The organism is Haloechinothrix salitolerans (assembly GCF_042662605.1).
Lineage (GTDB): Bacteria > Actinomycetota > Actinomycetes > Mycobacteriales > Pseudonocardiaceae > Haloechinothrix_A > Haloechinothrix_A salitolerans.
Genome location: NZ_JBHSXX010000001.1, coordinates 6,324,948 through 6,380,638, shown reverse-complemented (window position 1 = coordinate 6,380,638; position 55,691 = coordinate 6,324,948). Strand labels below are relative to the sequence as shown.

The following is a 55,691-nucleotide window of genomic DNA, read 5'->3' as shown; positions in this document are numbered from 1 at the left end:
TCCCGCGCGAACTTCTGCCCGACCATCTTCGCGAGGTACGCCGACCCGAATCCGCCATCGAATGACCCGACGTCGGCGTCGGTTTGCTTGAACCGCGCGTGCTCGGCCGAGGCGAGTGTGAGATCGCACACCACGTGCAGCGAGTGGCCGCCGCCAGCGGCCCAACCCGGCACAACGCAGATCACGACTTTCGGCATGAAGCGGATCAACCGCTGTACCTCGAGAATGTGCAGCCGACCGGCCCGCGCCGGGTCCACCGTGTCGGACGTCTCGCCGTCGGCGTACTGATATCCGGTCTTGCCCCGAATACGCTGGTCACCACCGGAACAGAACGCCCAGCCGCCATCGCGCGGCGACGGTCCGTTCCCGGTGAGCAGGACGGCGCCGACGTCGGAGGACATCCGCGCGTGGTCGAGCGCCCGGTACAGCTCGTCCACGGTGTGCGGGCGGAAGGCATTGCGCACGTCAGGACGGTTGAAAGCGACCCGGAGCACGCGCTTACCGGAGCGGCTCTCGGTGGAGCGGTGATAGGTGATGTCGGTGAAGTCGAACCCGTCGACCTCCTCCCACGCGGAGGCGTCGAACAGTTCGGACACTCGTGTGGCTGGCATGTCTGGGAGAATATGCCGTGTGCCGACAGCCAGTGATCGCAGCGGGGCCGCCCGGTGAACCCGTCGACAGCCCAGGCGAGGGTGCTCGTCGATGAACTGGTGCGCAACACGGTGTCGCACGTCGTGCTGTGCCCCGGCTCCCGCAACGCGCCGCTGTCGATGGCGCTCTACGACGCCGCGGAGGCGGGCCGGGTCAGCCTTCACGTCCGCATTGACGAACGCTCCGCTGGCTTCCTCGCGCTGGGCATCGCCGCCCGCACTGGACGTCCAACCGTGGTCGTCTGCACGTCGGGCACCGCTGCCGCGAACTTCCACCCCGCCGTCCTGGAGGCCGACCGCGCGGGGGTGCCTCTAATCGTCCTCACCGCTGACCGGCCGCCCGAGCTGCGCGCGGCGGGCGCGAACCAGGTGATCGACCAGGACCGGCTCTACGGCGACGCCGTCCGCTACTTCAACGAACTTGCCATCGCCGACACCCACACCGGCCAGAACGCCTACTGGCGCAGCCAGGTCTGCCGGGCATGGAACGCCGCCTACGGCGAGTGGCGTTCGGGCCCGGTGCACCTCAACGTCCCGTTCCGGGAGCCGCTGGTGCCGGACGTCGGCCCGGACGCTGACACCTGGCCCGAACCGCTTGACGGCAGGCCCAACGGCCAGCGCTGGACCGAGCTGCCGGACTACGGCGCGCTGCCCGCGTTCGTCGTCCCCTCCACGCGCACCGGGCTGGTCATCGCCTGCGACTCCGGCGTGGCCGCCGCTGCCGAGTGGGCGGAAGCCAATGGGTGGCCGCTGATCGCCGAGACCGGCGGCGCTGGCGTGTCCGGTGACTCCGCGATCACCAGCGGCGCGTGGCTGCTCGCCGTGCCGGAGTTCGTCGCGGCGCACAAGCCGGAGCAGGTGCTCTGCATCGGACGTCCCACGGTGTTCCGGCAGGTGCAGCAGCTTCTCGCGGACGCCGACGTCGAGGTTCTGCTGGTCCGGCCGGACACCGACTGGCCAGCGCCCGCGCACAACGTCCGGCAGGTGGGGCAGTGGTTCGCCGAGCCGACCAAGCCCGCCGACCCGGAGTGGCTGGCGCGGTGGCGCGCCGCCGACGTCGCCGCGCGCGAGGCCGTGACCACCGCGCTCGCCGCCGAGCCGTGGCCGTCCGGACCCGCCGTCGCCGCCGACGTCATGGCCGCGCTGCCGCCCGATTCGTTGCTGGTCGTTGGCTCTTCCAACCCCACCCGCGACATCGCCCTCGCCGCCGGTCCGGTGCGCCCTGACCTGCTGGTGCACCGCAACCGGGGTGTGGCGGGAATCGACGGCACGGTGTCCGCCGCCGTCGGCGCGGCGTTGGTGCACCACGGACCGTCGTACGCGCTCCTCGGCGACCTGACGTTCCTGCACGACAGCAACGGCCTGCTCACCGGCACCCTTGAGCGCCGCCCGGACCTGACGATCGTGGTCGTCAACGACGACGGCGGAGGCATCTTCTCCCTGCTGGAACAGGGCGAACCGGCACACGACCGCGGTTTCGAGCGGGTCTTCGGCACACCGCACGGCGCGGACATCGGCGCGCTCTGCGCGGGTTACGGCGTCCCACACGCCCGCGTGACCAGCAGTAACGAGCTGCAGGCCGCACTGGGCCAGCCGGAAGGGCTACGCGTCGTCGAGGTCGCCATCGAACGCGACGCTCGCAGGGACCTCCACGGCAGGCTGCGCGCGGCCGTCTCCCGCGCGGTGCGGGATGGCTGTGCGCGTGGGGATGCGTGACGGGACAGCAGTAGCCTTTGCGAGCGTGACGACGATGGCGCGGCAGCGACGGCGATGGCGAATCGCGCGCTGGGTCGTGCTCGGGGTGGCGGGCCTGATCACGCTACTGATGCTGGTTCTCGTGCTCGCGGCGTACCGCAACGACAGCGCGATCGAGTCGAATCTCGGCTCGGCCAACGCCGAGGTCTTATCCGTTGAGTGGGATCGCACCATCGTCCGTTTCGAGACCGCCGACGGCGCGGTGCACATCTCGCAGGATGGCGTGCTCTACCCGGAGGGCCTCGCCGAAGGGCAGCTGGTGCACGTCGAGTACGACGCGACCAACCCCGACCTGGTCCGCGTCGCTGGGAGGACGTTCACGCTCAGCCTGCTTCCCACTGGGGCCACGATCGCGATCACTTGGCTCATCGCCGCCCCGCTCGCCGTGTGGCTCCGCCGGCGCGAGTCCCCCGCTTGAGTGCCGCGAGTCCCACGTTGTGGCGGGATCCGAATCCACCCCGACTAGGCTGCACCTCATGTCCCGCGCGAGCCTCGACAAGGACCCCCGCGACGTCGCCGCGATGTTCGACGACGTCGCCAGCGGCTATGACCGGGCCAACTCGGTCATGACGTTCGGCTTCGACCGCCGCTGGCGCATCACCACCGGCAGGGTGCTGGGCGCCAAGCGGGGGGAGCGGGTGCTTGACCTCGCCGCGGGCACGGGCGTGTCCACGGTGGAGTTCAGCCAGGCGGGCGCGTGGTGCGTCGCCGCCGACTTCTCACTCGGCATGTTGCGCAGCGGCAAGCACCGTGACGTGCCGATGGTCGCCGCCGACGCGCTCCGGCTGCCGTTCGCCGACGAGAGCTTCGACGCCGTGACGATCGCGTTTGGACTGCGTAACTTCGTCGACACCAAGGCCGCGCTGACGGAGATCGCCCGCGTCGTCAAACCTGGCGGCAGGCTGGTGATCTGCGAGGTGTCGACGCCGCCGTTCGCGCCGATCCGGCTGGTGCACGAGAAGGTGCTGATGCGTGCGCTGACCTGGCTCGGCAAGCGTCAGTCGTCCAACCCCGAGGCGTACTCCTATCTCGCCGAGTCCATGGCCGCGTGGCCGGACCAGCGTCGGCTCGGCGAGATCATCGCCTCGGCAGGCTGGGAGAACGTCGAGTGGTTGAACCTCACCTTCGGCGTGGTCGCGGTGCACCGCGCGACGAAGCCGGAGTAGCCAGGCGCGGCCCCGGCCTTGTCGCGAGTGGATCTTGAGCGTTTGTGGTCGTCCGGACGACCAGATCCACTCGGCCCGGTACCGCCCGGTGCGGCCGCGTGCTTGCCACCCGCGTCGTGGCGCACATCTCGCCAGCCGCCTCGACGCCGCCCCGTACAGTGACACCATGACGTCTAGCCGACGCGCGCCGCACGAGGACGCCGACGTCCTCGTCGTCGGCGCTGGACCAGCGGGATCGACGGCAGCGACCTACCTCGCCAGGGCGGGACTCGATGTCCTCGTGCTGGAAAAGACGTCCTTCCCAAGGGAGAAGGTCTGCGGCGACGGTCTCACCCCGCGTGGCGTGAAACAGCTCATCGACCTGGGCATCGACACCCGTGAGGAGGCGGGCTGGGTGCACAGCACCGGCCTGCGCATCCTGGCGGGCGACATCACCCTGGAGCTGCCGTGGCCAGACCTGGCCAGCTACCCGCCATACGGCGTCTCCCGCACCCGCGACGACTTCGACCAGCTGCTCGCGCAGACCGCGCAGAAGGCGGGCGCGCGGCTCTACGAGCGGACGTCGGTCACCGGCGCCGTCACCGACGACCGCACCGGCCGCGTCGTCGGCGTTACCGCCAAGGTCGGCCCGGACAAGACGCCGGTGACCTACCGCGCGCCGCTGGTACTCGCCTGCGACGGCGTGTCCGGGCGCATCGCGCGCAGCGTCGGCATCGACCGCAACGACAAGCGTCCGATGGGCGTCGCGGTCCGCCAGTACTACAAGAGTCCCCGGCATGACGAGCCCTACATCGAAGGTCACCTCGAGTTGTGGGACCGCAGCGATCCCGCCAACCCACGCCTGCTGCCCGGCTATGGCTGGGCGTTCCCGCTCGGTGACGGCACGGTCAACGTCGGGCTCGGCATGCTGTCGACGTCCGCGGCGTTCCGCAACACCGACTACCGCGCGCTGCTGCGCACCTGGCTGGACTCGACGCCGGAGGAGTGGGGCTTCCGGGAGGAGAACGCCGTCGGCAAGATCGGCGGTGCTGGCCTGCCGATGGGCTTCAACCGCACCCCGCACTACCGCGACGGCCTGCTGCTGCTCGGCGACGCGGGCGGCATGGTCAGCCCGTTCAACGGCGAGGGCATCTCGGCCGCCATGGAGTCCGCGCAGGTCGCCGCCGAGTGCGTGGTGCAGGCGCTCGCCCGGCCGGAGGGCCCGTCGCGGGAACGCGCCCTTCAGGCGTACCCGCTGGCGCTGTCCGAGCTGATGGGCGGTTACTACCGACTAGGCAACGCCTTCGCGCGTGCCATCGGCAACCCGAAGGTGATGCGCACCGCGACGAGGTACGGGCTGCGCATCAACCGGCTGATCCCGTTGATCTACAAGGGCCTGTCCGGCTGCTACGACGCCAAGGGCGGAGACGCCGTCGATCGGATCATCGCCACCGCGTCTCGGCTCACTCCCGCGCCGCGTTAAACGTCCGCACGAACCACCCCGCGCGTGGTGACTTGGGTTACCCGTCGGTAACTCTGCGTTGTGAGAACCGTAACATCGCGTGCCGAATGTGACCGCCGGCTCTCTCAACTGGTCGTTTCCCTGTCGCATCATGACGATGCGGACGCATGGGACGGCTGTTGACCATCCCCCGCAGACAAGAACGTGACGGGGGTCCTAGACTGCGGACCCAAAGCCTTGTGAAGCCCTTCACAACGTCGCTGCCGGAGCTCGTGAAGGATTTCACAAGCCTGTTGCCATCGCGAAGGGATGGGTGGTCATGCCGGACGACATCGCGGCCTCGAGTGGGCTCGATGCCTACCTGCCGCTGGTGATGCTCCTCGCGCTCTCGTTCGGGTTCGCCGCGTTCTCGGTGGCGATCGCTCCGCTGGTCGGTCCGAAGCGGTTCAACAAGGCGAAAAGCGAGCCGTACGAGTGCGGCATCGAGCCGTCCCCTCGACCGGTCGCTGGCGGTGGGCGTATCCCGGTGAAGTTCTACCTGACCGGGATGCTGTTCATCCTCTTCGACATCGAGATGGTCTTCCTCTACCCGTACGCGGTGGCAGCGGACGCCGTAGGCATGTTCGGCTTCATCGCCGTCACCGTCTTCATCGTCGCGATCACGATTCCCTACGTGTACGAGTGGGCGCGAGGGGGCCTGGAATGGGACTGATGGGGCCTGCTGTGTCCGCGATCGACGTTCAGGGAGGAGCCTGGCATGGGGCTTGAGGAAAAATTGCCGAGCGGCATCCTGCTCGCGAGCGTGGAGAAACTGGCCAACTGGTCGCGCCAGTCCTCGCTCTGGCCCGCGACATTCGGTCTCGCCTGCTGCGCCATCGAGATGATGACCACCGGTGGCCCCCGCTACGACCTGTCGCGGTTCGGCATGGAGGTCTTCCGCGCGTCGCCCCGGCAGGCCGACCTGATGATCGTCGCGGGCAGGGTGAGCCAGAAGATGGCGCCTGTCCTGCGCCAGATCTACGACCAGATGTCCGAGCCCAAGTGGGTGCTCGCGATGGGTGTCTGCGCCTCTTCCGGCGGCATGTTCAACAACTACGCCATCGTGCAGGGTGTCGACCACATCGTGCCGGTGGACATGTACCTGCCTGGCTGCCCGCCCCGGCCGGAGATGCTGATCGACGCGATCATGAAGCTCCACGAGAAGATCAAGCATGAGCCGATGGGCCCGAATCGCGCCAAGCTCAAGGCGGAGAAGGGCGAGGAACTCGCGCTCCCGCCATCGTCGGTCGCCCACGCACCGGCCAAGACCCGTGACGAGCGGCTGCGGACCGTCCCGCCCAACGAGGTGGAAGGCAAACGCAGCAGCACCATCCCGCTGCAACTGCTAGAGGAGCGCTGACGCTGGCGTGACCGAATCTGACGAGCCCACCACCACACCAAGCCAGGACGACGCCAAGCCGCGACCTGGCGAGGCACAGTCAAGCGCGGAACGGCCGGACGCCGGTCTAGAGCCGTTCGGCACCGAGCCCGCTCGCGCGGTTGTCGCTGGCCGCGAGCGCAAGGGCATGTTCGGCGTCCGGGGCACAGGGGACACCTCCGGCTACGGCGGCCTCCGGTTGCCCGCCTACACCCCGCCAGCCGCGAAGCGCCCGTTCGGCGACGGTTTCGATGAGTTCGCCGACGAGTTCCTCGCCGCGCTCGCGGACCGGGACATCGATCCGAGCGTGATCCAGCAGGTCACGATTGACCGTGGCGAGATCACCTTCTACGTGGAGCGCGAGCACCTTGTCGAGGTGTGCCGCACGCTGCGCGACGACTCCGGCCTGCGGTTCGAGGTGTGCAGCTCGATCTCGGGCGTTGACTACGGCCCAGACGTGCCGCAGCGGCTGCACTCCGTCTACCACCTGCTGTCGATGACCTACCGGCGTCGCATCCGGCTCGAGGTCTGCCTCGACGTCGACGACCCGCACGTGCCGTCCATCGCGGACGTCTATCCGACGGCCGACTGGCACGAGCGGGAGGCCTACGACATGTTCGGCATCATCTACGACGGCCACCCCGCGCTGACCAGGATCCTGATGCCCGATGACTGGGACGGTCATCCGCAGCGCAAGGACTATCCGCTCGGTGGCATCCCCGTGGAATACAAGGGTGCCGAGATCCCACCACCGGACCAGCGGAGGGCGTACTCGTGAGCGAACGGCTTTCGGACGCGACGACCGGTACCGACACCACCGAGAATGGGTCGGACAGCCAGCAGCCCGCGGCGTCGCGGATGACGACGGAAGGCCCGGTTTACACCGTCACAGGCGGCGACTGGGACGACGTCATCTCCGAGGTGGGTGGCGACGAGAAGATCGTCATGAACCTCGGCCCGCAACACCCGTCCACGCACGGCGTGCTGCGGCTGGTGCTCGAACTGGAGGGCGAGACCGTCACCGACCTGCGGTCGGTCATCGGCTACCTGCACACCGGTATCGAGAAGAACACCGAGTACCGCACCTGGACGCAGGGCGTCACGTTCGTGACGCGGATGGACTACTTGTCGCCGCTGTTCAACGAGGCGGCCTACTGCATGGGTGTCGAGAAACTGCTCGGCATCGAGGTGCCTCGGCGCGCCGAGGTGATCCGGGTGCTGCTGATGGAGATCAACCGGATCAGCTCGCACCTGGTCGCGCTCGCCACCGGCGGTATGGAGCTCGGCGCGCTCACCGGCATGACGGCGGGATTCCGAGAGCGCGAGGAGGCGCTGCACCTGCTCGAGTTCCTGACCGGGTTGCGGATGAACCACGCGTTCATCCGGCCTGGCGGTGTCGCGCAGGATCTGCCGACCGACGCCGAGGATAAGATCAACGAGTTCCTCAAGACCATGGACAAGCGGCTGCCGGACTACGACAAGCTGCTGACGGGGCAGCCGATCTGGCAGCAGCGGCTCAAGGGCATCGGTTATCTACCGGTGGACGCTTGCCTCGCGCTTGGCATCACCGGTCCTGTCCTGCGTTCGGCCGGTCTGCCGTGGGATCTGCGCAAGACCGACCCGTACATGGGTTACGAGGACTACGACTTCGAGGTCCCGGTCGCGCACGAGGCCGACTCGTACGCCAGGTACCTGCTGCGCGTGGAGGAGATCCACCAGTCGCTGCGGCTCATCAAGCAGGCGGTCAAGAAGCTTGAGCCGGGCCCTGTGATGGTCGAGGACAAGAAGATCGCCTGGCCCGCGCAGTTGTCGATCTCCTCGGACGGCATGGGCAACTCGCTCGAGCACGTCCGCAAGATCATGGGTCAGTCCATGGAGTCGTTGATCCACCACTTCAAGCTGGTGACCGAGGGATTCGCCGTCCCGCCGGGCCAGGTGTACACGACGGTCGAGTCGCCGCGTGGCGAGCTGGGGTACCACATGGTCTCCGACGGCGGCACCCGACCGATGCGCGTCCACGTGCGCGACCCAAGCTTCGTGAACCTGCAGTCCATGCCAGCGATGTCCGAAGGCGGCATGGTGGCTGACGTGATCGCCGCTGTCGCTTCGCTTGACCCCGTGATGGGAGGGTGCGACCGGTGACTGAGCCACAGCGGGGGGCCAAGCCCCCACACCCCGGCCGGGGGAGGTCCCCCGGACCCCCCCGCCGCATTCCATGCCCCACCCGCCGCCCACCGGCGACCGCCCGACACCCGAGTCGGCCGAGGTGTTCGACGCCGACATCCACGCCAAGGCGGCCGAGATCATCGGCCGCTACCCGGTCGCCCGCTCCGCGTTGTTGCCGATGCTGCACCTGGTGCAGTCGGTGCAGGGCTACGTCAGCCAGGAGGGCATCTCCTTCTGCGCGAGCAAGCTCGACCTGACCGAAGCCGAGGTCAGCGCGGTCGCGACGTTCTACACGATGTACAAGCGCAAGCCCTGCGGCGAGCACTTGGTCAGCGTGTGCACCAACACGCTGTGCGCCGCGATGGGCGGCGACGCGATCTACAAGAAGCTGCAAGACCACCTCGGTGAGAACGGCACCCCGCTCGGCCACGAAGAGACGTCCGGAACGCCGGGCGAGCCTGGCTCGATCACGTTGGAACATGCCGAGTGCCTTGCCGCATGCGACCTCGCGCCGGTGCTCCAGGTCAACTACGAGTACTTCGACAACCAGACCGAGCAGAGTGCCGTCGAGCTGGTGGACGCGCTGCGCAAGGGCGAGAAGCCGCACCCGACGCGTGGCGCGCCGCTGACCGACCTGAAGTCCGTCGAGCTCCAGCTCGCCGGGTTCTTCCCTGACGACGAGCAGTTCACCGCCGACGTCGATGGCCCTTCGGCGGCGGAGGAGACGCTGCGCGGCGCGAAGCTCGCGCAGGAAAGGGGCTGGGTCGCACCCGCCATGCGCGACGAGGAGGCGAACCATGGCTGATCCGATCACGCCGGTGCTCACCAAGCGCTGGCTGTCGCCGAACTCCTGGCGGCTGTCCACCTACGAACAGTTGGAGGGCTACACCGCCGTCAAGAAGGCGCTGCGCAAACCGCAGGAGCAGATCGTCGCGCTGATCAAGGACGCCGGGCTGCGTGGCCGTGGCGGCGCTGGCTTCCCGGCTGGCGTGAAGTGGTCGTTCATGCCGCCGAACGAGGACAAGCCGCACTACCTGGTCATCAACGCCGACGAAGGCGAGCCGGGCACGTGCAAGGACATCCCGCTGATGATGGCCGACCCGCACTCGCTGATCGAGGGCTGCATCATCGCCTCCTACGCGATGCGGGCGCACCACTGCTTCATCTACGTGCGCGGCGAGGTGCTGCACTGCATCCGCAGGCTGCAGGCGGCCGTCCGCGAGGCCTACGACGCCGGGTACCTCGGCAAGGACATCCTCGGCTCCGGCTTCGACCTGGACATCGTCGTGCACGCGGGCGCGGGCGCCTACATCTGCGGCGAGGAGACCGCGCTGCTCGACTCGCTGGAGGGACGTCGTGGCCAGCCACGCCTGAAGCCGCCGTTCCCCGCGGCCGCCGGGCTGTACGCCAAGCCGACCACGGTCAACAACGTCGAGACCATCGCGACGGTGCCCTACATCGTGAACGGGGGGTCCGACTGGTTCCGCGAGATGGGCACGGAGAAGTCGCCTGGCCCGAAGATCTTCTCGATCTCGGGTCACGTCGAGAAGCCCGGCCAGTACGAGGCTCCGCTCGGCACGACGCTGCGGGAGCTGCTTGAGCTCGCGGGCGGCATGAAGGACGGCATCCCGCTCAAGTTCTGGACGCCGGGCGGCTCGTCCACGCCGATGTTCACCGCCGACCACCTTGACGTCCCGCTGGACTTCGAGGGCGCGGCGGAGGCTGGGTCAATGCTCGGCACCACCGCGATCATGGTGTTCAACGAGACGGTGTCGGTGCCGTGGGCCGTCATGAAGTGGACGCAGTTCTACGAGCACGAGTCCTGCGGCAAGTGCACGCCGTGCCGCGAGGGCACGTTCTGGCTCGCGCAGGTGCTGGAACGCATGGTCGAGGGCCGGGGCACGGAGGAAGACATCGACACCATGCTCGATGTCTGCGACAACATCCTCGGCCGGTCGTTCTGTGCCCTCGGCGACGGCGCGGTCAGCCCGATCGAGAGCGGTATCAAGTACTTCCGCGACGAGTTCCTCGCACTGTGTGAGGACAACAAGGCCAAGCAGTCCGAATCGGCGTTGGTGGGAGCGCAGGCATGACAATCGCGCCGGAAAACACTGAGACCGAGGTGACCGAGGTCCCCGAGGGTCACGTCAAGCTGGTCGTCGACGGCGAGGAGGTCATCGCGCCGGAGGGTGAGCTGCTCATCCGCACCGCGGAGCGGCTGGGCACGGTCATCCCGCGTTTCTGCGACCACCCGCTGCTCGACCCGGCCGGTGCGTGCCGCCAGTGCCTGGTCGAGGTGGAGATGAACGGCCGCCCGATGCCGAAGCCGCAGGCATCCTGCACGATGACCGTCGCCGACGGCATGGTCGTCAAGACGCAGAAGTCCTCCCGCGTCGCCGAGAAGGCGCAGGAGGGTGTGATGGAGCTGTTGCTCATCAACCACCCGCTGGACTGCCCGGTCTGTGACAAGGGCGGGGAGTGCCCGCTGCAGAACCAGGCCATGGCCCACGGCCGGTCGACATCTCGATTTGTCGACACCAAGCGGACGTTCCCGAAGCCGATCTCGATCTCCACGCAGGTGCTGCTGGACCGCGAGCGCTGCGTGCTCTGCCAGCGCTGCACCCGGTTCTCCGACCAGATCGCCGGTGACCCGTTCATCGACCTGCTGGAACGCGGCGTCCATCAGCAGATCGGAACCGCCGAGACCGCCGACATCCACGACACGACCGCGACGACGACGTCCAGCGGCACGCCGTTCCAGTCGTACTTCTCCGGCAACACCATCCAGATCTGCCCGGTCGGCGCGCTCACCAGCGCCGCGTACCGGTTCCGCTCGCGGCCGTTCGACCTGGTGTCTTCGCCAAGCGTGTGCGAGCACTGCTCGTCCGGCTGCGCGCTGCGTACCGACTTCCGGCGCGGCAAGGTGATGCGCCGCCTCGCGGGCGACGACCCGGACGTCAACGAGGAGTGGTCCTGCGACAAGGGTCGGTTCGCGTTCCGCTACGCCGCCGCGAAGGACCGCATCCGCAAGCCGATGGTGCGCGACGACTCCGGCCAGTTGGTCGAGGCGTCCTGGACCGAAGCCCTGCGGCGCGCGGCCGACGCACTTGTCGCCGCTCGCGACGGCAACGGCGCCGGGGTGCTGACCGGCGGCAGGCTCACCGTCGAGGACGCTTACGCCTACACCAAGTTCGCCCGGATCGCGTTGCGCAGCAACGACATCGACTTCCGCGCGCGGGCGCACTCCGCCGAGGAGCTGGACTTCTTGGCGTCGTCTGTGGTCGGCACGACACCGGACCACGTCAGCTACGCCAGCCTGGAGAAGGCACCCGCAGTGCTCTGTGTGGCGTTCGAGCCGGAGGACGAGTCGCCCATCGTGTTCCTGCGGCTGCGCAAGGCCGCCCGCGACAAGGACACCAGGTTGTTCCACATCGGACAGTGGACGACGACTTCTGTGCGTAAGACGTTCGGTGAGCTGCTCGCCTGCCAGCCTGGCGAGGAAGCCGCCGCCGTCGACGGCATCGCCGACCACGCGAAGGACCTGGACGCCGCGTTGTCGTCGGAGGGTGCGGTCGTACTCGTCGGCGAGCGTGCCGCCGAGGTGCCCGGCCTGTTCAGCGCCGTCACACGGCTCGCGAAGCGCACCGGCGCTCGCGTGGCGTGGGTGCCACGCAGGGCGGGTGAGCGAGGCGCGCTGGAAGCGGGCGCGGTCCCGGCGCTGCTGCCCGGTGGCGCGCCGGTCACCGACGCCGATGCCCGCCGCGAGCTGGAGACGTCCTGGGGCCTTGATCCGGGCACGCTACCCGCCGAGCCGGGCCGAGACACCGCCGCGATGCTGGCCGCCGCCGCATCCGGTGAACTGGACGCGCTGGTCGTCGCCGGGGTTGACCCGGATGACCTGCCAGACCCGGCGGCTGCCCGCGAGGCGCTGGCGAACGTCGGCTTCGTGCTTAGCCTGGAGATGCGGCCCAGCCCGGTGACCGAGCACGCCGACGTCGTGCTGCCGATCGCGCCGGTCGACGAGAAGACCGGCACCTTCCTCGACTGGGAAGGCCGCGAGCGGCCGTTCACCATCACTCTCGAAGGCACCGGCGCGCTGCCGGACTGCCGCGTGCTCGACACCCTCGCTGTGGAGATGGACGCCGACCTGTTCACGCAGACGTCGCAGGCGGCGTGGTCGGACTTCGACCGCGTTCGTGCCATGAAGGGCACCTTTATGGCACCTGACGCCAGCAAGATGCCCTTCATGGCACCCGGCACCGCGCCGGACGCCCCGGACGCGCCCGCCGGAGCCGTTCGCCTCGCCACCTGGCGGCAGCTCATCGACAACGGGTCGCTGCAGGACGACGAGCCGCACCTGGCGGGCACCGCGCGGAACGCGGTGCTGCGGATGTCGCGGGCCACCGCGGAGCGGCACGGCGTCACCAAGGGTAAGCAGGCGACGATCAGCACAGACCGTGGCGAGTTGACGCTGCCGGTCGAGTTCGCTGATCTGCCGGACGACGTCGTGTGGGCGCCCGCCCGGTCGCCGGAGTCGATCAGGAGCGTGCTCGGCGCGGGTCATGGCGCGGCCGTGACGCTGTCAGGAGGTGCCTGATGACCAGCTTCCTCGCGCAGGCGCAGGAGCCGATGACGAGGGCGGAGGTGCTCGCGGACGACCCGATCTGGCTGATCCTGATCAAGGTTGTCGCACTGTTCGGCTTCGGTGTCCTGATGACGCTGTTCATGATCAACTGGGAGCGCAAGGTCGTCGCCCGGATGCAGCACCGTACCGGTCCGAACCGGGTCGGCCCCAACGGCTGGCTGCAGTCGCTCGCTGACGGCATCAAGCTGGCCTTCGCCGAAGAGATCATCCCCGCTGGCGCCGACCGCAAGGTGTATTGGCTCGCGCCGGTGATCTCCGCGACGCCCGCGTTCGTGGCGTTCTCGGTACTGCCGTTCGGCCCGCAGGTGTCGATCTTCGGGGAGCAGACCTACATCCAGCTGGTCGACCTGCCGGTCGGCGTGCTCGTGGTACTCGCGGCGTCGGCTGTCGGCGTGTACGGCATCGTGCTTGGCGGCTGGGCGTCCGGCTCGCCATACCCACTGCTGGGGTCGCTGCGCTCGGCCGCGCAGGTGATCTCCTACGAGATCGCGATGGGTCTCTCGCTTGTCGCGGTCATCCTCTACGCGCAGTCGCTGTCCACAGGCGACATCGTGGACGCCCAGCAGGGCGGCTGGTTCGCGCTGTTGCTGCTGCCGAGCTTCATCATCTTCGTGATCTCGATGGTCGGTGAGACCAACCGTGCGCCATTCGACCTACCCGAAGCGGAGTCGGAGCTGGTTGGCGGCTTCCATACCGAGTACAGCTCGCTGAAGTTCGCGCTGTTCTTCCTCGCCGAGTACGTCAACATGGTCGTGCTCTCCGGTTTCGCGGTGACGCTTTTCCTCGGCGGCTACATGGCGCCGTGGCCGCTGTCCGCGATCGGCGGTGGTGTGCTGAACACCGGCTGGTGGCCGGTCCTGTGGTTCGTCGCCAAGATGCTGATCTTCCTGTTCCTTTACATCTGGCTGCGCGGCACGCTGCCCCGGTTCCGCTATGACCAGTTCATGCGGCTCGGCTGGAAGGTGCTGGTGCCCGCCAGCCTGGTGTGGATCGTGATGATCGCGGGCGTGCGAGCCATCAACACGTCCACCGACGTCACCACCGGCCAGAAGGTCATTTTTGGCGCGGTCGCGGTCCTGTTGATCGTGTTGCTGAGCCTGCTGATCCCGGAGAAGCGGGTCGAGGACGACGAGGGTGTACCCACCACCGGTGGCGGCTACCCGCTGCCACCGCTCGACCTGGAAGTGCCGAAGCTGACGCCGAGGCAGGCGGCGCTTGAGAAGGACGAGCGCAGGCGCAAGCGCAAGGAGCGAGCCGAGGTCGGCGCTGGCACAACCAGTGCGACCAGCACAGACGGCACCGGCAAGGAGGCCGACGATGGGAATGTTTGATCCCCTCAAGGGATTCGGTGTCACCTTCTCGACGATGTTCAAGAAGGTCGTCACCGAGCAGTACCCGGAGGACTTCCACCCGAGCGCGCCGCGCTGGCACGGCAGGCACCAGCTCAACCGGCACCCCGACGGGCTGGAGAAGTGCGTCGGCTGCGAGCTGTGCGCATGGGCTTGCCCCGCCGACGCGATCTTCGTCGAGGGTGGCGACAACACCGAAGAGGAGCGTTACTCCCCGGGCGAGCGGTACGGCAAGGACTACCAGATCAACTACCTGCGCTGCATCGGCTGCGGGTTGTGCATCGAGGCCTGCCCGACTAGGTCGCTGACGATGGTCAACTTCTACGAGCTCGCCGATGACGATCGGCAGAAGCTGATCTACACCAAGGAAGACCTGATGGCGCCGCTGCTGCCAGGCATGGAGGAGCCGCCGCACCCGATGCGGCTCGGCGACAACGAGCAGGACTACTACGTGCAGGGCCCTGAGCTCGCGCGCGGCAGGGGCGTGCCAGAGGGCGAGACGGTCGAGACGGCGAAGGAGGAGGCGATCCAGTGACCTCCTTCTCGCAGGCCGCCGTGGTGCTGGCGCAGCAGGGCGGTGAGGACGTCGTCGGCACCGGCGAGGCGCTGGCGTTCTGGGTCCTCGGACCGCTCGCGCTCGCGGGCGCGCTCGGCATGGTCTTCGTGCGCAACGCGGTGCACTCGGCGTTGTGGCTGGTGCTGACGATGCTCAGCCTCGGCGTGCTGTACATGGTGCAGAGCGCGCCGTTCCTCGGCTTCACGCAGATCATCGTCTACACCGGCGCCGTGATGATGCTCTTCCTGTTCGTGTTGATGATGGCGGGCAGGGACAGCGCGGACTCCATGGTCGAGGTGTTGCGTGGGCAGCGGCTGCTCGCCGCGCTGTTCGGCATGGGCTTCGCCGCGCTGCTGGTCGGTGCCCTGGCCCGCTCGCTGGTGAACGTCCAAGCCCAGGCGCCGCCGGATCCGTACGACCCGGCGGCGGGTGGCGGGGCCGGCGGCCTCGGCAGGCTGATCTTCACCGACTTTCTGTTCGCGTTCGAGCTGACGGCGGCGTTGTTGATCGTCGCCGCGCTGGCCGGGATCGTGCTCGCCTACCGCGACAAGCGCGAAGGCCAGAAGCGCAGCCAGCGAGATCTGGTCGAGGCGCGGTTCCGCGGCGACTACAAGCGTCGCTCGCCGTATCCCGGGCCCGGAGTGTTCGCCACCGGCAACTCGGTCGCCACGCCAGCGTTGCTGCCGGACGGCTCGATCGCGCCGGAGTCGCTTTCCGAGCTGATCGAGTCGACCAACACCGCCCGGCTCATCGCCGAGCACGACCGCGTCCTTGGCTCGCAGGCCGAGCATGACGACGCCCGCGCGCTGCTCGCCGAGGAGAGCGACGAGAGCGAACAGGAGGGTGAACGCAAGTGACCCCCACCTACTACTTGCTGCTGTCCGCGCTGCTGTTCGCGATCGGCGCGGTCGGCGTGCTGGTGCGGCGCAACGCGATCGTCGTGTTCATGTGCATCGAGCTGATGCTGAACTCGGTGAACCTGTCGCTTGTCACCTTCGCCAGGATCAACGGCGAGCTGGACGGCCAGGTCATGGCGTTCTTCGTCATGGTCGTCGCCGCCGCCGAGGTGGTCGTCGGACTCGCGATCATCATGGCGATCTTCCGTTCCCGGCGGTCGGCCTCTGTCGACGACACGAACCTGCTGAAGTACTAGGGAGCCCGTGTGATCGCATCATCATGGCTGCTGGTCGCCTTCCCGGCGCTCGGCGCGCTCATCCTGCTCGCAGGCGGCAGGCGGACGGACGCCTGGGGTCATCTGCTCGGCTGCGCGACCGTGCTCGCGTCGTTCGTGTACGGGCTCGCGCTGTTCTTCGCCAGTGACGGCAAGCCGTCCGACACCACGCTGTGGTCGTGGATGCCGGTCGCGGACCTCCAGATCGACCTCGGGTTGCGCATCGACGCCCTGTCGCTGGTGTTCGTGTTGCTGATCACCGGCGTCGGCTCGTTGATCCACATCTACGCGATCGGCTACATGGCCGACGACACCGACCGGCGCCGCTTCTTCGGGTACTTCAACCTGTTCGTCGCCGCGATGCTGATCCTGGTGCTCGGCGACAACTTCGTCTCGCTCTACCTCGGCTGGGAGGGCGTGGGCCTCGCCTCGTACCTGCTGATCGGCTGGTACCAGTGGAAGCCGTCCGCGGCGACCGCCGCGAAGAAGGCGTTCATCATGAACCGCGTCGGTGACGTCGGGCTCGCGCTGGCCATCTTCCTGATGTGGAAGCACATCGGCAGCGTGTCCTACACCGAGGTGTTCGCCGGTATCGGTGACGTCGACAGCGGCGTCGTCCTGGCGATCGGGCTGCTCCTGTTGCTTGGCGCGTGCGGTAAGTCCGGTCAGTTCCCGCTCCAGGCGTGGTTGCCGGACGCGATGGAAGGTCCCACCCCGGTGTCGGCGCTGATCCACGCCGCAACCATGGTCACGGCCGGTGTGTACCTCATCGCGCGGGCCAACCCGATCTACAACGCCACCCCGAACGCGCAGCTCGCCGTTGTCATCATCGGCGCGTTCACGCTGCTGCTCGGAGCGATCATCGGCTGCGCGTACGACGACATCAAGAAGGTGCTCGCGTACTCCACGGTCAGCCAGATCGGCTACATGATGCTCGCGGTTGGTCTCGGCCCGCTCGGCTACGCGCTCGGCATCATGCATCTGCTCACCCACGGCTTCTTCAAAGCAGGCCTGTTCCTCGGGGCCGGTTCGGTGATGCACGGCATGAACGACGAGGTCGACATGCGCAAGTTCGGGGGTCTGTGGCGCAAGATGCCGGTCACGTTCGTCACCTTCGGCATCGGCTACCTCGCGCTGATCGGTTTCCCGTTCTCCGCTGGCTACTTCTCCAAGGACGCCATCATCGCCGCCGCGTTCGGCCAAGAGGAGCCGTGGCGCGCCTGGGTGTTCGGCGGCGCGGCCGTGCTCGGTGCCGGGCTGACGGCGTTCTACATGACCCGGCTGATGTTGATGACGTTCTTCGGCAAGCGGCGCTGGGCGGAGCTGAAGAGCGAGGATGGCCGCGACTTCCACCCGCACGAGTCGCCACCGGTGATGACCATCCCGATGATGCTCCTCGCGATCGGTTCGGCGGGCGCCGGTGCGTTTTTCGTGTTCAACGACCAGCTCGCGGAGTGGCTGGCGCCCTCGCTGGGGGCGGTCCAGGAGGCCGAGCACGGGGTGATCGCGCACAGCGCGGTCCCGTTCGTCGTCGTCGGGGTTTCCGCGCTCGGTGTGCTGCTGGCCTGGCTCGTCTTCGGCCGCCGCGACATACCGGTCGAGCGGCAGCCCGCCGGTGCGGTGGTGCGAGCCGCCCGTAGCGACCTGTACGGCAACGCGCTGAACGAGGCCGTAGTAGCCCGGCCGGGCATTTGGCTGTCGCGGGCGCTGGTCTACGTCGACAACAAGGGCGTCGACGGCTTCGTCAACGGCCTCGCCGCGCTGCTCGGCGGTAGCTCTGGCAGGTTGCGGCGGTTGCAGACCGGCTTCGTCCGCTCCTACGCGCTGTCCATGCTGGCAGGTGCTGGCCTGCTGGTCGGCCTGCTGTTGATGGTGAGGTTCGCATGACCTGGCTCTTGGCAATCATCCTGCTGCCGCTCGTCGGGGCGGCCGTCGTCGCGGGGCTGCGCGCCAACGACCGGCTCGCCACGGCGGTCGCGTTTGGCTTCTCGCTCGCTACGCTGGCGCTGGTCGTGCCGCTGTGGCTGAGCTACGACCCCGACGGCGCGCGGTTGCAGCAGACCAGCAGCATCGACTGGATTCCGCCGTTCGACATCCACATCTCGTTCGGCATGGATGGGATCGCACTGCTGATGATCGCGGTGATCGGCGTGCTGGTCCCGATGATCATCGGGCTGCTCGGCTACACCGACAAGCTGCCGGAAGGCCGCAGCGCAGGCGGGTACCTCTCGCTGATCCTGGTGCAGTCGTCGTTGACGATCGCGGTGTTCGCCGCGACCGACGTCTTCCTGTTCTACGTGCTGTTCGAGGTCATGCTGATCCCGATGTACTTCCTCATCGGCGGCTACGGCGGCAAGAGCAGGCAGTACGCCGCGGTGAAGTTCTTCCTGTACTCGTTCCTCGGCGGGCTGATCATGCTCGCCGCCGCGATCGGGGCGTACGTGCAGGCGGCCGACGAGCTCGGCTCGGGCACGTTCGACTGGGCGACGCTCGCCGAGGTCATCCCGCAGGCGCCGCTGGCCACGCAGATCTGGCTGTTCCTTGGCTTCTTCCTCGCGTTCGCGGTCAAGGCGCCGCTCGTGCCGTTCCACACCTGGCTGCCGGACGCGGCGGGTGAGGCGCCGATCGGCGTCGCCGTCCTGCTGGTTGGCGTGCTGGACAAGGTCGGCACGTTCGGCTTCCTGCGCTACAGCATCCCGCTGTTCCCGGACGCCAGCCAGGAGCTCGCGCCGCTGGTGCTCGGCCTCGCCGTCGCGGGCGTGCTGTACGGGTCGGTTCTCGCGGCTGGCCAGCAGGACATGAAGCGGTTCATCGCTTACGTGTCCATCGCGCACTTCGGTTTCATCGCGCTCGGCATCTTCGCGTTCACGGCGCAGGCGCAGGTCGGCGCGGTGACGTACATGCTCAACCACAGCCTCGCCACCGGCATGCTGATCATCGTGATCGGCATGGTCATCGCGCGTGGCGGCTCGACGACGATCTCCGCGTATGGCGGCATGGCGAAACTGACGCCGGTGCTGGCAGGGATGTTCCTGCTCGCTGGCTTGTCCACGCTGTCGCTGCCCGGCACGAACTCGTTCATCAGCGAGTTCCTTGTGCTGCTTGGCTCGTTCGAGACCCAGCCGGTGTTCACCACGCTGGCCACCATCGGCATGGTGCTCGCCGCCGTCTACGTGCTGTGGCTGTATCAGCGCGTGATGCAGGGGCCGGTGCGCGGCGACGCGCTGCTCGGCGCGAGCGGCGGTCCCGGCGCGGTCGAGGCCCCTGAGTCGGGCGCGAAGAAGACCGTCAGGGACGTGTCGTTGAAAGAACTCGGCGTGCTCGCGCCGCTGGTCGTGCTGATCATCGGGCTCGGCTTCTACCCGAAGCCCGCGCTCGACGTCGTCACGCCGGTGGTTGAGGAGACCGTGAGCATCGTGTCCATTACGGAAGGTAGCAACGAGTGATGCCGCAGCAGTTCCTCGCGCAGGGCGAGCAGTTGGCGGTCCCCGCGATCGACTTCGCCGCCGTGCTGCCGATCCTTATCGTGTTCGGTGCCGCCTCGATCGGCGTGCTGCTGGAAGCGTTCCTGCCCAAGCACCAGCGCTGGTCGTCGCAGATCGCGCTGAGCTTGGCAGGCATCGTCGGTGCGGGCATCGCGCTCGCCGCCTACATCAGCGACGCCCCGGAAGGCGGCATCACGACGTTCAAGGCGGAGGGCGCGACGACGGGTGCTCTCGCGGTGGACACGCCGTCGCTGTTCCTGTGGGGCACGCTGCTCGCTCTGGGCCTCGCCTCGCTGTTGATGATCGGGGATCGCTCGCTGGAACCTGGTGGCGCGTTCATCTCGCAGGCGGGCCTGCAGGGCGGTCTCCAGACACGGGAGCAGGCCAACGTCACCGGGATGCAGACCGAGATCTTCCCGCTGTCGCTGTTCGCGCTCGGCGGCATGATGACGTTCGTCGCGGCCAACGACCTGCTGACGATGTTCATCGCACTCGAGGTGCTGAGCTTGCCGCTGTACCTGATGGCTGGGCTCGCGCGCAGGCGCAGGCTGCTCTCGCAGGAAGCCGCCGTGAAGTACTTCCTGCTCGGCGCGTTCGCCAGCGCGTTCTTCCTCTACGGTGTCGCCCTGCTGTACGGCTACGCCGGGTCGGTCAAGCTGGCGGAGATCGCGAACGCGACCGCTGGCACCTCGGCGTCTGACACATTGCTCTACGCGGGCATCGGGCTGGTAGTCGTCGGGCTGCTCTTCAAGGGTTCCGTCGGCCCGTTCCACACGTGGACGCCGGACGTCTACCAGGGCGCTCCCACCCCGGTCACCGGGTTCATGGCGGCCTGCACCAAGGTGGCGGCGTTCGGCGCGATGCTGCGGGTGCTGACCGTGGCGTTCCAGCCAGCCAGCTGGGAGTGGGAGGTCCCGCTCTGGCTGATCGCGGTGATCTCGATGGCCATCGGCGCGATCCTCGGCCTGACCCAGCGTGACCTGAAGCGGATGATCGCGTACTCGTCGATCGCGCACGCCGGGTTCCTCGTCGTCGGTGCGATGACGCTGACCGAGGACGGGTTGTCGTCCACGTTGTTCTACTTGCTGGCGTACGGCTTCACCACGATCGCGGTGTTCGGCATCATCAGCCTGGTGCGCGATGCCAACGGTGAGGCAACCGACCTGTCGTCGTGGGCGGGGCTGGCGAAGCGCTCGCCGTTGGTGGCTGGCGTGTTCACGTTCCTGCTCCTCGCGCTGGCCGGTATCCCGCTGACTAGCGGTTTCATCGGCAAGTTCGCGGTGTTCTCGGCGGCGCTGGCTGACGGACACGCCGCGCTCGTTGTGATCGCACTGGTCGCCAGCGCCATCGCGGCGTTCTTCTACCTGCGGGTCGTTGTGCTGATGTACTTCTCGGAGCCAGCGGTGGAAGGCCCAGCGGTGACCGTGCCCGGTGCGTTCACCACGGCGGCGATCACGCTCGGTACCGTGGCGACCTTGGTGCTCGGCATCGTGCCCGCGTTCGCGCTCAACTGGGCCAGCGCGGGCGGCTTCGTGCCATAGATCACAGCTACCTGGGCTATCCGCGACGCACCGCCTTAGTCATGTGCCGTGCCTACCTTTAGGCTGGCAAGCGTGTCTGATGCGAAGCGCCGAACCGTGGCGGACCTGCAGGCTGCCGTAGGGCTGCGAATCGACGACGAGGGGCTCCTCGCCGATCTGGCCGAAGGTCTCGGTGAGGTCGAATCCGTGCTGCGCGAGGTGGTTCGCAGCGATGTCCAGTTCATCAGCGATGCGGCCGTGCACCTCGTCGACGCGGGCGGTAAACGGTTCCGGCCGTTGTTCACGCTGCTCGCGGGTCAGTTCGGTACGGACGGCGCTGATGGCAGGTCACGGGTCATCACGGCCGCCGCCGCGGTGGAGCTGGTCCACCTCGCGACGCTGTACCACGACGACGTCATGGACGAGGCTACGATGCGTCGTGGTGCGCAGAGCGCCAACGCGCGGTGGGACAACACCATCGCGATCCTGACCGGCGACTACCTGTTCGCCAACGCGTCACGGCTGGTAGCGGACTTGGGGCCGGACCCGTCTCGGATCATCGCTGAGACGTTCGGCGAGCTGGTGACCGGTCAGATGCGCGAGACGACGGGCGCCACGGACGGCGATGACCCGATTGAGCACTACCTGGCCGTTATCGGGCAGAAGACCGGTTCCCTGATCGCCACGGCCGGCCGGTTCGGCGCGATGCTGTCCGGAGCGGCGCAGGAACGGGTCGACGCGTTGCGCAGCTTCGGCGAGTTGATCGGTGTCGCGTTCCAGATCTCGGATGACATCCTTGACATAGCGTCACCGTCCGAGGAACTCGGAAAGGTGCAAGGCACCGATTTGAGGGAAGGCATCAAGACGCTTCCGATGCTCTACGCACTCAAAGAAGACCGAGATAACACCCGGCTGATGGAATTGCTTGAGGCGCCGTTGACCTCAAGTGCTGATGTCACCGAAGCTCTTGAGCTGTTGCGTGCTTCGACGGGGCTCAAGCACGCGCGTGAGACCTTGACCTACTACGCTCAGCGAGCACGGAACGAGCTAGCGGCGCTACCCTCGTCTCCCGCGAGAGAAGCCTGTGAATCAGTCACCGACTACCTAGCGGAGCGTACGCACTGAGCCATGTTGGCGCGGCGCCCGACAGGGTAGCCGCGTTCCGCAGCGGGAAGGAGACATCCGAAACATGTCCTCGTTGTTTGGGCAAGTCTGGTTCTGGAGTCTGCTCGCGTTCCTTGTCGGTGCGGTACTGACGTGGGTGCTGCTGGTACGTCCCGCCCAGCAGCGGGTGCAGCAGCTGGAGCGCCAGCCACGTGACGGCCGTCCCGCTCCGCCGAGCGGTCAAGCCCATCCGCAGCGGATCCCTCCGCGCCCCGCACAGCAGGCCGGACCGCCGCAAGCGCAGTACCAGCAGCAGCCGCCTGCGCAGCCCGTCTGGCCTGGACAGCAGGCGGAGCCCGAGCCGGGGGACCAGCACCATTCGAGAACCCAGTGGCTGGAGCAGGACAGCCTGCGGGACGCCGGGACGCAGCGCCGTCGAGCGCCGGAACAGCGCACGCAGCAGGTGCCGGAGCAGCGGCCCGATGTGGCACCCGGCCAACCGCCTCAGTTCCCCAGCCAGCGCCCGGACGTACCGGAGCAGCACACTCACGCGCCAGGGCCGCCATCCGACGTTCCGGGCGAGCGCGAGTTCGTGCCCGCCGAGCCACCGACGCCGTACGGACAGCAGGAGGAGGATTTCCAGCGGGAGCTGGAGCGTCAGTACCGCGACGAGTTCGACCGGGACTACCCCGAGGACGACGACCGCGCGTATCCCGAGGACACCACTCAGGGATATCCCGAGGACTACTCCCGCGACTACCCGGGCGACGAGCAGGACTACGCGCCCGAGTATGAGCGCGACGGGCATGTGGAAGAGGAGTTCACCGGGCGTGTCCACCCCGGTAATCGCACGGACGCGGTGTCCAGCCGTCCGGACGCGGCCGATGTGCGGTCGGACGCCTGGCGGCAGCAGCCGCCCGCTGACGTGTCCGGCTCCGCGATGGACAACCGGCTGGGCGACATCGACCAGCAGCCGGAACTAGGCGACCTCGACGATCTCGACGCGGACTCCGGCGCGCTCGATCAGCGTACGGCGGTGCAGCGGCCTGGTGGCCTCTTCGAGCCATCGGGCCCGGCCGAGCAGGACGCCGATGGGGAAGGCGGCCGTGAAGCGAATGGCTATGAGCCTTCTGACGTTCCCGGCGCGACAGACGCGGCCGACGCTGGAGCGGAGCAGGGAGCGGAAACCGGGGGCGACACCGCTTCACCGGACACCGACCCGGTGACCGGACTACCGAGGCGCAAGCGTGGCGCGTCGAACCGCATCCGGGGAGGCTTCGCACCGCCGCGCCCGATCGAACCGTCGATCCGCCCGGTGGCGCGTCGTACTCCGCAGCGGGACGGGACAAGCAGCGGGTCGCTGTTCGAGCCGCGCCAGAGTGGGCATACTGGCGCGGTCGCTCAGGCCGGCGGCCATGCGCAGGTCAGTGGTCATGCCGAGGCAGCGGACGTCCCGCCAGGGCCGTTCGGTCCCGGCTCAGCTATGCCGCTGCCAGGGGGCGGCAGGCCAGACCCGTCGTTCACCGTGAAGGCGAGCGTCACGGAACTGCGCTACTGTGCCGAAGGCTCGCCGCAGTTCGCGAGCATGACACCCGAGGTCTGGTTCGCGACGCCGAGCGACGCCGAGCGCGTCGGTTTCCGCCCTATCCAGTAACGGGCGCCGGGATCAACTCCTAGGCGCCCCTCACACTGTCCAGGTGTCGTTTCCTCGGAGGAGTGCCTGGAGATCCGCGGGTTTCGCGTCCGTGGCTTGGGCGATTTGGGCGCGGGCGGCATCGTCGTAGGTGGTGCGGCTGACCTGGCGGAAGATGCCGGTGGGGGTGTGCTCCAGATCCTGGCCGCCGATGCGGGACAGCGCGAAGGCATACGCCGGGTCGGTCACCGTCGGGTCGTGAATGACGACGTTGTCCAAGCCGACCTCGGACACCTTCGCTGTCTCCAGCCCGGCGAACCCTGAGCGGACCACGCCGTACTCGCCTTCTGGCCCGAAGGTGATTGGCTCACCGGGTCGTAGCGGGATGAGCCGGCGAGCGGCTTCGTCCTTGTCCTTGAGGACGTCGAAGGCGCCGTCGTTGAAGATCGGGCAGTTCTGATAGATCTCCACGAACGCCGAGCCTCGGTGCTGAGCGGCCGCGGTCAGGACCTCCGTGAGCCCCTTCTTGTCGGAGTCGAGCGCGCGGCCGACGAAGCTGGCTTCGGCACCGAGGGCCAGCGAGATGGGGTTGAACGGGTGGTCGAGCGAACCCATTGGGGTGGACTTGGTGCGCATGCCCTCCTGCGACGTGGGCGAGTACTGGCCCTTGGTGAGGCCGTAGATCCGGTTGTTGAACAGCAGGATCTTGAAGTTGACGTTGCGCCGCAGCGCGTGGATGAGGTGGTTGCCGCCGATGGAGAGCGCGTCGCCGTCGCCGGTGATCACCCACACCGACAGGTCGGGGCGTGATGTGGCGAGCCCGGTGGCGATGGCGGGGGCGCGGCCGTGGATGGAGTGCATCCCGTAGGTGTTCATGTAGTACGGGAACCGCGACGAGCAGCCGATGCCGGAGACGAACACGATGTTTTCCGGCTTGAGCCCGAGGGTGGGCAGGAAGGACTGCATGGTGTTGAGCACGATGTAGTCACCGCACCCGGGGCACCAGCGCACCTCCTGGTCGGACTTGTAGTCCTTGGCCTTCTGTGGGGCGTCGGTGGTGGGGACATCGGACAGCCCGCCGAGGTCGGGCAGCCCCAGATGGGTGGCGGTCATTCGGTGGCCTCCGTGAGCACGTGGTCGGCTTCGCCACTGCCTTCGGGTCGGGTGTCGTTGATGATGTCGGTGAACACTTCCGCGAGTTCGGCCGCACGGAATGGCAGGCCAGCCACCTTGGTGTAACTGCGGATGTCGGTGAGGTAGCGCGAGCGCAGCAACATCGCTAGTTGTCCCATGTTCATCTCGGGCAGTACGACGGTGTCGTAGGACTCCAGGATGTGTCCGAGGTTGGCTGGGAGGGGGTTGAGATGGCGTAGATGTGCCTGGGCGATTTCCATCCCGGATTTGCGGACGCGGCGGCAGGCGGCGCCGATCGGCCCGAAGCTCGAGCCCCAGCCGAGCGCGAGTATCCGTGCGTTGCCGGACGGGTCGTCCACGGTGACGTCGGGGACATTGATCCCGTCGATCTTCGCTTGGCGCAGCCGCACCATGCGGTCGTGGTTGTCCGGGTCGTAGGAGATGTGGCCCTGGTTGTCGGCCTTCTCCAGCCCGCCGATGCGGTGTTGCAGCCCTGGGGTGCCCGGCACCGCCCACTCGCGTGCGAGCGTGTCGGTGTTGCGGACGTACGGCCAGTGTTCGTCGGAGCCGTCCATGGCGTTGGGTTCGGTGGCGAATTCCACCGACAGATCCGGCAAATCGGCGACGTCCGGGACGAGCCACGGTTCGGAGCCGTTCGCGATCGCCCCATCTGATAAGAGCATGACGGGGGTGCGGTAGGTGAGCGCGATGCGGACGGCTTCGAGCGCGATGTCGAAGCAGTCGCCCGGCGTGCACGGGGCGACGATCGGCACCGGGGACTCACCGTTGCGCCCGAACATCGCCTGCAGCAGGTCGGCCTGCTCGGTCTTGGTCGGTAGCCCTGTCGATGGCCCGCCGCGCTGGACGTCGATGACCAGCAGTGGCAGTTCGGTCATCACCGCGAGCCCGATGGTTTCGGATTTCAGCGCCACCCCCGGCCCTGAGGTGGAGGTCACGCCGAGCGCGCCGCCGTAGGCCGCGCCGAGTGCGGCGCCGATGCCCGCGATCTCGTCCTCGGCCTGGATCGTGGTGACGTTGAAGTTCTTGTGCTTGGACAGCTCATGCAGGATGTCTGAGGCCGGGGTGATGGGGTACGAGCCGAGCACGATGGGCAGCTTGGACTGCTGGCCCGCGGCGATGATGCCGTAGGCGAGCGCGTTGTTGCCGGTGATCTGCCGGTACGTGCCTTTGGGCAGGGCGGCGGGTGCCACCTCGTAGGTGTTGGCGAACGCCTCGGTCGTTTCGCCGTAGTTCCAGCCCGCGCGGAATGCCAGCAGGTTCGCCTCGGCGATCTGCGGCTTGCCCGCGAACTTCTCCTGCAGAAAGCGTTCTGTGCCGTCGGTCGGCCGGTGATACATCCACGACAGCAGCCCGAGCGCGAACATATTCTTGCAGCGCTCGGCGTCCTTCTTACCAAGACCGGTGTCGGCGAGCGCGCCCTGCGTCAGCGTCGACATCCCGACCTCATACACCTGGTACGGCTCCAGCGAGCCGTCTTCGAGCGGGTTCGACTCGTAGCCGACCTTGGTGAGGTTGCGCTTGGTGAACTCGTCGACGTTGACGATCAGGATGCCGCCGTGCGGCACGTCGCCCACGTTCGACTTCAACGCCGCCGGGTTCATGACCACCAGCACATCCGGCCGGTCGCCGGGGGTAAGGATGTCGTAGTCGGCGAAGTGCACCTGGAACGACGAGACGCCGGGAATGGTGCCCTGCGGCGCGCGGATCTCGGCGGGGAAGTTCGGTAGGGTCGCGAGGTCGTTGCCGAACGCCGCGGCCTCCGACGTGAACCGATCACCGGTGAGCTGCATCCCGTCACCCGAATCACCCGCGAAGCGGATGACGACCCGATCGAGCTTGGTGACATCGGTGGTGGCGTTCGCGGGTGACGTCGTTGTCTCGCGGCTCATGGGCGCGGCTGTCCCTCTCCTCTGCACGGGCGGCACCGGTGACAGGCCTTCCTGTCACCTTGACGGTGCTGCTGGCGCTCTGCCAGCGCATGTGCGCATGCTCACTATTCGAGGCTAGCTCGGTTCGTTGATCAGTGACCAACCGCTGTCGTGCTGTTCCAGTGGATGGACACTAACGGCACCCATTGTAGAACATGTTCTAGTTCGACGTCTTATCCCCGCTGATCTTGGCTTTCATCGCCGCGAGCCGTTCCGCGAACTCAGGGGACTCGATGGAGCGCACTTGTGGCGCGATCTCGGTGTCGACGGCGTCGGAGTGTTCGGTGAGTGTGCGGGTCGACCGCATGGACCGTTTGGTGTCCAAAACCAGGTCACGCGGAGCCTTCGCCGCCCCCTGCGCCAGTTCGACGGATGCCGCGACGAGTGCGTCGTAGTCGCCGTCGACGACCCGGTGTGCCAAGCCGCGCGCGGTCGCCGTCTCGGCGTCGAGGATCTCGCCGAACAACGTCATGGCACTCGCGGTCTGCGGGCCGACGATCCGCTGCAGCATCCACGTCATGCCGCCGCCAGGGTGAAGGCCGAGTTTGAGGAAGCGCGCGTCGAACCGTGCGGACGGTCCCGCCAGCCGGACGTCGGCCGCCAGCGCGAGGTTCAGGCCGGCGCCGACGGCGGCGCCACCCACGGCGGCGATTGTTGGCAGCGTGCAGTTGGCGACCGCGAGAAACCCGGCATAGATCGCGCGCAGCCCCTCATCCTTGGCTTCACCGAGCGCGCTGAGGTCGGCGCCCGCGCAGAAGGCGGGCGGCGTTCCGGTGACGACGACGGCGTGCACCGACTCGTCGCGTTCGGCTTCCGCGACGGCGTTCGCGAGATCCGCCGACAGTGGCAGTGTCAGCGCGTTGCGCCGGTCGGGATCGTGCACCGTGATGAGGGCGACGTTGCTGTCGTGGGCCACCTTAATCTCTGCGGTCATGCGGCGATCGTATCGGCGTGCGTATGGGTGGCGGGTCGTGCCGCGTCACTGCGGCACCGGTGGCCGTTCCAGGAGGGTCGACAGCACGACCGTCGAGACCGTGCTCTCCACGATGTCGAGCGACCGGAGTCGTTCCAGCGCGGATTCGAGGTGGTGGATGTCCGCCGCGCGGAGGTGGATGATCGCGTCCGCCGCGCCTGAGACGGTGTACGCGGCGGCGACCTCGGGCAACGATTCGACGTGCGCCCTGATCCGTGTCGGCGAGACGTTGCCCCGGCAGCGCAGTTCGACGAACGCTTCGGTGCCCCAGCCGAGTGCCTGTGGATCCACCACAGCGGTGAAGCCGCGAAGGATGCCCGCGTCAAGCAGCCGGTCGACCCTGCGCTTGACCGCGGGCGCTGACAGCCCGACGACCTTGCCGATCTCGGCGTAGCTGGCGCGTGCGTTGCCGAGCAGTTGCGAAACGATTCGCTGATCGAGGGTGTTCATACGCAACATTTAGCAGATAAAGACGCAAGATCAAGCAATTGATGGCACATAATTTACGTCGCTACATTCAGCGGTATGACGGCAGCAGCGCTTCCTACCTCCCGGCCCCGCTCACGTACCCCCGAAACCCGCGGGTACTTGATGTGCCCGCCGAGGTTCTTCGAGGTCACCTACGCCATTAACCCCTGGATGGACCCGTCGAAGCCGGTTGATGCCGATCTCGCGATGGCCCAGTGGCGAGAGCTGCGTGACACCTACGTTCGGCTCGGCCACACCGTCGCGGAGATCGAGCCGCAACAGGGACTGCCGGACATGGTGTTCGCCGCCAACTCGGGCACCGTCATCGGCGGGCGGGTGCTCGGCGCCCGGTTCCGCGCGCCGGAGCGGCAGGCTGAGGCGGACCTGTACCGGCGCTGGTTCATCGAGAACGGTTTCTCCGACGTCACCATGCCGAGCGAGATCAACGAGGGTGAGGGAGACCTGACCTGGACCGGCGACGTGCTGCTTGCGGGCACCGGCTTCCGCACCGACCCCGCAGCGCACACCGAGGCGCAGGAAGTGTTCGGCGTTCCGGTGGTGTCGCTGCGGCTGGTCGACCCGCGTTACTACCACCTTGACACCGCGTTGATGGTGCTCACGCCCGCCCGCGACGGCCAGCCCGCCGAGGTGGCGTACTTCCCTGGCGCGTTCTCCGAGGGGTCGCGGCGCGTGCTGGAGCGGATGTTCCCGGACGCCATCCTGGCCGGGCCGGACGACGCCGCGGTACTCGGCCTCAACGGCGTGTCGGACGGCCGCAACGTGGTGCTGCCCGCGCAGGCGACGAAGCTCGCTGAGCAGGTGTCCGATCGAGGCTACGAGCCGGTCATGGTCGACATGTCCGAGTTGCGTAAGGCAGGTGGCGGGCCGAAGTGTTGCACGCTGGAGCTGCGCGGCTGAGGCGACTGGCGGACGCGCCGTCCGCTGGGGTTCGTGTCTCCCGCTCTCGACGCCGTGTCCCTCACTCTCGACGTCGTGTGGTGCGAATCGCATTCGCGTCTTAGTCGTTGAGGAAGGCATACGACGCATTGACGACAAGGAGACTATCTCGATGCGCAGCCTTCTCAGCCTGGCGACGTCGATCGCGGTGGCCGCTGGGGTCGCGGTCATCGCCCCGATCCCCGCGAGCGCGCAACCCATCGAGCCGGACGACGTCTGCATCCCGAGCGTGCCGGAGACCGATCCGCTTGAGCCGGGACCGGTCGACATCTGCGTGAGCGTGTTCAAACCGGCGAGCGCGAGCAAGGCGAACCGCGCCCCGGTGCTGCTGCACAGCCACGGCTGGGGTGGCAGCAGGACGTCCGAGCCTGGCTCGTTCCAGCGCTACCTCGACGCGGGCTTCGGCGTGGTCAGCATCGATCAGCGCGGGTTCGGCGAGAGTGGCGGGAAGGCGCACGTCGAGGATCCGGCGTTCGAAGGACAAGACGTCATCAACGTCATCGACTACGTCGCCGGGCTTGACTGGGTTAAGCAGAACGGGCGGAACGACCCGGTGCTCGGTGCGCTCGGCGGGTCGTACGGTGGCGGCTATCAGTTCGTCGGCGCGTTCACCGAGTTGATGGAAACCGGCCGCACGCGTTTCGACGCGCTCGCACCGCAAATCACCTGGTATTCCCTTAACGAGAGCCTCGCCCCGAACGAGGTCGTCCGCAGCACGTGGGTCAGTGCGCTCTATGCGGCCGGACTCGACGCGCACACGTCGACGGTGCATGCCGGGTTCGCGGAAGGAATCGCCACCGGTGACTGGCCCGCCAGCCAGGACGAGTTCTTCGCTGACAACGGCCCGGCGTTCCACGCGGAGGCGGGTAGGAAGCTAGACATTCCGGTGCTGGTGCGGCAGGGCATCAGCGACAACCTGTTCCCGCTCGACCAGGCGATCAAGAACTTCGACCGCGCGCTGACCGACCGCGCTCGCCGCAAGAGCCTGCTCATCGGCTACAACGGCGGTCACGCGCTGCCGAACGTCCTGCCGCTGGGCAGCGCGGTGTCCGGCGATGCCTGCTCGGAGAAGCTCGCTGGCGGCTACGACGAGCTTGAGCTGCGGTTCTATCAGGAGAACCTGCTCGGCGCGCCGCGCGAACTGACCGGCCACGGTCGCTACCACCTGATGACGTCCGGTGGTGACTGCCTTACCGTCGACACGGTCGCCCCGACGGCCGAGTTCGACTTGCCTGACATCACGACGACCACGGCGGCGGGCGTGCCGCAGGCGGTCAAGATCGCCGACGGGCCGCTGACCATCGCGGGAACGCCGCACGTGGACGCGCTGGTCACGGCGCTTGGCCTGGACAGCAGGGCGTTCTTCGCGCTCAGCGTTGGCACGTCACCCGCCGACGCACGGGTGATCCAGAACAACGTCATGCCGCACCGCGAGGAGAGCATCAACCTCGGCACTCGGCGGAGCATCGAACTGCCGTCGGTCGCCGCGACGATCGGGGAGGGCGAGTCGCTGTTCCTCACCGTGAGCCCGGTCTCGGACATGTTCGCTCTGCACGGCAGCCGCACACCCGGCGGCCTGCGCCTGCAGGACGTCACGGCGAGCTTGCCGGTGGTGCCATAGGCAGGGTCTTCACGACACCGCATGCTCTCGCCCGCAGCTACTCCGTATGGTCGAATACGAACTACGGAACTCGGTTCGTCGCCCGGACGTTGAACGGCTGAGGCCACGTTCAGGGGCTAGCTGAAGAGTGGGAGGGCCCGTGCACAAGCATCGCAACGGTTTGAAGACCGCGTTGCTGCTCGGCCTGATGAGCGCCCTCATCATCGTGATCAGTGGCATGTTCGGGGAGGGTGCGCTGTTCATCGGCCTGCTCATCGCGCTGGGCATGAACGGTTACGCCTACTTCAACTCCGACAAGCTCGCGCTGCGCTCCATGCGTGCGCGTCCGGTGTCAGAGGCGGAGCAGCCCGCGATGTACCGGATCGTGCGTGAACTGGCAACGTCGGCGAGGCAGCCGATGCCGCGCCTCTATGTCAGCCCGACGCAGGCACCGAACGCCTTCGCTACCGGGCGCAACCCGCGCAACTCGGCTGTGTGCTGCACCCAGGGCATCCTGGGGATCCTCAACGAGCGGGAGCTGCGGGCGGTGCTCGGCCATGAGCTGTCGCACGTCTACAACCGCGACATCCTGATCTCGTCCGTCGCGGGCACGCTGGCCAGCGTGGTGACGTTCCTGTCCTACATCGCGATGTTCGGCGGCAACCGGGAAGGCAACCCGTTACTCGGATTGCTGTTGATCTTCGTCGGGCCGCTCGCGGCGGGAATCGTGAAGATGGCGGTCAGCCGTTCGCGCGAGTACCAGGCCGACGAGTCGGGAGCTGAACTGACCGGCGATCCACTCGCGTTGGCGTCCGCGCTGCGCAAGCTGGAACGCGGCACGGCGGCGATGCCCCTCGCGCCGGAGCCGAAGGTCGTCTCGCAGTCGCACTTGATGATCGCCAACCCGTTCCGAGGCGGCGAGTCGCTGGCGCGGATGTTCGCCTCGCACCCGCCGATGGACGACCGCATTCGACGTCTAGAGGAGATGGCCCGGCGTGGACTGTGATCAGCCGGTGGCACCTTCCGCGCGGGCAACGGACATCACGTAGTCGCCATAGCCGGACTTCGCCAACTTGCGGCCGAGCGCGAGGCACTGGTCGGGGTCGATGTAGCCCATCCGAAGTGCGACTTCTTCTAAGCAGGCGATACGCACGCTGGTGCGATGCTCCAGCACCTGCATGAACTGGCTCGCTTCGAGCAGCGAGTCGTGCGTGCCGGTGTCCAGCCAGGCGAAGCCACGGCCGAGGTCGACCAACCGCGCGCGGCCTTGTCGCAGGTAGGCGAGGTTGATGTCGGTGATCTCCAGCTCGCCACGGGCCGACGGTGTGAGTGACCGCGCGATCTCGACGACTTGATTGTCATAGAGGTAGAGCCCGGTGATCGCCCGGTTGGACTTCGGGCTGGTGGGTTTCTCCTCGATCGAGATCAGCTTGCCGTCGTCGTCACTCACCCCGACGCCGTAACGCTCCGGATCGGTGACCGGGTAGCCGAACAGGGTGCAGCCATCCAGCTGGGCGACCTCGTTCTGCAGCCGCTTCGAGAAGCCCTGGCCGTAGAAGATGTTGTCGCCGAGCACGAGCGCGACGTCGTCGTCACCGATGAAGTCAGCGCCGATCAGGAACGCCTCGGCAAGCCCGTTGGGGCTCGGCTGCTCGGCGTAGGTCAGGTCGAGGCCCAGGTGGTGGCCGTCGCCGAGCAGCGTGCGGAACTGCGGCAGGTCGGTCGGCGTCGAGATGAGCAGGATCTCGCGGATGCCCGCCAGCATCAGCACCGAGATCGGGTAGTAGACCATCGGCTTGTCGTAGACCGGAAGCAGCTGCTTCGACACGGCCTGCGTGATCGGATGCAGGCGCGTGCCGGTGCCCCCAGCGAGCACGATGCCCTTCATCGACCTACCTGTAGTTCTCGAACTGCAGCGCGACGCCGAAGTCCTCGTTCTTCAACAGCGCGATGACGTCCTGCAGGTGGTCCTTCTTCTTACCGGACACCCGCAGTTGGTCGCCCTGAATCTGTGCCTGGACGCCCTTGGGGCCTTCGTCCCGGATGAACTTCGCGATCTTCTTGGCCTTGTCCTGCGCGATGCCCTGGACGATCTTGCCGTTGATCTTGTGCACCTTGCCGGACGCCGCTGGCTCACCGAGATCGAGCGATTTCAGCGAGATGCCGCGCTTGATCAGCTTCTCCTTGAACACCTCGGCGGCGGCGAGGGCGCGCTCCTCGGTCTCAGCTTCGATGAGGACTGATTCCTCACCCGTCCAGCTGACCGTCGCGCCGGTGCCCCGGAAGTCGAACCGGTTCGCCAACTCCTTGGCAGCCTGGTTCAGCGCGTTGTCGACCTCCTGACGGTCAACCTTGCTCACGACGTCGAATGACGGATCAGCCACGTGTGGTCACACCTCGGGTAGTTGTTGAGGAAGCTTGTGTCCGCACCTTAGCGCGCCGAGCCTGTTCGGCGCGTCGACGTCGCAAGAAGGCGTCCCGGTGTCAACGCCGCGAACGGCATTCGGTACGCTGTGTTTCGCCGGTTCGACCGGCCCCGGCGGGTTGCCCGAGCGGCCAAAGGGAGCTGACTGTAAATCAGCCGGCACAGCCTTCGGGGGTTCGAATCCCTCACCCGCCACCCAGCACAAACGCCCCGCTGACCTGCAAAGACAGGACAGCGGGGCGTTTGTCGTTGTGCGGCTAGGTGCGGGCCGATACGGCTCGATCCGGCTGCGTGTGGCCAATGCGTGGCCACGGCACCCGATGCGTGCGTTTAGCGCTTCACCCTGCTCCGTACTGCCAGGAGTCCGAGACCGAGCAAGGCGGGCCCGGTGAAGCAGCAGTAGGACTGCTTGCAGCAACAGGCGGCTGTTTCCTAGGTCAGAAGTTCAGCACGCACGTACACGTCGCGATCACTCAGGGATGTTTTCCCGTCTCCATTCCACGTGCTTCCGCCGCGCGTAGTAGTGCCACCAGAGGAGGGTGGCGCCAGGAACCCCTAAGACTCCTGCCCATACCTTGCGGGTGCGGATCTTGTTGTCGCAGTACTGGGCGTACCACTGCTCCGCAGACTCGCCGAGGTTGGTGATCCCGCCGTCACGCTCGAACTCCGCCACCCACATATCCACATCACTGCCGATGTCCGCGGCATCCGCTCCGTCCTGGCTCCAGCCAGATCCGCAGTCGATGTTCACGGTGGTCGTGGGGTAATGAGCCGGTGCGAACAGCTCGACGTGCACAGGCCACAACATCAGCCAGGCCGCGACAGCGAGCGAGACGATGCCTCCGAGGCGACTGCCAAGGCTAGGCGGGGCGCTAAATGCCACGGCTACGGACTCCTCGTTCGGCTAGTCTCGTGAGCTTGATCCTTTACCAGATCAGCTAACGGGTAGACGATCGCGCTGATCATCAGCCACAGCGTTCCGAAGATCAGGCCGATCCACAGCGCGGGGCTCATCGTCAGATGACCACCCGATGCGGCGTTGACGACTGTGCCGATGACACCGACCGCAAGGAAGAAGGCCCCGATCGCGCCGATGAGTGAGAGGTACGGATTGTGCGGTCGCTTTTGCTTCGTCATGTGCGCCCCTTTTCTCCAAGCGCTAGGGCAACAGCTCGGGACACAGGTGTTCCTCGGCCGCAACCACGACTTCCATGCCCAGGTCGATGGTCTTGTCCTCCCATTCGTCGAGACCTTTGTATTCCTCCTCGATTTGGGCCACCACAGCGTCGAGTGCATCTACCTGGCGAGCGCCAAAGGTCTCTCGGTCACCGTCCAGCCACTCGCATCCTCGCTGCCCGAGTTCGATCCAATAGTCGGCGTCATACTCCACGTCAGGCGGGAACTTCCCTGTTTCTTCCAGGCTCGCCATGTAGTTCGATTCCGCGTCGTTACCGCACGCGGCCACGAGCGAGAACCCCAGCAGGATGACGGCGGTCGTCACGAACCTCGCAGTCGTCGACACGGCGCTACTCCCTCGCCTACGGGCGCTCGATGATCGTTGTCAGTTAATCGATGACGTGCTGTGGAATCTGCTCGGGGCAACTGCTTCAGCGAGGTAGCAGAACCGGGGTCAAGGATCGGGTCGCACAACGGGTTGTCGGGATCGCGCATGACCTTCTCCCCAGTGGTGAGACGTGGACGGTGCGCCTATAGTTCGTTGTCCAGTGCACGGGCGTTACGCGTCTGAACTGTGCCTAACACAATCCGGCACTGCGTTGAGTATCCTGATGCCCGCGCGTAGGGAAGTGCTGGCACAGGCCTGGCTTCTCCTCCGGGATGTCGTCGGCATAGCAGCTGACTACTTTCCCAGTTCACAAGCTCGGGCGGTGCTTCGTTAGCCTATCTCTGCCACCGCTCGCGAACACGCTGCGGCTGCTCGTTCCCTTTCCGCTGCCAGCGGATTCCGCGGGCGTCGGTGAAGGCACACGTTACGACCGAGTGCAGCAGCGCGAGGTACGACGGGCGTGGACCGGGAGCCCATTTGTCGGAGCTAGACGTGAACTCGACTGGTATGGACCCGCAGCGTTCGCCCCCTGGCAGTACTCGGCATATCTGGGGTGGTGGTTCTCTGCCGTCCTCGATGCGCCACAGCAAGTCTTGTGTCTGGCCGTCGAACACGGCATAGACGTCCACCACTGTGATGTCGGTGATGGGAGCGTTGCTGTGGTTGTGCACTACGACGGCGTAGAACCGACCGAGCAGGTCGTCATGCCCGCTATCTAGATCAACGGTGATCGTGCGAGCCTGGCCGGCTAGTTCCTCCTGGTGATCGCGTTCGCGGTGCCTACCATCGCGGATCGCCACCCAGAGCGCGACGACGACGGCAGCGAAGGTGATCAGGGCTCCACCGACCTGCGCCCATGCGGCGAACACCGCGACATCGACACCCCAGATTGTCGGGACTGCGGCAGTCACGTGATCAGTTTCCGTTTCTTCGCGTCATTCGCTTCGGTGCGTGCGATACACGCGTCGACGCCGGCAAGGATTGTTGCGCTGATCAGAACTATGGCCCAGTACCGCACCATATCTGTCCGTCCTATGCAGGTCTGGGACACGAGGAAGGGGTTCGAATATTGATCCACTGCGTGTCAGTATCGCGTCCATGGCACGAAAATTCCACTCGACGAGTGGATTGAAGATCAGATATTCGCACTGCCACGTGCGTCTGCGCTCCCGTTGTCAACCGCCGCTATCGCGGAACGTGCCGGCATGAGCAGATATGACAGGTCTTTTGGGTCCATCGGCCTTCCCATTAGTTCAAACTGGATAGATTAGTGAAGCGTGGCCGCTGAAAAGGTCCTACCAGCCGCGAAGAGCGTTCTCGACGCGATCGCGGGCGAGTCTTTCGCCGCCGTCGAGGCACTTGGCGTAGGTCTCCAGTAGGACCTTCACACTGTGACCGGCCCACTTCGCCACACGCGTAGGCTCCACTCCGCCGTTGAGCCACGTTGACACGGCGGCATGCCGAAGGTCGTAAGGCCGCTTTGCGAGCGGCCCGGCCACAACCTCCGTCGTGAATACAGCCTGTCGGGCTCGTGCCCACACGCGGCCGTATGTGGTGCTGCCGACTCGGCCGCCATCGCGGGCACCGCGGAACAAGCGGTCGTCACGCGCCGTGCCGTACTTGGATAAGTGCTGGTGCAACAGTTCGGTCAGCTGAGGTGGACAAGGAACGGTCCGGCCGGTGTCGTCGTCGCGATGCTTGAGCCCGCGTTCCTCGCTTGCCTCGCCGCTATCTGTCCAAGTGTTGCTGATCTCGGGGCGGGCCTTCTCTACGTAGATTTCTCCCCACCCACTCGACGGCAGCGACAGGTTGCCCTTCTTGAGTCCGCAAACTTCTTCCGGCCGCATGGCGGCGTAGTACATGCAGCCGAAGAATGCGACCAGTGGTGGGCCTTGTTTGCCGAGTTCGCTGACTGCTGCGAGCAGCATGCGTGCTTGCATGGGATTGACGACGGCGCGCGGGTCAACCTGGCGTAGAGACTGTGCTCGCTTTTTCATTTGGATCCCCTGCAACGGGTTCGTGTCGAGTGATCCCTGTTCGATTGCGAACCGGATTGCTCCGTCCAGTGCGCGACGACGGAGCCGCACGGTGTTTGCTGCAGCCCGTTCACCGTTCAGGTTCACGTCGAGCGCCTGAAGTAGCGGCCGTAGTACGGCGGGATCTTCCAATGCGCTGACATCCGGACAATTGCGCTCAGTCCACCGAAGAGCGGACCAAGCGGCATCGCCGTGATCGAGGCTGCGCGTGTTCCGGTTCAAGTGACGGGTGAGTGCGCGTCGCAGAACCTTGGTGTCGGGCCGGTTATCGCTCGGCAGGAGGGCGATAGTCACCTCCATAAGTGCGCGTGCGGTGTGCTTACGGTGATTGGGCGACCAGTCACGCCACCGCGCATCCATGTACTGCTTCGCCAGAACGAGCCAGTTCACGGCGTCTTTCTGGCGCGTCATCGTGACGGGCAGGCCCGACGCTTTGTCGAACGCGATGCCCTTCCGCTGCGCAGATACCAGTTCGGCGTGAAAGCTGGACGCCTGTGTTTTGCCCCGGAACGTTTCGTGAAACGGCGGCAGGTCGGCGAGCTTCCATCGCACGCGATAGCTCGTGACCTTTCCCTGGGCATTCTTGCGTCGCTGGATGGTCCATACCCGGACGTTGTAGGTGGTTTCCACTAGGCGGCCTCCTCCAGGGTGTCTTCCCAGCGTTCGATGTCGATGCGGCGTATGCGGAGCTGGCCGTTGGGCAGCTTGATGCAGCGTGGCGCGCGTCCTTTGGCGCGCCAGTCGTTCCAGGTAGACCGCGCTATGCCGTACTCGTGGAGGAACTCGGCGACGGTGAGATGCCTCTTCTTGGTGCTCATCGGTGGTGCTGCTCCTTGCGACAGGTGGTCGGTTGGTGGGAGTGGCTCCACGGAATCCGCAGAATCCGCGGAACTCGTTGTGTGGTGGTATTTGCGCTGCTCAGCGGGTTGGCGGTGAACGCTGGCAGCGGTCCACGGATTGATCGCGCAATGGTCGCGGAATTGGCGTGGTGTGGTGGTGGGTCGCGGCCGCATTGCCGGGTTGACCGACGAGTTGCGTTCGCGGGTGGCGTGTTTTGCGCGGCGTTCTCGCGGCGATCCGCGGAGACCGCAGCGTGCCGCTGCGAGCTGCGGGAAGAGTGCTTGTGCGGATTCTGCGGATAGTGCGGAAGGGTCATGAGATCTCCCGGGGTCATTCGTCAGCTAGCAGTGGCTGGCGGCCATGCGGGTGATGTCGTTCCAGTGGCGGTTGACGAGGCGTTCGGCGTCGCGTTCGGCGCGGCGGGTGTTTAGCCGCTTGTTGTGGTGCTTCTTCATCCAGGCGGTGATGGAGCGGATCTGCTTGAGGTCGTGGCGTCGCGCCACGGTGCGCGCGAGGCTCAGCGACCGGCTGCGCGAATAGCCTTGTTCGATTAGGAATCGGGCGTCGGCGAACATGCCGGCGTAGAAGAACCGGAGCTCGGCATCGGCCTGGTCGGCGTCGTAGTTGTCGGTGTCGGCTTCGCCGAGGCTGACGAAGCCGTCGGAGCGGCGGATGCGGACACGGGTCACCCTCAGACCGACGGCTTTGGCGATGATTGCGTGCCCGCTTTCGTGATGCGCGACGCGGGCGCGGATGAGGTCACGATCCATGGCGTTGTCTCCTGATTCGGTCGGGTCGTAACGACGGGCGGGCATGGCGGCGTGCGCACCGGTCACGTCGTGTCTTGGCGGTAGAGCGGATGCGTCCAGTAGGTCGGGCTGGGCTTGCGGCCGCGTTTGCCGGGCCGCTCGGGAGCGGGTTGGTGCTGGATGTGGCCGTGTTCTTCGAGGAGCGCGAGCGGAGCGTCGAGATCGGTGGCTCGCCTGAAGCGGCCGCGGTTGAGGGCGGAGAACAGGTCACGCCGTGTGAAGGTCGTCGGCTGGGTGCGTTCGATCCAGGAGAGGACGCGGCGGGCGTTGTCGAGCGCGGGGTCGCTGCCGATCTGGTCGAAGGTGGCTAGGGCGTGGGTGGCGTAGTAGTCGCCGATGCGCCAGGCGTTGGCGAAAGTGTCACCGGAGATCGAGTGTTCCCAGGCGTTGTGGGGATGCTCGGCGACGTGGAGCAGTCCAGCGATGCGTGCGACCTGTCCGGCGTATTTGCCGCCCCAGTCACCGATGTGTCTCCACGGGCCACCGCGGGCGAGCCGGGTTTCGACCTCTGCCTGCAGCTCGGCCATCAGGTCGTCAGCCGCTGGGCTGAAGGTGAGGGCGGCGGGTTCGTCGGTCCAGTCGAGCAGCGCGGCGGCGATGGTGTGCAGCCGGTCGTTGTAGAGGTGTTCGACAGGTTCGGGCACGGGGTCGGGTCGGGTCTTGCGGTGGCCGACCATGCTGGTCGGCATGGCGAACAGGATGCGGGCGAGGAAGCCTGAGCCGCGCAGCATCGCGGTCTCGCCGAGTTCGTCAATCACGGCCGGTTGCACCGTCAGTCCGAGGGTGAGCGCGGGGTTCTCGACGAGTTCGCTGGGCCGGTTGTTGCGGTCGACGCGCAGCTGAGTGCCGGTGTAGCCCTTGAGGAACACGGCGGTGTTGGCTTGGCCGGAGTAACGGCCGGCGATGATGGAGAAGATCCCGCCCTCGTCCGACAGGACGGCGAGCCGGCCACCTTGGTCGGCGAGAACGGTCGCGACGGCTTCGGGGGTGATGTCGTCGACCACGAGCTTCGGCTCGGACGGGACTTCCATTTTGGCGAGGTCGGTGGCGGCGTCGACGGCCTCGGCGAGGGCGGCGTCGCGCTCGTTGCCGTGCTGGGTGCTCACGTTCTTCTCGGCTTGCGCGAGTAGCTGCTCGGCAGCGCGGCGCTGCACTCTGGCTTCGGCGATGTCTTCTTTGGCCTCCTCGCGGAGCTTGCGTTCGAGGGCGTAGATCGGGCGGATCATCGCCGAGAACACCGGCGACTTGCGCTCGCTCGGCTCCATCACGACGACGGTGTAGAGGTTGACCGGCTCGGCCCAGCTCGGCCGCACCTTCGCGACGGCGCGGCCGCCCGCGGCCGTCGACAGCGCTGCCAGCGCGAGACAGCCGGGCAGGTCCACCGGAGTTTGGATTGCCTCGGCGACCGCGTCGACTTGCTCGCCGAGCCACAGCGGCAGCGCGTCGACCGGGAACGTCGGCAGCTCCCGCACGGTCGCCAGTGGCAGTGGCGGTTCCCACCCGCTCTGCGCGCCGTCGGTTGGCACGGCGCGGAGCGGGCGTACTGGGTTGCTCATCAGGAGCGGTCCTCCAGGTCGAACAGCGGGTGCATGGTGTTGGCGAGTTCGGCCGCGCGGGTCTGGCGCCGGGTAGCGGCGTGGTGCGCGGCGTCGTGGTGGACGTGGCAGCCCTGGCAGAACGCGCGCAGATTCTCGGGACGGCAGTCCTCCGGGATGTGGTTGAGATGCGCGGTGGTCAGCACGACGCGGTTTCCAGTTCGGTATGCGGGTTGGCCGTGGTGGTTGCGGCACCGTCGGTCGGTGTCGAGGTGACCGCGGGGCCGGCCGCACTCGCCGCAGCACTCACAGCGGCCTTCGGCTCGGCCGAACCGGATGCACTCGGAGATCTCGTCCCAGTCGCCGGGATAACGGTCGCGGTTCTCCGGTCGGATCGGCATCACGCTGCCTCCGTCCCGTGTAGGCGCTCCGTGCTTGCCGACTGATGCGTGCCGTATCGGCGGTGCCGACGTTCGGTGTCGGTGAGTCCGCCCCAGATGCCGTGGCCTTGGCCGGTGGCGTCGGCGTCGTCGAGACACTGCTGCCGTACGGGGCAGGCCGCGCAGATCGCTTGCGCGCGCTGGATGTCGGCGGCCGCAGGGCCGGTGTCGCCGATCGGGAAGAACAGCTCGGCAGTGTCGGGTCCGCATGCGGCGTGACGCACCCAGTCACCGGGCAGCGTCAGGGCGAGCGCTGCGGCAGCGCCGGCGTGGCGGCCGCGGATCGGGTGCGTGGGCGTGGTGGGGCGTTGCATCAGGCGGCCTCCCTTCCGGCTGCGAGCTGGGTGGCGATGGCGGTCTCGACTCGCGCCCAGGACGTCGCTGCTGTCGCCCGGATCTGCTCGGGTGTCCGGGCTGATGTGGTCTGGCGTGCGCGGCGGTCCTGCAGCTCGGTGTGGCTAGGGCGTGCGGCGACGCGACGCCAGTCGACGGCGCTGGCGATGGCGTGCGACGACGCAACCGCGAGGCGGCGTTCCTCGACTACGACCGCCTCTCGCAGCTGGGTGGGCAGGGCGCGCCAGCGGGCGGCATCCCATGCCAGGCCGGCGGCGTAGCGGGTGGGCAGCAGTAGTCGCGGCGGCATGGAGGGCATCGCGGCGGCGAGGTGGTCGCCGAGGGCGAGTAGCTCGGTCTCGTTCAGCGCGTCCGGCACGCTGGGCAGGCGTGATGACGGGGTAGGCATGCGTGCGCTCCGTGGTTGGTTGGTGCGAGCGGAGTTGTGCCGGTCGGCGCGCGGTGAGGTGGCGGTGGTGCGCACACGACCGTCGTGAGGGGTTCCGGTGGCAATGACGGCGGCGTTATCGGATTACCGTCGTCATTTCGTGCCTGGTGGCGCTCTGACCTGCACGGAATGATGGAAGTGATCGGAATGCGGGTTGCTGTGGCTGCCCGGTATACGGCGACTGCTGGCGATGCGGTGGCGGTGACGCGGGTACTTCATTGCTTCTACTCCTGGTCGAGGTCGGCGGTGGCGCGCTCGGCGAGAGCGCGGCGGATGGCGACGGGGTCGACGTACCAGCGGTTGTCGGTGGAGGGGACCTTGATGCCGAGCTCGCGAAGCTGTTCCAGCAGCTTCTTGCGGGTCAGCTGCTGGTACGGCTTGTAATCGGGGGCCAGTCGGCGCAGCCGGGCCGGCAGATCGCCGGCGGGGACGCGCTCGGTGTCAAGGACCTCATCGAGGTCGTCGAGCAGGTCCCGCTTGGTGTGCGCGGTGGCTGAGTCGGCGGGCACGCTGCGGCCCTGCTCGGCCAGCAGGGACATGGCCGTCCTGCCGACGTGGGTGACTTCGGCGCTGCCGACGTTATGGCCGATGACCATCGACCAGTCGACCTCGGGCACCACGCCGACAGTCAGTGCCTTGCCTCGATCGCCGGGCGAGGTGTCCGAGCCGGGCCGCAGCTCGGTCGCGCGGATGCCTTGCCGGTGCTTGCCGTCGCCGAGCAGGGCGTCGTTGGCGATCTGGTCGATCACGCTGAACGCGACCCGGCAGATGGTCTCGCGGGTGACTGGCTTCGGGATGCTGCCCGCGGTTGGTGACTGGGTGACCAGAATGACCACCACGCCGTACTTGCGGGCCTGCTTGATGACGTCCTCGGCCAGCCGCGCGGCTTCCTCACCGAATTCGCGGTGCTGGAACAGCCGGTGAACCTCGTCGAAGTACGCCACTAGCGGCGGCAGCCCGGCCTCGGCGGCGGTGTGGGCCTGCTTGGCGCGCATGATCTGCCCGCGACGCTCGATCTCGGCCATCAGATCCTCGAACGCGGCCAGCGCGGCTGCGGCGACGTCGTGGCCGATGCCGACCTCGTAGCGGGTGAACCGCTCGGCGAGGGCGTCGAAGTCCGGGTTGTCGGCCAGCACGTGCACCCAGATCTCGGCCGTCGGGTCGAGGCACGCGCCCATGACCAGCAGCCGCCCGAACGTCGTCTTGCCCTGACCAGGACGGCCACCGACGAGCCAGCTGGTGCCGTTGATCGGCGCGATCACGGCGTCGCCGCGCAAGGTCACGCCGACCGGTATGCCGCGGTAGATGTCGACCGGGGTGTCGAGGTCCAGCCACGGCCAGGGGCCAGCGCCGGTGTCGAGCGCGCCCCGGTCGGCCACCCACAGCTGCAGCAGCCCCTCGTCCGCGCCAACCGACGGCCAGACCTCGATGCCGGCGCGGCCGAGGTTGGCCGCCAAGCGGGTCTTGCGGGCGATGACCTGCTCGGCGGGCACACCAGGTGGCAGCCGTACCTGCGCCGCGACGCCGAGGCCGTCGCGGGCTGGGATCGACGGGTACGACAGCATGCCGCCGGACTTGAAGAAGCCGTCCAGCTTGGTCAGCCCCAGATGCGCCAGGGCGTGCGCGATCGCGGTCTCATCGACCACTACCGCGGCATTCGACTGCTCGCCGGCGGTCTGCAGCCAGCCCGGCGTGATGCCGGTGTCGCGACCCACCCGCCACAGGTAGGCGACCAGAGCGGCGGTGCCGCCGTAGACGAACAGCACGCCATAAGCGAGCGCGAACCAGTAAGCCCACTGGATCGCGTCCAACACGCCACCGAGCGGGCCCAGGATCAGGCGAGCGTCCTCCTGCGCGATGGCGAGCACCACGCCGAGCGCGAGGAAGACGCCGGCGACAGCGAGCGTGAGCCACAGCGCGGTCTTGACGAGCTTCACCGGCGCGTCGAGCCAGTCCATCGCGCGCCGGTGCCGGCGCTCGCGCGCTTGCTCTGCGCGCTGTTCCCACTCGGCGAGCTTGTCCCAATCACTACTGGCCTCGGCCGAGCGCAACAGCCGCTCGTACCGGGAGTTGCTGTGCGCGTCCCAGACACGTTTCGCGACGACGAGCGCGCCCGCGACTACGTACGCGCCGTGGCGTACCAGCGCCTTGCCGCCGGACTTGGCGACCGGTGTCGCGCGGTGCGACAGTTCCACCGCACCGGAAGCCATGCGCTCGCGCGCCTCGTCCGGGATCAGGTGCGTGTTGAACGTCGCTCGCGCCGACGGCTCCACGCGCCGTGTGTCGATGTCGTCGACAATCTCGGCCTCGACCACGCCATCCTCGGTGTTGGCCGCAGGCAGATACACCACGTTGTCGTCGGCGCTCGCCTCAGCGGAGAACTTGTGGTGCTGCGGGTCTTCGGTGGTCATCGGCTCCCTCCCGTGGTCTCGCCGACCACCGCCAACCGGGGTGCGTCGTCCGCTGCGAAGTCCTCAGCGCTCGCGTCGGCTGCGGCGTGTTCGTCAGCCCTGTCCGTGGCCGGCTCGGGCGTGGAGGTGGCCGTGCGCCAGTCGGCCAGCCAGCGGCGCGCAGTCGCCGGGTGCGCGCCCACCTCGGCCGCGAGCGCGGCACCGGTCAGCGCGTCCGCGCGTCCCTCGGCGAGCGCGCGGTCGAACACGGTGCGCGCCTTCTCCCGCGCGCTCTGGCCGTTCGCGCGTGCGCGCTTCTTAGGTGCACGCCTACCGCTCGTCGCCCGTGTCGACTGTGCGCGCTCGACATGACTCGCATGCGCGGTTGGCGCGCTCGCCTCGGCGGGCTCGGGTGCGCACTCGGGCGCATCAACGCGCTGTGTGCTCGCGCTCGGTCTGTGCGCGCCACGCGCGGCCGGTTCGGTCTCCTCGTGCGTGCGGCGGGTGCTCGCGTGCAGGTTGTGTTGCTGCATGAGTAGCTCGAACGCCAGCGCGAGCGCGACCGGCGGCCACGCAGCAACCAGCCGTCCGGTCACGGTCGGCTCGGCTGCGGCGACGTTCGCGGCCAGGGACGCGGCGATGCCCAGCCACAACGACACCCACGCCAGCGGTGTCGGCCGGCGGCCGTGGTGGCGAGCCACCAACATCGACATGCCAGCTGCGGCGAGCAGGCCGTCGACGGCAAGCGGCAGCAGCCACGACCGCCACTCCTCGCCGGACGCAGCGGCGAGGTCGTACATGTGCGCGTAGCTGACGGCCGCCGCCACCGCAGCCACGGTGGCGACCGCCGCCGTCGTCGTGGCGCGCACCCTGCGGGCCAGCCGCGGCGAGATCGGAGTATGTGTGCTCATCCGGCGGCCTCCCAGCCCCGACATGCGTCGGTGTCGTCGTCGGTTTCTCTGATCTCGGCGGTGTTCAGGCGCGGCCGGTCGGACTGGCGCGCGTTCGTCGTGGTGCGCGTCAGGTAGCGGCGCAGCCGCGGGTGGGTAGCCACCCAGATGGCCACGGCGGCGGTGCCGATCCACAGCCACGGCGTGACCCACACCGCGCCCGCGGTCGTGAGGCCAGCTGCGATGACTTCCGGCGTCCACCAGCCAGCCGCATTGATCACTCGATCGCCGAGTGATGGCCCATCGGTGTTGTGGGTGTTCATGGCGTGCCCTCCTCTCGGATCGCGGTCACCACGGGGATGCGGCCCGTGGCGAGGCCATACAGCTCGATCAGCCCGCCGGCGGCCGCGGCACCGGTCGCGCCGATCCCGATCAACGTCCACTGGCCCCAGCCCCACCACAGCCAGCCGCACAGCAGCAGCGCGAACACGGCCAACGTCGGCATCAGGCCGCGCAGCACGGTGTTGCGTGCCTCGCGGTAGAGCCCTTCAACCATCTGCCCGGCCGTGGCGTCATCGACGGCTGAGGCCAGCTCGGGGTGGGAGCGGGCGAAGTCGTCGGCATCCATCCAGTCGTCTCCTCTCATCGGTGCGCACCCGCGGTCGCGGGCCGCTGAAACCGGGTCTTGTCGTGCCCGGGCTGGTCGGTGTCGGGATCGCTCGTCGGCCAGGTGTAGGCCCGTGTGGTGGCTGCGGTGGTCAGGTAGACATCCACCCGTCGCATGCCGACCTCCAGTAGCCGGCACACCAGCACGAACGGCAGGCGGAGCAGGTGCAGCGCGACGAACATCGCCACCGCGCCGAGGAACCGCAGCAGGGCCGCGGTGCCGTAGCGCTCCAGCACGTCGAACGCCGACATCAGCGATCACCTCGTTTCGCGGTGGCTTTGCGGATGCCGAGGTCGAGCACGTGCAGCTCGGCCAACTCGCTGGCGGTGCGGTGCCGCTTGTTCAGCAGGTGGCGGGTACGTCGGCGCAGCCCAGCGGTGCCGCTGCGCTGGTATCGCTTGTCGACTGACCGCGTCAGGCTCCGCTGGGCGGTGGTGCCTCGTAACAGGTCCCAGGACCCTTCTGCGGCTTCAGCGACGTTTCGCGGCAACACGGATTTGGCGGGGTCAGGGGTCGATCCGGACATGAGGTGGCTCCCTTCTCAGCCGGCGTTGCGGTAGCGGGCGGCGTGGTCGAGCACGTCGTCGGCGTAGGCGGTCGAGTGGTTGTAGGCCCACAGGGCGCGCCTGGTGTTGCCGTGGGCGAGGCCGGAGTCGCACAGGTAGTGCGCGGCCGCGGGGATGGCGTGGCGCGGGTTGTAGACGTTGGGGCCGACCTCGGGGTGGTGGCCGCGCACGTCGGCGAACGTGGCGGGCAGGAACTGCATCGGTCCCCGCGCGCCGGCCGAGTTCGCGCCGGAGTGCACCCCGGGCAGCGGGGAGCGGCCGTGGTCGGTCTCGACCTTGCCGACACCGGCCAGCAGTGCCCAGTCCAGCGGTCCGCAGGTCGATGCCGCCTGGCGATACTCGGCCAGGTAGTCCGCTGGGATGTCGGCCGGCGCGGCGCTATTCGCGGTCATCGGGTACGCGGTCGCAGCGGCGAGCAGCATGAGACCCAGCGATGTGCTGACGAGTGACATCAGCGCTCACCAGCCTCGAAGAGACCAGCGGCGTGCGAGAGCCAGGTCATCTGCTTCTGTGCCTGGCGAAGCGTGCCACCGAGGTATGACGCGCTCATGCCGGCCTCGGCCAGCCAGTCGACGGCCCGCCAAGCAGCATCTTCAGCGTGTTCGGATTCGGTGACCGAGCCGCGGTGCCCGTCGTGCCGCAGTGTCGGGTCGGTGGCCAGCGCGGCGGCTCGCTGGTTGAGTTGTTCGCAGAGCTGCTCCATGCCGTGCGCGGCCGCAGCCAGGTGTCCGAGCAGCGTGTAGAGGTTGCTCGCGTACGGCAGCGCTGTGTTCGCGCCGGTGTTGGTGGCGGTGTTGGTGGCGTGGTTGAGGTAACGCACCAGCTCGGCGGCCATGACCGCGGCCGTCTCGGTCAGTTCGGGGTCGCGCCGCAATAGCGGCCAGTGCTGCTCGCGCAGCGCGTACGGATCCGGTGCGGCGGTGGCGTTGGGTTCGGACGCAGGCGTGCGGCCTACCATGGGGTTCTCCTTGCTTACCGTGGTTGGTTGGTGGGGAGCCCGGCCCGGGCGACTTGCTTGGCGGTGAGCAGCCCGGGCCGGTGCACATAACTCGGTTACTTGCGCGCTCGGCGCGGTTCGGCGGGCTGGTAGCCCTTGCGCCCGACGACGGGGCACAGGGCTGTGCCGTCGGTGTGCGAGTAGCGCGGCCGCTTGAGCCCGTGGGCCTTCCACGGCACCTTGTCTTTCGGCGGTTTCTGGACGACGTCCTCGCCGCACTCCGGGCAGACGAGCCGGCTCATGAGGCGGTCCTCCCGTTCTTGCGGCGGACGCTGTCGACTGGGTGGCTCCAGCGGTGCTGGCAGTCCTGGCAGCGGTAGTGGACGCGTCGGCCCTTCAGCTGGGCGATGAACGCGGTGTGGCTGCACCGCGGGCGCGTGATGCGCATCGGCGGGTCTCCTTGCCTTCCGTGGTTGGTTGGTGGGTCACAGCTCGCGAGCGATGCGGCGCGAGCAGCGCGGCGAGCAGACATTGCTGCCGCGACGGGTGCGCTTGCCGCAGCCGAGGCACGAATTGGCGGTGGTGGTGCGTCGGGTGCGGGTCCGTCCGAACATCAGGTCGTTCACCTCCTTCCGTGAGTGGTGTGGGGCGCTGTGGGGTTGTCAGCCGGTGATCGGGGTGTGGTCACTGACGGCGCGGGCGACGACGGAGGCGAAGCCCTGAGCGACGTCGATGAACGGGGCCGAGATCGCGGGGACGCCGAGCAGCAGGGCCAGTGCGACCGCTCCGGTGATAAACCAGCCGAGCTGGCCAGCACGCAGAGCCGCGATCGCGGCACCGACGCCGACGACCAGGCAGAGCAGGATGTAGACGCTCATATGGATGGATCCCTTCGCTAGGCGGCCGTGCCGCGGTCGGCCGGCCGGTACGCCGCCGGACTCAGCACGAAGACCGGAGCCAGCCAGCCCGTGGCAGGCGGCCGACCGGTGCCACGGCGGGGCGGCAGCGGGAGTACTCGGCGTTCGGTCAGCAGCGGTGCCCGCTCGATCGGGCGCACGTTGCGGGATGTCATCGGGTCGCGCTCCTTCGCGTAGTTGGTTGGTGGACAACCCGGCCCGGGTGGCTTGCTTGGCGGTGATCAGCCCGGGCCGGGCAGCTTCGTAGGGCGCGAGCGTGCGAGTGATACGCGGCAGCCAAGCGACGTTCCGTCGTCGCTTCGCCGCTACGGCACTCGGCGGCGAGGTGTTCGTGCACGGTGGCGATGCGGTCCAGATAGGCGGCCTGCTCAGCGGCGGATGCGTGCCTTCCGGGCCGGTGCAGCGACAGGCACGTCAGCTCGGACAAAGTGCGGGCCATCAGGCAGCCCACCTGGCCGTGTCTGACAGCCCGGTGCGGGTGATCGAGGGCAGGGCGCTCAGGCGACGCCGACGCCGGATGTGGTCCCGCTCTGCTTCGGACATCCGCATCCACGGCGTTGAGATCGGCTCGGGGTCGGTCGGCGTCCGATACGAACAATCCAGGTTGGTTTCGGCGACGAGTTCGTTGTCGATGTCGTCGAGCAGCTCGTAGATGTCGTGGCGCTCGTAGACGAGGGCCTTGTTCTCCTGAAGCTCCGTAGGTTCCGGGCCAAGGTCATCGGTCATCGCCTCGGCCTGCCGACGGGTGATCTGCGCTTTCCTCATCTCGTTCCTTCGCTCGGTGCGACGGGGGACTTGCTTGGGCTCCGCGCGGTGCGTCACGAGAAGGAAGCTAGCATGCGTACTAGAACGCATGCAACAAGGTGTTCTAGTGCGGCGTGTCGCACAGGAAGCAGCAGCGCTTTTGCCATGGGACGTTTGGCGTGCTAGAACACGTGCAGGCCCTCGTAAGGGAGTGAAGAGCCGTGCCGTCCATCGAACGAACTGACCCGCCATACCTGCAGATCGCGGGCTATATCCGAAACCAGATCCTGTCCGGCGAACTCAAGGATGGCGACCCTGTCCCGTCGGCTCGCAACATCGCCAGCGAGTGGAACGTCGCGATGGCGACCGCGGCGAAGGTGCTGACGACCCTGCGCTCGGAAGGCCACGTCAAGGCCGTTCCCGGTATCGGGACCGTCGTGAACAGCAAGGACTCGCACCCGTACGCGGGTGACCGCAGCATGTCGGTCGTCAAGACGGGACGCATCTATCCGGAAGGCCATTACGCCCGGATTCTCAAGGCTGAGCTAGTCACCGCCCCGGACCGCGTGGCGGATGCCCTGGGTGTCGAGGCCAGCGCTCCGGTCATTCGGCGGGTGCGCACGACCTACAACGATCAGGATGTTCCCGTGGCCACGTCGGTGTCGTGGTTTAGCGGCGAGTTGGCGTCGCGAGCGCCGCTGCTGCTGGAGACCGAACGCATCCCGAAGGGGACGTTCGCGTACGTCGCTGAGCAGACCGGGCGCACCCTGGAACGGGAGCACTCCCAGCTGGCGGCGACCGCGGCCGACGCGGCGGCTGCGGAGCAGCTCGGCGTTGCCGAAGGTTCGCCCGTTCTCGTCAGCCGAGACAAGTTCGTGGACGCCGGGGGAGACGTGATTGAGTACGGCGAGTCGACGTCGTTGCCCGACCAGTGGGTTTTCGTCGAGTCGGCACGAGCAGCGAAGGGTGACACATGAAGCACATCCATGCGGGCAAGGTCCGCGACCTCTACGAGGACGACGGCGACCTGCTGCTCGTCGCGTCGGACCGCGTCTCTGTCTATGACGTCTCGCTGCCCACCCCGATCCCGGAGAAGGGCGCGCTGCTGACACAGCTGTCGGTGTGGTGGTTTAACCAGCTCGCCGACGTCGTGCCCAACCACCTCATCTCGGCGACCGACGTGCCGACCGAGTTCGCGGGCCAGGCGATCCGGTGCAAGCCGCTGAAGATGATCGAGGTGGAATGCATCGCCCGCGGCTACCTCGTCGGCCTCGGGCTGCGGGAGTACCAGCGTGACGGCACCGTCTCCGGCGTGCAGCTGCCGCCGGGTCTTCGGGAGGGCGACAAGTTGCCCGAGCCGATCTTTACGCCGACCACGAAGTACTCCGACACCGGCCACGACGAGTTCATCACCTTCGACGACGTGGTCGAGCAGGAAGGCCGCGATGTGGCAGAGCGGCTGCGCGAGCTCACCCTGGAGATCTACTCCAAGGGCGCGGCTCGCGCCGCCGAGAACGGCGTCATTATCGCCGACACTAAGCTGGAGTTCGGCTGGGACGACGACGTCCTCACCCTCGGCGACGAGGTGCTGACTTCGGACTCGTCGCGCTTCTGGCGTGCCGAGGAGTGGGAGCCGGGCCGGCCGCAGAAGGCGTTCGACAAGCAGTTCGTCCGCGATTGGTCTGTCAGCACCGGCTGGGATAAGACCCCACCCGGCCCGGAGATCCCGCCCGAAATCGTGCAAGCCACGCGGGACCGCTACGTCGAGGCGTACGAGAAGATCACCGGTCAACGCTGGGAAGGCATCGGCACATGAGCAGGTCGCTGGCCTTCGAGCCGACGGCGCATTTCTTCGAGCCGCACGAGTACTACGACCCGCGCGACCTGGTGCAGCCGGTCGCGGACCTACTGACGGAGCGCGGCCGCAGCCCGAAGCTCGACGATGAGGGCGAATCGTTGCGGCTTGCTGGTGCGACCGAGCTGCTCGTTGGGCTCGGTGTTACCCCGACAGTGACTTACGACGTCGGCGTCGAGCACGAGCCGGGCAGGTCGTACTTCGAACCGTTCCACGTCTACAACCCGGATCACCTGGCCCAGGAAGTCGCCGAGCTGCTCAACCAGAACAGCTTGCGGCCAATGAGTGGCATGTATGAGGGCAGCCTGCTGCGCAGGCGAGGCGCAAGCATGCTTCTCCGCGGGTACGGGATCATGCCCGGTTTCAAGACAGAATACTGGGCTAGCCTGGATCACCGGATCCAATAGTGTGGTTTCGGCCTCCGCCGGGCGTGGTCAAACCCATGTGCCGACCACTGCGATCCAAGAGCGATGCAGGGACGTGCGGTCGACTGAACGGCCTGTACGCGACGGGTCGGCGTGAACGAGGAGCGCGCTGTCGGAGGACACCCCTACCCTTGTGGGCATGGTTATCAGTGACGCAGGGCGCGAGTACCGGGGTCAGCAAGTTCACAATGGAAAGGACCAAGACAGATACTGGACCTGTCTTGACTGCGGCTGCCTGGTGGGGCCGTTGAAGAGACACCGCGACACCCACGATGAGTGGCACCGTCGCATTGATCCGCGCTGAGTCGTTAAAGAAGGGCGACTCGTATGGGCCGACTCTTTCCTCGGTAACGGGGCCATCCGCGCAGGCGGGCAGCTCGGCGCGGATGATGTCTCCGATGAGCTAGCACACGCCAGTAGTCGGGCCACCTGAGCTAACCAACGTGGCCATGTTCTCGTATTTCGCATCCTTGCGTATCACGCTCTGCTTACGTTCGCTCGCTCGGCGAAACAAAACTCGTCGCAGTCACGACTGTCCGAGATATGAGCACCAATGAACATCGTCCGCAAGTGGCCATCACTGATCTGGTGTCGTACGGCGCCTCGCCGACCCTCGCTGCAATCTGGCAGCAACACATCACGACGCTGACCGACGTGCAAGAGCGGTCGGTTCGCGCCGGGGCGCTCGATGGGGGAACGAACCTGCTCGTGGTCGCGCCGACTAGTTCCGGAAAGACGTTCGTCGGCGAGATGGCCGCAGCATCCTCAGCGCTCGCGCACCGCAAGCACTCGATCTTTATCGTACCGTTCAAGGCATTGGCCGATGAACACTACGAACTGTTCAAGAGCCGCTATGGTGCGTTGCTGTCGGTTGTTATCTCGACAGCCGACTGGACTGAGTTCGATAGCGACATCAGAGTCGGCAACTTCAATCTTGCGGTCATGACCTACGAGAAGCTGTTAGGTCTACTTGTGTCGCAGCCGAACCTTGTCCTCAGCTGCTCGTCTCTGGTCGTCGACGAGGTGCAACTACTCGCGGACGAGCACCGCGGCCCGAAGCTCGAATTCCTCCTGACGCGGGTGATGCAATCACAACATCCGCCACAGATAGTCGCGCTGTCGGCGTCGTTGAATGACATCAACAGGTTGAACGTGTGGCTGGATGCCCAGCTGGTGTTGTCAACGGACCGACCGATTCCGCTTACTCAGCATGTCTGCGATCTGTCGGGCTCTGCGCTCGAAGTGCATTCGGACGGCGCCGTCTCGTCTACCTCTCTCATCGCTCCGCAGGCTGATCGCGACGTTCTTGCGGCTGCACTGGCTGGGCACATCGTCGACCAGGGTGGGCAGGTGCTCGTCTTCCGGTCTACCGTCAGGAAAGTTGCCGAGACAGCCAGTGAGATTCAGAGCCGTCTTCCGGCTACAGGCCTCAGCGCTGAACTCAGTGAACGATTTGCTCAGCTGGAGGATTCGGACTCTGTAAACGCGTTGCGGCGCTGCCTTGCCTCCGGCGTTGGCTTCCATACCGCAGACCTTACGTTCCGGGAACGAAAACTAGTCGAGGATGCTTTCCGGTCCGGCGAGGTGCGTGCTTTGGTCGCGACGACGACGCTTGCCATGGGGGTCAACTTGCCGAGCGACGCCGTCATAGTCGCGGATACCACCCGGCCGGTTCCGGCGCCCCAGGGCTGGGCGAATCAGGGCATCGAGGTATCGGAGTACCGCAACGCCGTCGGCCGCGCTGGTCGCTTGGGCAAACGCACCGCTGGCCAGGCGTACTTGCTGGCCGATCACGAGATCGAACAGCGTCAGCTCGTCAACACGTACATCCTCGGTGAAGTTGAGCCGGTGAAATCCCGCATACCCAGCCGACCCTTCGCGGATCTCGTGTTTGACGTGGTCTGCGCCGAACTTGCCAGTACTACAGACGGCATCGTGGACTTCATTTCTTCGACATTTGCCTACCTGACTTTCTATGAAGACCAGGGCGGTGGCGTCGACGCGGTCAGAAGCGCGGTTTCCCAGGCTGTGCAAGCCTGTCTCGCGAGCGGCCTTGTGGCGCAGAACGGTGCTCAGCTCCAACCAACCCCAACCGCCAAGGTATTCGCGGCATCGAGTCTTTCGCTGGCGAGCGCGTCGCAACTGGCGGAAGCGCTGGAGCGTGCTACAACGACGGAATTGTCGCGACAAGATCTTGTCTTCGAGGTTGCGTCCTGTTCAGAGGCAGGAAAACGTCCATGGCCGAGGAAACGCAGGCGAGTAGAAATTGACCCTCGGCCTTCACACGCGCCGGACGGATCCGGTGCTATAGCGGGCTCGTCATTGTCGGCCGCTCTCGTTGAGCAGGTGCTCACGTCGTCGCAAATGGCCTCTCTTGTGCGGGCGCGTTGCCTACTTGAGTGGATGAGTGGGAAAGGCTACCGAGAGATTTCCGCTCACTTCGACCGCATGGGCGCAGCTGCTGCCCGGGTGCGAGAACTCGGCAAAAACGCCGCTTGGCTGTTCGAAACCATCGCGGGCGCAGCTGAAGTTAATACGGCCCCGACGAGCACGGTGCGACAACTGCGCTCGCTCGCCCTGGAAGCCCGCTACGGGCTGCCTGCTGAACTGGCTCCGCTGGCGCGTCTCAGCGTGCCTGGCATCAGCAGAGAAGTGCTGCACCGTCTCTACGTCTCCGATGCACCTCACGACACCGATGGTGTCCTCGACGCAGCCGACGAAGTATTTCAGGGATTGCTTACGCCGCTGCAGCTTGATCGACTGCGACAAGCGATTGTCGTTGACATCGAGGAATCCCTGCAGCGAAAGCACGCAGGCCATTCCTCACGCGCGGAACAGGTTAGCCTACCGCGACGACTAGTGGATGATCTGTATACGGCAACCGGTGGCGGACTAGAGCAAGCTGTGACCGATGCCCTCAATCAGTCGGGGATCGTGGCGACCCGGGTCCTCCGGCAACCTCATGGCGAGGAAGACATTCAAGTTTCCCATCCGACCGGCACGGTCATCGTCTCGGTTACTGCATCTCAGGATGACGTCCGACCGATCAAGTGGAACAAGGCCAAGGAGATATTGGGTGCTGGCGCTGGGCACAACCCAGTGAACTATGTCTGTATCGGTCGCCCGCACTTCGACGGTCTCGCGGAACAGTGTGCATCCAACATCGCGCGAGAGACAGGGGAACGAACCCTGCTCCTCGTTCCAGTGCCAGTGCTCGCGGAGGCCATTGTTCGCATCTCAGAAGGCGCGCTTGAACCAGCAGCATTCGCAGACATCCTGGCTAGTCGGCGAGGTCTTCTGGCAGTGGATGATCTGGCTCCAGACTTAGCTTCCTGAAACTTGAACTCCTTGCCTTCCGTCGCACACGGCACTTGCCATGTGCGACCCCAGATCGAACCGGCAGCGCGGAATGCGGTACTTGGTACGTCCTAGCGAGTTCGGTCGAATCGGACGTAATATCGGGAAGTTTCACGTACAGGTGTCTGCGCCGGGTGATCTACATAGGGGTCAAAAATCGACTCACCGCTCAGGGTGCTCATCGATGGCCAACCGCGTCGGTACCGTCGGGGTGTCGACCGGCACTAAGGGGATAGACATGAGCGTTTCAGAGCGTGGCTACCACTTCGGCTCCGAGGAGGAAGCGGCTCTCAGAGAACTTCACCTGCGGGGAATTCGGACCTTCCGATACGACGGACCGCCAAATGGTCACAGCGACGACATCCCGTGCCCGTGCACGCTGATCCGTGAGAACTGCCCGCAGGATGGTCGCAATCTCGCTGGTTGGTGTGCCGCCGGTGAGAGTTGCCTCGCGGGTCATGACCACCTCGATGTCTGGTATGTCCGCGACACATTGAACGCGCTGGTGCACTACCCATACGAGATGGATCCTGAGCAACTCGGCGAAGCGTTGGCAGCATGCAGGGGTCTTGGACTGGCGCTCACTATCGAGGGCCGCTCCGTGCACAACCCACGCAAGACCTTCGCGGTTGTTATCCGCAAGGACGAGCACCGAGCGAGGGCGTGAGCAAATCTGTGGCGATACACACGCGCGGTTAGACCTAGTCGAAGAACAGCACGGAGCAATCATGAACGAACTTAAGGGCGCAGACTGGGGACCGTGGGTTCTTAACGTGAGCGCTTTAACGCTCGGCCACGACGATTACTACGTTGACCTTGAGCGGTGCACGACATCGGCCGAGGTGCTGGATTGGATCGCACAGGTCGCGGAGAAGCCCTGGGCCAACGACGAGGTGCTCGCCGGACTGGTTCGCGCGCTCAACGATGTGCTCGCTCCACAAGAGCACCTGTGCAGCCGCGGTAAGCATTTGACGCTCTCGGGTAAGCAGCTCAGGCAACTCGTATGGGCTGCGAGACCGTGATCTCGGCCTGACACGAGCTCGGCCGTTCAGGAGTCGAGTACTCCGTGAGTCGACTTGGCGAGGGTTCTGCGAAGTGCCGTGTGGCCAATGCGTGGCCACGCGGCTATGCCGGGGATCAAAAGTGCAGCTCATAGCAGGTGCGCACGCCTCCCTGTAAATCAGCCGGCACAGCCTTCGGGGGTTCGAATCCCTCACCCGCCACCCAGCACAAACGCCCCGCTGACCTGCGAGAACAGGACAGCGGGGCGTTCGTCGTTGAGCGGTCGTGTGTAGCGCGGTGTGGCTGGCCGCCCCGAATACGCCCGGAGGCTTTCGGGCCGTCACGCATCTGCTGAGTTCCGAAACGCCACGG

60 protein-coding genes and 1 tRNA gene (1 of these 61 only partly in view) are annotated in these 55,691 nt (G+C 66.9%); 30 read left to right on the top strand and 31 right to left on the bottom strand.

Annotated features, from left to right (window positions below):
• Positions 1-611, bottom strand: the 5' portion of a protein-coding gene (locus ACFQGD_RS30535) for a 1,4-dihydroxy-2-naphthoyl-CoA synthase (RefSeq protein WP_345391096.1). Its footprint begins 313 nt before the window's first position; 611 of the gene's 924 nt are visible here — the first part of the coding sequence; the start codon lies at positions 609-611; its stop codon lies off the left edge, out of view.
• Positions 612-665: 54 nt separating this feature from the next.
• Here ACFQGD_RS30535 and menD point away from each other — a divergent pair, with 54 nt between their 5' ends.
• The 20 genes from menD (at position 666) to ACFQGD_RS30435 (ending at position 24,079) form a co-directional block, all read left to right on the top strand.
• On the top strand, positions 666-2,366 hold the full coding sequence (menD, locus tag ACFQGD_RS30530) for a 2-succinyl-5-enolpyruvyl-6-hydroxy-3-cyclohexene-1-carboxylic-acid synthase (RefSeq protein WP_345391093.1): 1,701 nt from the start codon (positions 666-668) through the stop codon (positions 2,364-2,366).
• Positions 2,367-2,400: 34 nt separating this feature from the next.
• Positions 2,401-2,823 carry a DUF3592 domain-containing protein gene (locus ACFQGD_RS30525; protein WP_345392391.1) on the top strand — a complete coding sequence of 141 codons (423 nt, stop codon included), beginning with the start codon at positions 2,401-2,403 and terminating at the stop codon, positions 2,821-2,823.
• 58 nt (positions 2,824-2,881) lie between these two features.
• Positions 2,882-3,571, top strand: a complete 690-nt coding sequence (locus ACFQGD_RS30520; RefSeq protein WP_345391090.1) for a demethylmenaquinone methyltransferase — start codon at positions 2,882-2,884, stop codon at positions 3,569-3,571.
• Positions 3,572-3,737: 166 nt separating this feature from the next.
• The gene (locus ACFQGD_RS30515; RefSeq protein WP_345391087.1) at positions 3,738-5,033 is read left to right on the top strand and encodes a geranylgeranyl reductase family protein; all 1,296 of its coding nucleotides are present in this window, start codon (positions 3,738-3,740) and stop codon (positions 5,031-5,033) included.
• Between the two features lie 298 nt (positions 5,034-5,331).
• On the top strand, positions 5,332-5,724 hold the full coding sequence (locus ACFQGD_RS30510) for an NADH-quinone oxidoreductase subunit A (protein WP_345391084.1): 393 nt from the start codon (positions 5,332-5,334) through the stop codon (positions 5,722-5,724).
• 45 nt (positions 5,725-5,769) lie between these two features.
• A complete protein-coding gene (locus ACFQGD_RS30505) occupies positions 5,770-6,411 on the top strand; it encodes a NuoB/complex I 20 kDa subunit family protein (RefSeq protein WP_345391081.1) in 642 nt (213 codons plus the stop codon).
• A 7-nt stretch (positions 6,412-6,418) separates the two neighbouring features.
• Positions 6,419-7,207 carry an NADH-quinone oxidoreductase subunit C gene (locus ACFQGD_RS30500; RefSeq protein WP_345391078.1) on the top strand — a complete coding sequence of 263 codons (789 nt, stop codon included), beginning with the start codon at positions 6,419-6,421 and terminating at the stop codon, positions 7,205-7,207.
• Positions 7,204-8,571, top strand: coding sequence for an NADH-quinone oxidoreductase subunit D (locus tag ACFQGD_RS30495; RefSeq protein ID WP_345391075.1), 1,368 nt, complete (start codon positions 7,204-7,206; stop codon positions 8,569-8,571). The genes ACFQGD_RS30500 and ACFQGD_RS30495 overlap by 4 nt, the downstream gene beginning before the upstream one ends.
• Positions 8,572-8,644: 73 nt before the next feature.
• Positions 8,645-9,400: an NADH-quinone oxidoreductase subunit NuoE gene (gene nuoE / locus ACFQGD_RS30490; protein WP_345392388.1), complete on the top strand. Its 756-nt coding sequence runs from the start codon at positions 8,645-8,647 to the stop codon at positions 9,398-9,400.
• Entirely contained in the window at positions 9,393-10,688 is a 1,296-nt protein-coding gene (gene nuoF / locus ACFQGD_RS30485) for an NADH-quinone oxidoreductase subunit NuoF (protein ID WP_345391072.1), read from the top strand. The genes nuoE and nuoF overlap by 8 nt, the downstream gene beginning before the upstream one ends.
• The gene (locus tag ACFQGD_RS30480; RefSeq protein WP_345391069.1) at positions 10,685-13,192 is read left to right on the top strand and encodes an NADH-quinone oxidoreductase subunit G; all 2,508 of its coding nucleotides are present in this window, start codon (positions 10,685-10,687) and stop codon (positions 13,190-13,192) included. The genes nuoF and ACFQGD_RS30480 overlap by 4 nt, the downstream gene beginning before the upstream one ends.
• Entirely contained in the window at positions 13,192-14,571 is a 1,380-nt protein-coding gene (nuoH, locus tag ACFQGD_RS30475) for an NADH-quinone oxidoreductase subunit NuoH (protein ID WP_390183428.1), read from the top strand. Before ACFQGD_RS30480 ends, nuoH begins: the two co-directional genes overlap by 1 nt.
• Complete coding sequence (gene nuoI, locus ACFQGD_RS30470) at positions 14,558-15,124, top strand: NADH-quinone oxidoreductase subunit NuoI (RefSeq protein WP_345391066.1); 567 nt, start codon at positions 14,558-14,560, stop codon at positions 15,122-15,124. Before nuoH ends, nuoI begins: the two co-directional genes overlap by 14 nt.
• Positions 15,121-16,002, top strand: a complete 882-nt coding sequence (locus tag ACFQGD_RS30465; protein WP_390183429.1) for an NADH-quinone oxidoreductase subunit J — start codon at positions 15,121-15,123, stop codon at positions 16,000-16,002. Before nuoI ends, ACFQGD_RS30465 begins: the two co-directional genes overlap by 4 nt.
• Complete coding sequence (gene nuoK / locus ACFQGD_RS30460; RefSeq protein ID WP_345391063.1) at positions 15,999-16,298, top strand: NADH-quinone oxidoreductase subunit NuoK; 300 nt, start codon at positions 15,999-16,001, stop codon at positions 16,296-16,298. The genes ACFQGD_RS30465 and nuoK overlap by 4 nt, the downstream gene beginning before the upstream one ends.
• A gap of 9 nt (positions 16,299-16,307) precedes the next feature.
• A complete protein-coding gene (gene nuoL / locus ACFQGD_RS30455; RefSeq protein ID WP_345391060.1) occupies positions 16,308-18,203 on the top strand; it encodes an NADH-quinone oxidoreductase subunit L in 1,896 nt (631 codons plus the stop codon).
• The gene (locus tag ACFQGD_RS30450) at positions 18,200-19,762 is read left to right on the top strand and encodes an NADH-quinone oxidoreductase subunit M (protein ID WP_345391057.1); all 1,563 of its coding nucleotides are present in this window, start codon (positions 18,200-18,202) and stop codon (positions 19,760-19,762) included. The genes nuoL and ACFQGD_RS30450 overlap by 4 nt, the downstream gene beginning before the upstream one ends.
• On the top strand, positions 19,762-21,342 hold the full coding sequence (nuoN, locus tag ACFQGD_RS30445) for an NADH-quinone oxidoreductase subunit NuoN (protein WP_345391054.1): 1,581 nt from the start codon (positions 19,762-19,764) through the stop codon (positions 21,340-21,342). The genes ACFQGD_RS30450 and nuoN overlap by 1 nt, the downstream gene beginning before the upstream one ends.
• Positions 21,343-21,414: 72 nt before the next feature.
• On the top strand, positions 21,415-22,446 hold the full coding sequence (locus ACFQGD_RS30440; protein ID WP_345391051.1) for a polyprenyl synthetase family protein: 1,032 nt from the start codon (positions 21,415-21,417) through the stop codon (positions 22,444-22,446).
• Between the two features lie 64 nt (positions 22,447-22,510).
• Positions 22,511-24,079 (top strand): sunset domain-containing protein, encoded by a 1,569-nt coding sequence (locus tag ACFQGD_RS30435; RefSeq protein ID WP_345391048.1) that lies wholly within the window; start codon positions 22,511-22,513, stop codon positions 24,077-24,079.
• A 30-nt stretch (positions 24,080-24,109) separates the two neighbouring features.
• On the opposite strand, the gene ACFQGD_RS30430 is transcribed toward ACFQGD_RS30435, so the two are convergent.
• From ACFQGD_RS30430 to ACFQGD_RS30415, 4 genes are all read right to left on the bottom strand, one after another.
• Positions 24,110-25,171 (bottom strand): 2-oxoacid:ferredoxin oxidoreductase subunit beta, encoded by a 1,062-nt coding sequence (locus tag ACFQGD_RS30430; protein ID WP_345391045.1) that lies wholly within the window; start codon positions 25,169-25,171, stop codon positions 24,110-24,112.
• Positions 25,168-27,102 carry a 2-oxoacid:acceptor oxidoreductase subunit alpha gene (locus ACFQGD_RS30425; protein WP_345391042.1) on the bottom strand — a complete coding sequence of 645 codons (1,935 nt, stop codon included), beginning with the start codon at positions 27,100-27,102 and terminating at the stop codon, positions 25,168-25,170. Before ACFQGD_RS30425 ends, ACFQGD_RS30430 begins: the two co-directional genes overlap by 4 nt.
• Before the next feature lie 199 nt (positions 27,103-27,301).
• Positions 27,302-28,075, bottom strand: coding sequence for an enoyl-CoA hydratase (locus ACFQGD_RS30420; protein ID WP_345391039.1), 774 nt, complete (start codon positions 28,073-28,075; stop codon positions 27,302-27,304).
• 45 nt (positions 28,076-28,120) lie between these two features.
• On the bottom strand, positions 28,121-28,564 hold the full coding sequence (locus ACFQGD_RS30415; RefSeq protein WP_345391036.1) for an Lrp/AsnC family transcriptional regulator: 444 nt from the start codon (positions 28,562-28,564) through the stop codon (positions 28,121-28,123).
• Between the two features lie 75 nt (positions 28,565-28,639).
• Here ACFQGD_RS30415 and ddaH point away from each other — a divergent pair, with 75 nt between their 5' ends.
• The 3 genes from ddaH (at position 28,640) to htpX (ending at position 32,145) form a co-directional block, all read left to right on the top strand.
• A complete protein-coding gene (gene ddaH, locus ACFQGD_RS30410; protein WP_345391033.1) occupies positions 28,640-29,500 on the top strand; it encodes a dimethylargininase in 861 nt (286 codons plus the stop codon).
• A gap of 151 nt (positions 29,501-29,651) precedes the next feature.
• A complete protein-coding gene (locus tag ACFQGD_RS30405; RefSeq protein ID WP_345391030.1) occupies positions 29,652-31,160 on the top strand; it encodes an alpha/beta fold hydrolase in 1,509 nt (502 codons plus the stop codon).
• Between the two features lie 139 nt (positions 31,161-31,299).
• The gene (htpX, locus tag ACFQGD_RS30400) at positions 31,300-32,145 is read left to right on the top strand and encodes a zinc metalloprotease HtpX (RefSeq protein ID WP_345391027.1); all 846 of its coding nucleotides are present in this window, start codon (positions 31,300-31,302) and stop codon (positions 32,143-32,145) included.
• Here the strand turns inward: htpX and rfbA are convergent, their stop codons facing one another.
• Entirely contained in the window at positions 32,146-33,027 is an 882-nt protein-coding gene (gene rfbA / locus ACFQGD_RS30395; RefSeq protein ID WP_345391024.1) for a glucose-1-phosphate thymidylyltransferase RfbA, read from the bottom strand. It lies immediately after the preceding gene.
• 4 nt (positions 33,028-33,031) lie between these two features.
• The gene (locus ACFQGD_RS30390) at positions 33,032-33,523 is read right to left on the bottom strand and encodes a YajQ family cyclic di-GMP-binding protein (protein ID WP_345391021.1); all 492 of its coding nucleotides are present in this window, start codon (positions 33,521-33,523) and stop codon (positions 33,032-33,034) included.
• Positions 33,524-33,677: 154 nt separating this feature from the next.
• On the opposite strand from ACFQGD_RS30390, the gene ACFQGD_RS30385 reads away from it, so the two are divergent.
• A tRNA-Tyr gene (locus tag ACFQGD_RS30385) sits at positions 33,678-33,759 on the top strand.
• A gap of 274 nt (positions 33,760-34,033) precedes the next feature.
• Here ACFQGD_RS30385 and ACFQGD_RS30380 read toward each other — a convergent pair.
• The 24 genes from ACFQGD_RS30380 to ACFQGD_RS30265 all read right to left on the bottom strand — a co-directional run bounded on the left by ACFQGD_RS30380 (position 34,034) and on the right by ACFQGD_RS30265 (position 48,701).
• The gene (locus tag ACFQGD_RS30380; RefSeq protein WP_345391018.1) at positions 34,034-34,447 is read right to left on the bottom strand and encodes a hypothetical protein; all 414 of its coding nucleotides are present in this window, start codon (positions 34,445-34,447) and stop codon (positions 34,034-34,036) included.
• A 2-nt stretch (positions 34,448-34,449) separates the two neighbouring features.
• Positions 34,450-34,701 (bottom strand): hypothetical protein, encoded by a 252-nt coding sequence (locus ACFQGD_RS30375; RefSeq protein WP_345391015.1) that lies wholly within the window; start codon positions 34,699-34,701, stop codon positions 34,450-34,452.
• Between the two features lie 22 nt (positions 34,702-34,723).
• Entirely contained in the window at positions 34,724-35,086 is a 363-nt protein-coding gene (locus ACFQGD_RS30370; RefSeq protein WP_345391013.1) for a hypothetical protein, read from the bottom strand.
• Positions 35,087-35,463: 377 nt separating this feature from the next.
• The gene (locus ACFQGD_RS30365; protein ID WP_345391010.1) at positions 35,464-36,039 is read right to left on the bottom strand and encodes a hypothetical protein; all 576 of its coding nucleotides are present in this window, start codon (positions 36,037-36,039) and stop codon (positions 35,464-35,466) included.
• A 384-nt stretch (positions 36,040-36,423) separates the two neighbouring features.
• Complete coding sequence (locus ACFQGD_RS30360) at positions 36,424-37,794, bottom strand: tyrosine-type recombinase/integrase (RefSeq protein ID WP_345391007.1); 1,371 nt, start codon at positions 37,792-37,794, stop codon at positions 36,424-36,426.
• Positions 37,794-37,982, bottom strand: coding sequence for a helix-turn-helix transcriptional regulator (locus ACFQGD_RS30355; protein WP_345391004.1), 189 nt, complete (start codon positions 37,980-37,982; stop codon positions 37,794-37,796). Before ACFQGD_RS30355 ends, ACFQGD_RS30360 begins: the two co-directional genes overlap by 1 nt.
• A 363-nt stretch (positions 37,983-38,345) precedes the next feature.
• Complete coding sequence (locus ACFQGD_RS30350) at positions 38,346-38,840, bottom strand: hypothetical protein (RefSeq protein WP_390221124.1); 495 nt, start codon at positions 38,838-38,840, stop codon at positions 38,346-38,348.
• Entirely contained in the window at positions 38,837-40,369 is a 1,533-nt protein-coding gene (locus tag ACFQGD_RS30345) for a YfjI family protein (protein WP_345390998.1), read from the bottom strand. The genes ACFQGD_RS30350 and ACFQGD_RS30345 overlap by 4 nt, the downstream gene beginning before the upstream one ends.
• Positions 40,369-40,752 carry a hypothetical protein gene (locus ACFQGD_RS30340; protein WP_345390995.1) on the bottom strand — a complete coding sequence of 128 codons (384 nt, stop codon included), beginning with the start codon at positions 40,750-40,752 and terminating at the stop codon, positions 40,369-40,371. The genes ACFQGD_RS30345 and ACFQGD_RS30340 overlap by 1 nt, the downstream gene beginning before the upstream one ends.
• A complete protein-coding gene (locus tag ACFQGD_RS30335; protein WP_425557292.1) occupies positions 40,749-41,102 on the bottom strand; it encodes a WhiB family transcriptional regulator in 354 nt (117 codons plus the stop codon). Before ACFQGD_RS30335 ends, ACFQGD_RS30340 begins: the two co-directional genes overlap by 4 nt.
• Positions 41,102-41,530, bottom strand: coding sequence for a hypothetical protein (locus ACFQGD_RS30330; RefSeq protein WP_345390992.1), 429 nt, complete (start codon positions 41,528-41,530; stop codon positions 41,102-41,104). Before ACFQGD_RS30330 ends, ACFQGD_RS30335 begins: the two co-directional genes overlap by 1 nt.
• 263 nt (positions 41,531-41,793) lie before the next feature.
• Positions 41,794-43,980, bottom strand: a complete 2,187-nt coding sequence (locus ACFQGD_RS30325) for a cell division protein FtsK (RefSeq protein WP_345390989.1) — start codon at positions 43,978-43,980, stop codon at positions 41,794-41,796.
• Positions 43,977-44,870, bottom strand: a complete 894-nt coding sequence (locus ACFQGD_RS30320) for a DUF2637 domain-containing protein (RefSeq protein ID WP_345390986.1) — start codon at positions 44,868-44,870, stop codon at positions 43,977-43,979. Before ACFQGD_RS30320 ends, ACFQGD_RS30325 begins: the two co-directional genes overlap by 4 nt.
• Complete coding sequence (locus tag ACFQGD_RS30315; protein ID WP_345390983.1) at positions 44,867-45,172, bottom strand: hypothetical protein; 306 nt, start codon at positions 45,170-45,172, stop codon at positions 44,867-44,869. Before ACFQGD_RS30315 ends, ACFQGD_RS30320 begins: the two co-directional genes overlap by 4 nt.
• The gene (locus ACFQGD_RS30310; RefSeq protein WP_345390980.1) at positions 45,169-45,477 is read right to left on the bottom strand and encodes a hypothetical protein; all 309 of its coding nucleotides are present in this window, start codon (positions 45,475-45,477) and stop codon (positions 45,169-45,171) included. The genes ACFQGD_RS30315 and ACFQGD_RS30310 overlap by 4 nt, the downstream gene beginning before the upstream one ends.
• Positions 45,478-45,491: 14 nt before the next feature.
• Complete coding sequence (locus tag ACFQGD_RS30305) at positions 45,492-45,767, bottom strand: hypothetical protein (protein ID WP_345390977.1); 276 nt, start codon at positions 45,765-45,767, stop codon at positions 45,492-45,494.
• Positions 45,767-46,042, bottom strand: a complete 276-nt coding sequence (locus ACFQGD_RS30300) for a hypothetical protein (protein WP_345390974.1) — start codon at positions 46,040-46,042, stop codon at positions 45,767-45,769. The genes ACFQGD_RS30305 and ACFQGD_RS30300 overlap by 1 nt, the downstream gene beginning before the upstream one ends.
• A 15-nt stretch (positions 46,043-46,057) precedes the next feature.
• Positions 46,058-46,534: a lytic transglycosylase domain-containing protein gene (locus tag ACFQGD_RS30295; RefSeq protein ID WP_345390971.1), complete on the bottom strand. Its 477-nt coding sequence runs from the start codon at positions 46,532-46,534 to the stop codon at positions 46,058-46,060.
• On the bottom strand, positions 46,534-47,040 hold the full coding sequence (locus ACFQGD_RS30290; protein WP_345390968.1) for a hypothetical protein: 507 nt from the start codon (positions 47,038-47,040) through the stop codon (positions 46,534-46,536). The genes ACFQGD_RS30295 and ACFQGD_RS30290 overlap by 1 nt, the downstream gene beginning before the upstream one ends.
• Positions 47,041-47,135: 95 nt before the next feature.
• Complete coding sequence (locus ACFQGD_RS30285; protein ID WP_345390965.1) at positions 47,136-47,321, bottom strand: hypothetical protein; 186 nt, start codon at positions 47,319-47,321, stop codon at positions 47,136-47,138.
• A gap of 183 nt (positions 47,322-47,504) precedes the next feature.
• Positions 47,505-47,645: a hypothetical protein gene (locus ACFQGD_RS30280; protein WP_345390962.1), complete on the bottom strand. Its 141-nt coding sequence runs from the start codon at positions 47,643-47,645 to the stop codon at positions 47,505-47,507.
• A 36-nt stretch (positions 47,646-47,681) separates the two neighbouring features.
• Positions 47,682-47,897 (bottom strand): hypothetical protein, encoded by a 216-nt coding sequence (locus ACFQGD_RS30275; protein WP_345390959.1) that lies wholly within the window; start codon positions 47,895-47,897, stop codon positions 47,682-47,684.
• A gap of 17 nt (positions 47,898-47,914) precedes the next feature.
• Complete coding sequence (locus ACFQGD_RS30270; RefSeq protein ID WP_345390956.1) at positions 47,915-48,091, bottom strand: hypothetical protein; 177 nt, start codon at positions 48,089-48,091, stop codon at positions 47,915-47,917.
• 283 nt (positions 48,092-48,374) lie between these two features.
• Positions 48,375-48,701 carry a hypothetical protein gene (locus tag ACFQGD_RS30265; protein WP_345390953.1) on the bottom strand — a complete coding sequence of 109 codons (327 nt, stop codon included), beginning with the start codon at positions 48,699-48,701 and terminating at the stop codon, positions 48,375-48,377.
• Between the two features lie 200 nt (positions 48,702-48,901).
• On the opposite strand from ACFQGD_RS30265, the gene ACFQGD_RS30260 reads away from it, so the two are divergent.
• The 6 genes from ACFQGD_RS30260 to ACFQGD_RS30235 all read left to right on the top strand — a co-directional run bounded on the left by ACFQGD_RS30260 (position 48,902) and on the right by ACFQGD_RS30235 (position 55,339).
• A complete protein-coding gene (locus ACFQGD_RS30260) occupies positions 48,902-49,657 on the top strand; it encodes a GntR family transcriptional regulator (RefSeq protein ID WP_345390950.1) in 756 nt (251 codons plus the stop codon).
• Positions 49,654-50,496 carry a phosphoribosylaminoimidazolesuccinocarboxamide synthase gene (locus ACFQGD_RS30255; protein WP_345390947.1) on the top strand — a complete coding sequence of 281 codons (843 nt, stop codon included), beginning with the start codon at positions 49,654-49,656 and terminating at the stop codon, positions 50,494-50,496. Before ACFQGD_RS30260 ends, ACFQGD_RS30255 begins: the two co-directional genes overlap by 4 nt.
• On the top strand, positions 50,493-50,942 hold the full coding sequence (locus tag ACFQGD_RS30250) for a hypothetical protein (protein ID WP_345390944.1): 450 nt from the start codon (positions 50,493-50,495) through the stop codon (positions 50,940-50,942). The genes ACFQGD_RS30255 and ACFQGD_RS30250 overlap by 4 nt, the downstream gene beginning before the upstream one ends.
• A gap of 561 nt (positions 50,943-51,503) precedes the next feature.
• Positions 51,504-54,296 (top strand): DEAD/DEAH box helicase, encoded by a 2,793-nt coding sequence (locus ACFQGD_RS30245; protein WP_345390941.1) that lies wholly within the window; start codon positions 51,504-51,506, stop codon positions 54,294-54,296.
• A 259-nt stretch (positions 54,297-54,555) separates the two neighbouring features.
• Positions 54,556-54,984: a hypothetical protein gene (locus ACFQGD_RS30240; protein ID WP_345390938.1), complete on the top strand. Its 429-nt coding sequence runs from the start codon at positions 54,556-54,558 to the stop codon at positions 54,982-54,984.
• 61 nt (positions 54,985-55,045) lie between these two features.
• Positions 55,046-55,339 (top strand): hypothetical protein, encoded by a 294-nt coding sequence (locus ACFQGD_RS30235; protein WP_390183432.1) that lies wholly within the window; start codon positions 55,046-55,048, stop codon positions 55,337-55,339.
• Positions 55,340-55,691 lie beyond the last annotated feature (352 nt).

Coding starts and splice junctions, on each gene's coding strand:
- ACFQGD_RS30325 (WP_345390989.1), bottom strand. CDS start 43,980: ATGACCACCGAAGACCCGCAGCACCACAAGTTCTCCGCTGAGGCGAGC.
- ACFQGD_RS30425 (WP_345391042.1), bottom strand. CDS start 27,102: ATGAGCCGCGAGACAACGACGTCACCCGCGAACGCCACCACCGATGTC.
- ACFQGD_RS30255 (WP_345390947.1), top strand. CDS start 49,654: ATGAAGCACATCCATGCGGGCAAGGTCCGCGACCTCTACGAGGACGAC.
- ACFQGD_RS30415 (WP_345391036.1), bottom strand. CDS start 28,564: ATGAACACCCTCGATCAGCGAATCGTTTCGCAACTGCTCGGCAACGCA.
- ACFQGD_RS30310 (WP_345390980.1), bottom strand. CDS start 45,477: ATGGATGCCGACGACTTCGCCCGCTCCCACCCCGAGCTGGCCTCAGCC.
- ACFQGD_RS30285 (WP_345390965.1), bottom strand. CDS start 47,321: ATGAGCCGGCTCGTCTGCCCGGAGTGCGGCGAGGACGTCGTCCAGAAA.
- ACFQGD_RS30305 (WP_345390977.1), bottom strand. CDS start 45,767: ATGTCGGCGTTCGACGTGCTGGAGCGCTACGGCACCGCGGCCCTGCTG.
- nuoN (WP_345391054.1), top strand. CDS start 19,762: ATGCCGCAGCAGTTCCTCGCGCAGGGCGAGCAGTTGGCGGTCCCCGCG.
- ACFQGD_RS30335 (WP_425557292.1), bottom strand. CDS start 41,102: ATGCAACGCCCCACCACGCCCACGCACCCGATCCGCGGCCGCCACGCC.
- rfbA (WP_345391024.1), bottom strand. CDS start 33,027: ATGAAGGGCATCGTGCTCGCTGGGGGCACCGGCACGCGCCTGCATCCG.
- ACFQGD_RS30355 (WP_345391004.1), bottom strand. CDS start 37,982: ATGAGCACCAAGAAGAGGCATCTCACCGTCGCCGAGTTCCTCCACGAG.
- ACFQGD_RS30345 (WP_345390998.1), bottom strand. CDS start 40,369: ATGAGCAACCCAGTACGCCCGCTCCGCGCCGTGCCAACCGACGGCGCG.
- nuoH (WP_390183428.1), top strand. CDS start 13,192: ATGACCAGCTTCCTCGCGCAGGCGCAGGAGCCGATGACGAGGGCGGAG.
- ACFQGD_RS30240 (WP_345390938.1), top strand. CDS start 54,556: ATGAGCGTTTCAGAGCGTGGCTACCACTTCGGCTCCGAGGAGGAAGCG.
- ACFQGD_RS30430 (WP_345391045.1), bottom strand. CDS start 25,171: ATGACCGCCACCCATCTGGGGCTGCCCGACCTCGGCGGGCTGTCCGAT.
- ACFQGD_RS30525 (WP_345392391.1), top strand. CDS start 2,401: ATGGCGCGGCAGCGACGGCGATGGCGAATCGCGCGCTGGGTCGTGCTC.
- ddaH (WP_345391033.1), top strand. CDS start 28,640: ATGACGGCAGCAGCGCTTCCTACCTCCCGGCCCCGCTCACGTACCCCC.
- nuoE (WP_345392388.1), top strand. CDS start 8,645: ATGCCCCACCCGCCGCCCACCGGCGACCGCCCGACACCCGAGTCGGCC.
- ACFQGD_RS30435 (WP_345391048.1), top strand. CDS start 22,511: ATGTCCTCGTTGTTTGGGCAAGTCTGGTTCTGGAGTCTGCTCGCGTTC.
- ACFQGD_RS30520 (WP_345391090.1), top strand. CDS start 2,882: ATGTCCCGCGCGAGCCTCGACAAGGACCCCCGCGACGTCGCCGCGATG.
- ACFQGD_RS30320 (WP_345390986.1), bottom strand. CDS start 44,870: ATGAGCACACATACTCCGATCTCGCCGCGGCTGGCCCGCAGGGTGCGC.
- ACFQGD_RS30480 (WP_345391069.1), top strand. CDS start 10,685: ATGACAATCGCGCCGGAAAACACTGAGACCGAGGTGACCGAGGTCCCC.
- ACFQGD_RS30275 (WP_345390959.1), bottom strand. CDS start 47,897: ATGAGCGTCTACATCCTGCTCTGCCTGGTCGTCGGCGTCGGTGCCGCG.
- ACFQGD_RS30510 (WP_345391084.1), top strand. CDS start 5,332: ATGCCGGACGACATCGCGGCCTCGAGTGGGCTCGATGCCTACCTGCCG.
- ACFQGD_RS30270 (WP_345390956.1), bottom strand. CDS start 48,091: ATGACATCCCGCAACGTGCGCCCGATCGAGCGGGCACCGCTGCTGACC.
- ACFQGD_RS30405 (WP_345391030.1), top strand. CDS start 29,652: ATGCGCAGCCTTCTCAGCCTGGCGACGTCGATCGCGGTGGCCGCTGGG.
- nuoF (WP_345391072.1), top strand. CDS start 9,393: ATGGCTGATCCGATCACGCCGGTGCTCACCAAGCGCTGGCTGTCGCCG.
- nuoI (WP_345391066.1), top strand. CDS start 14,558: ATGGGAATGTTTGATCCCCTCAAGGGATTCGGTGTCACCTTCTCGACG.
- ACFQGD_RS30235 (WP_390183432.1), top strand. CDS start 55,046: ATGAACGAACTTAAGGGCGCAGACTGGGGACCGTGGGTTCTTAACGTG.
- ACFQGD_RS30290 (WP_345390968.1), bottom strand. CDS start 47,040: ATGGTAGGCCGCACGCCTGCGTCCGAACCCAACGCCACCGCCGCACCG.
- ACFQGD_RS30420 (WP_345391039.1), bottom strand. CDS start 28,075: ATGACCGCAGAGATTAAGGTGGCCCACGACAGCAACGTCGCCCTCATC.
- ACFQGD_RS30300 (WP_345390974.1), bottom strand. CDS start 46,042: ATGTCCGGATCGACCCCTGACCCCGCCAAATCCGTGTTGCCGCGAAAC.
- ACFQGD_RS30245 (WP_345390941.1), top strand. CDS start 51,504: ATGAGCACCAATGAACATCGTCCGCAAGTGGCCATCACTGATCTGGTG.
- ACFQGD_RS30250 (WP_345390944.1), top strand. CDS start 50,493: ATGAGCAGGTCGCTGGCCTTCGAGCCGACGGCGCATTTCTTCGAGCCG.
- ACFQGD_RS30450 (WP_345391057.1), top strand. CDS start 18,200: ATGACCTGGCTCTTGGCAATCATCCTGCTGCCGCTCGTCGGGGCGGCC.
- ACFQGD_RS30295 (WP_345390971.1), bottom strand. CDS start 46,534: ATGTCACTCGTCAGCACATCGCTGGGTCTCATGCTGCTCGCCGCTGCG.
- ACFQGD_RS30315 (WP_345390983.1), bottom strand. CDS start 45,172: ATGAACACCCACAACACCGATGGGCCATCACTCGGCGATCGAGTGATC.
- ACFQGD_RS30265 (WP_345390953.1), bottom strand. CDS start 48,701: ATGAGGAAAGCGCAGATCACCCGTCGGCAGGCCGAGGCGATGACCGAT.
- ACFQGD_RS30505 (WP_345391081.1), top strand. CDS start 5,770: ATGGGGCTTGAGGAAAAATTGCCGAGCGGCATCCTGCTCGCGAGCGTG.
- ACFQGD_RS30375 (WP_345391015.1), bottom strand. CDS start 34,701: ATGACGAAGCAAAAGCGACCGCACAATCCGTACCTCTCACTCATCGGC.
- ACFQGD_RS30515 (WP_345391087.1), top strand. CDS start 3,738: ATGACGTCTAGCCGACGCGCGCCGCACGAGGACGCCGACGTCCTCGTC.
- ACFQGD_RS30330 (WP_345390992.1), bottom strand. CDS start 41,530: ATGCCTACCCCGTCATCACGCCTGCCCAGCGTGCCGGACGCGCTGAAC.